Raw genomic sequence first — 57,671 nt, 5'->3', positions numbered from 1 at the left:
CTCGTCGGCGTGGCCAAGACGCTGCGGTTCGTGCCCAACCGGGAGGACCTCTTCGCCTCGCACGGCGGTGGGTTCAACGCCCAGAAGCGGGCCTTCGACGCCGTCGAGCCCGGCGAGGTCCTCGTCATCGAGGCCCGGGGCGAGGCCGGTTCGGGGACGCTCGGCGACATCCTCGCCATCCGGGCCCACGCCCGGGGAGCGGCGGGGATCGTGACCGACGGCGGTGTCCGCGACCACGACGCCGTCGCCGCCGTGGGCCTGCCGGTCTACTCCCGCGGGGCCCACCCCGCCGTCCTGGGCCGCAAGCACGTCCCGTGGGACGTCGACGTCACCATCGCCTGCGGCGGGGCGGCGGTGCAGCCCGGGGACGTGATCGTCGGCGATTCCGACGGCGTCCTGGTCGTCCCCCGCGCCCTCGTCGAGGAGGTCGTCGACGCCGCCCTCGCGCAGGAGGAGGAGGACGCCTGGATCGCCGAGCAGGTCGCGGCGGGCCACCCGGTGCACGGGCTCTTCCCGATGAACGCCGAGTGGCGCGCGAAGTACGCCGCGCGCGACGAGCAGGGCTGAAACGGCCGGTCCCCCGAACGCCGACCCCGAGGAGAACGTCGATGCTGCCCCCCGAGACGATCACCGCGATCGCGGACGAGCTCGCCGCCGCCGAACGCGATCGCACGACGGTGCCCCTGCTCACGGCCCGCCACCCCGGCATGACCGTCGAGGACTCCTACGCGGTGCAGAACGAGTGGCGCCGCCGCGGCACCGCTGCGGGCCGGCGACCGGTGGGCCGCAAGATCGGCCTGACGTCGAAGGTCATGCAGGTGGCCACCGGCATCACCGAACCCGACTACGGCGCGATCTTCGCGGACATGGTCTTCGAGAACGGCAGCGTCATCGAGCACGCGCGCTTCTCCAACGTCCGCATCGAGGTGGAGCTCGCGTTCGTCCTGCGCGAGCCGCTCGCCGGCCCCCACGTCTCGGTCTTCGACGTGCTGCGCGCCACCGAGTACGTCGTGCCCGCCCTGGAGATCCTCTCCTCGCGCATCGAGATGCAGGGACGCACCATCGTCGACACGATCAGCGACAACGCCGCCATGGGCGGCACGGTCGTCGGCGGGAACCCGGTGGCCCCCGACGCCGTCGACCTGCGCTGGGTCTCGGCCCTGCTCTACCGCAACGAGACGATCGAGGAGTCGGGCGTCGCGGCGGCCGTCCTGAACCACCCCGCCAGCGGCGTGGCGTGGCTGGCGCAGAAGCTGGCCCAGCACGACGACCACCTGGCGGCCGGGGAGATCGTCCTCGCCGGGTCCTTCACCCGGCCGATGTGGGTGCACCCCGGGGACACCGTCCTCGCCGACTACGGAAGGCTGGGGACGATCTCGTGCCGCTTCGCCTGAACCCCACCCTGCGGGACCGGCTTCACGCGACCGACCGCGCGCTGTTCGGCGGCTGGGTCTGCTCCGGCTCCCCCGTCATGGCCGAGGTCATGGCCGGGTCCGGGCTGGACTGGGTGCTCATCGACATGGAGCACGCCCCGAACGGGCTGGAGTCCACCCTCGCCCAGCTCCACGCCGTCTCCGGCTACCCCGTGACACCCGTCGTGCGCGTGCCCGCCGCCGACGACGTCCTGCTCAAGCAGGTGCTGGACCTGGGGGCGCAGACCGTCCTGGTCCCCATGGTCTCCACCGCGGAGCAGGCCCGCGCCGTGGTCGCGGCCACGCAGTACCCGCCCGCCGGGCGCCGGGGCGTCGGCAGCGCGCTGGCCCGCTCCGCCCGGTGGAACCGGGTCGACGGCTACCTGGCGAACGCGGCGGAGCACGTGTCCGTCGTCGTCCAGGTCGAGACCGCCGAGGCCGTCGAGAACGCCGGGGAGATCGCCGCGACGCCCGGCGTCGACGGCGTCTTCGTCGGCCCGAGCGACCTGGCGGCGTCCATGGGCCTGCTCGGCGCGCAGACGCACCCGGACGTCGTGGCCGCCGTGCACCGGGCCCTGGCGGCGGTGCTCGCCGCCGGGAAACCGGTGGGGGTCAACGCCTTCGACCCCGCGGTCGCCCACGCCTACGCCGACGCCGGGGCACGTTTCGTCCTGGTGGGCGCCGACGTCGCCCTGGTGGCCAGGGCGTCGGAGAAGCTCGCGGCCGAGTTCGTCACCACGCCGGGGGACGACGCGGAGCGCCCCTCGTACTGACGTCCACTCCTGAGGTGTCCCGGCCCGCGCCGGGGCACCTCAGGAGTACAGCGCCTCGACGTCCGCGGCGAACAGGCGCAGCACCTCGTGCCGCCGCATCTTCAGGCTCGGGGTGAGGCAGTCGTTCTCGACGGTGAAGTCGCCGTCCAGCACACGGAACCGGCGGATCGACTCCGCGCGGCTGACCAGGCCGTTGGCGTGGTCGACCGCCGACTGCAGCTCCGCGAGCACGGCCGGGTCGCCCTTCGCCGCCTCGACGTCCAGGCCGGCCCGGCCGTGCAGCTGGCCCCACGCCGTCACAGCCGCCTCGTCCAGGGTGAGCAGGCAGGAGACGTACGGGCGGTCGTCGCCGACCACGACGCACTGGGAGATCAGCGGGTGGGCGCGCAGCCGGTCCTCCAGCGGTGCGGGGGCGACGTTCTTGCCGGCGGCGGTGACGATGATCTCCTTGGCCCGGCCGGTGATGGTCAGGTTCCCGTCCTCGTCGAGGGCACCGATGTCGCCGGTGCGGAACCAGCCGTCCCGGAAGGACTCCGCGGTCTCCTCGGGCCGGTTCAGGTACTCGGTGAACACCCCGATCCCGCGGCACAGGATCTCCCCGTCCTCGGCGATCGCCACCTCCGTGCCCGGCAGCGGCAGGCCGACGGTGCCGATGCGCTGGTCGCCGGGGCGGTTCACGCACGCCGGCGCCGCCGTCTCCGTCAGGCCCCAGCCCTCGAACACGGTGAGCCCGGCGCCCCGGAAGAAGTGCCCCAGGTACTCCCCCAGCGACGCCCCGCCGGAGACGGCGCGGGTGAGCCGGCCGCCCAGGGTGGTGCGCAGCTTGGAGTACACGAGGTGGTCGAAGAGGGCGTGCTGCGCCCGCAGGGCGCGCCCGGGGCCACCGGTGTCCAGGGCCCGCGAGTACGCCACGGCCGTCTGCTCGGCCCGGGCGAACAGGGCCGCGCGCAGCTTGCCGCCGGTGGCCGCCTTGTGCTGGGCGGCGGCGTGGACCTTCTGGAACACCCGCGGCACGGCCAGCACGAACGAGGGGCGGAAGCTCTGCAGGTCCGCCAGCAGTTCCCTGGTGTCGGGCGCGAAACCCATCCGGACCCGCGCGGCCAGGCACAGCACCTCGACGAACCGGGCCAGCACGTGGGCCAGCGGGATGAACAGCAGCGTGGACGCCCCCGGCTCGTCGAGCATGTCGGGCATCACGAGGTGCGCGTTGCGGGCCAGGTCGCCGAAGTTCGCGTGGGTGAGCACGCACCCCTTGGGGCGCCCGGTCGAGCCGGAGGTGTAGACGATCGTCGCGGTGGACGCCGGCCCGGCGACCGTGCGGGCCGCCTCGAGGTCCTCGTCGCCCACGTCCCGCCCGGCGGCCTGCAGCTCCTGCAGCCCGCCGTCGTCGACGGTCCAGGTCCGCCGCAGGGTGGGCACCTGCTCGCGCACCCCGGCCACCAGTGCGGCGTGCTCGGGCGTCTCCACCACGCACGCCACCGCACCGGAGTCGGACAGGACCCACGCGACCTGCTCGGGCGAGGACGTGTCGTACACGGGCACGCTGACCGCACCGGCGAACCAGCACGCCGCGTCCACGACGGTCCACTCGTAGCGGGTGCGCGACATCAGCCCCACCCGGTCGCCCGGGCGGACCCCGGCCGCCAGCAGCCCCTTGGCCACCGCCCGCACCGTGGCGGCGAACTGCGCGGTCGTGACGTCGGCCCAGGCGCCGGTGTCGTCCCTGCGGCTGAAGCACACCGCCCCGGGGTCGTCCCGCTCCCAGTCCAGGACCAGGTCGCTGAGGTTGCCCTCGGCGGCCGGCGGCACCTGCGCGGGCTGGCTGGAGGTGACCAGCGGTCCGGCGGACCGCGGCGCACCCCCCGGCCCACCCGCTGGGTCCGTCGCGGAACTGCTCGGCGTCGTCGTCGACACCTCGGCAGACGTCATCGGCTGCTCCTCGGTCCGCGCCCCGGTCCCCCGGTGGCGCCGTGCTGGTCCCCGGATGATGCGCCCGCACCGGGGGGCGGTCAAGGCGACGCACCCGTCCGGGCGAGCGGAGCCGGACCCCGGCCCCGCTCGCCCGTCACAGGACGGCGGCGAGCTGCTCCAGCTGCTCCTCGGGGTCTGCGCCCACGGGGATGAGCACGGCGCTGGTGACGCCGGCGGCGAACAACCCCGCCAGCCGTTCGCGCGCCGCGGCGGGCGTCCCCGTCACCGCCAGCCGTCGCACCCACTCCTCCGGCAGGCGCCGCGCGAACTCCTCGCGGGTGCCGCAGTCGCGGCGCAGCGCGGCCAGGTCCGCGGCGAACGGCAGCGGCGCCAGGTGCGGGGCCCAGTCGGGTTCGCCGATCCACTCCAGCCCGGTGCGCGCCACCGCCAGGGCGACGGCCTCGTCGGGGTGGACGGCGGCCGCGTTGTAGGCGACCACGCGGTGCGGACGGTCCGCACCGGTGCGGGCCAGCGCGTCGCGCACGTACTCGGGGGTGGTCGGCTCGGCCAGCACCGTGCCGTCCGCGACGCGGCCCGCCAGCGCCAGGGAGCGGGGCCCGCGCACCCCCGCCAGCAGCGGCGGCACCCCGTCGGGGACGGCGGAGGGGTCCAGGCGCACCGCGTCCAGGCGCACCGGGCCGCCGGAGCCGGTGGTGTCGGCGACCTCGCCGCGCAGCAGGTCCGCGAGCGCGAGGAACTGGGCCTCCAGCAGCGCGAGGGGGCTGGTGGGCCACTGCCCCACCGAGCGCATCCAGGCGGGCATCCCGTGGCCCAGGCCGACGTCCAGGCGACCGGGGAACAGCTGGGCGAGGGTGGCGACCTCCATCGCGGTGAACGCGACGTTGCGCGCGCCCGCGGGCAGGACGCCGATGCCGACGCGCAGCCGGGAGGTGGAGGCCAGGACCGCTGCGGCCTGGGCGATGCCGCCGCGGAAACCCAGGTCCTCCACGACCCACAGCTCGTCGAAGCCGAGTTCGTCGGCGCGGCGCGCGAAGGGCAGGACCCGGGCGGCGTCGAGGTCGCGCGGGAGCATCACCCCGACGCGGCCGGGGCGGCCGCCCGGGCCCGCGCTCACGCCGGGTCGCCGGTGCGCTCGAGGACGACGACGGGGATCTCCCGGGACGTCTTGGACTGGTACTCGTCGTAGTCCGGCCACACCTCGACCATCGACGCCCACACGGCCGGCTTCTCCTCGGCGGTGGCGACGCGGGCGCGGGCGCGGAACCGCTCGCCCTTGACCTGCACCTCGACGTCCGGGTCGGCCTGGAGGTTCAGGAACCACGCGGGCGGGGCGTCGGTGCCGCCGTTGGAGGCGACGACGAGGTACGCGTCGCCGTGCGGGCGGAAGATCAGCGCGTGCGAGCGCTGCTCGCCGGACTTCCGGCCCTTCGTGAAGAGGATGAGGATCGTGGTCCCGCCGCGCCAGTGGTACCCGTCCTCACCGTTCGTCTCCAGGTAGCGCGCGACGTGCGGGTCGCCGTGCAGGTCGGTGGCGGAGGTCATGGCGCGACCCTACGCCGCACCTGCCCGCGGGGACGGCCCGTCAGCCCTCCCGCCCGGGCGCTCCCGCTGCGGCGATGATCCGGCTCAGCCCGTCGCGCAGGGCCTCCAGCTCGGCGACGTCCACCCCGAGGCGCTGGACGACCTGCGCGGGGACCTGCTCGGCGCGCGCGCGCAGCGCTCGCCCCTGCTCGGTGAGGGAGACCGCCAGGGATCGCTGGTCCTCCGGCAGCCTGTTGCGCTGGAGCAGGCCCGCGGCCTCCAGGCGCTTGAGCAGCGGGGAGAGCGTGGGGGCGTCCAGGGCGAGGGTCTCGCTGAGCTCGCGCACCGAGAGGGGTTCCCGGCCCCACAGGGCCAGCATGACCAGGTACTGCGGGTGGGTCAGGCCCATCGGCTCCAGCACCGGGCGGTAGACCGACAGGACGCTGCGGGCGGCGACGACCAGGGCGAAGCAGACCTGCCGCTCCAGGGCCAACGGGTCCTGCTCGCGACCGGGTGCGGAACCGGTCGCGGCGGGCTGGTCGGGGGTTGAGCTCACCGGCCCAGCGTACGATGATTAGTGCACGAACCATTGCCGGGCGAAACATCGAGCTGAGGACGCCATGCCCTTCGACGACACCGACGGCCTGCCGAGGAGCCTGCAGCGACCCCGGGCCAAGAACCGCTGGGTCGACCTGGTGCTGGACGCCTTCTTCTCCTTCAGCGGCCCCGCGCAGGTGTCGGCGGAGGACGGCCCGCAGCGCGGCCCGCGCACCGAGGAGGAGGCCCGCGCCGGGTACGCGCAGTGGGAGCGCGTCACCGTGGGCGGCCACACCTACCTGGTGGAGCGCAAGGGCGGGCAGGACCCCGCCTGAGGCACCGGCCGGGCACGCCGGCGCCTCCCCAGCAGTCGGGGTCGGTGCCCGCGGGTCAGTGGCCCCCGCCCAGGTGCCCGGCCAGGCGCTCGTAGCGCTGCGCGCTGGCCTCGTTCAGCCCCACGATCCGCGCGTGCTTGCCCTTGGCCTCGTACTTGGTGGTGATGGCGTCCAGGGCGGCGACGGTGGAGGCGTCCCACACGTGCGCGCCCGACAGGTCGATGACCACCTCGTGCGGGTCCTCGGCGTAGTCGAACTGGTACACCAGGTCGTTGGAGGAGGCGAAGAACAGCGCCCCCTCGACGCGGTAGCGGCGCACCGCCCCGTCCTGCTCCAGCTCACCGGTGACCTCGACCAGGTGCGCGACCCGCCGGGCGAACAGCAGCGCGGCGACCAGCACACCGACGACGACGCCGATGGCGAGGTTGTGGGTGGCCACCACCACCGCGACGGTCACGACCATCACCGTGGTCTCGCTGCGGGGCATGCGCCGCAGCGTCGCCGGGCGCACCGAGTGCCAGTCGAACGTCCCGACCGAGACCATGACCATCACGGCGACCAGGGCGGCCATCGGGATGATCGCGACCACGTCGCCCAGGCCGACGACGAGGATCAGCAGGAACAACCCGGCCAGGAACGTCGACAGGCGGGTGCGCGCGCCGGAACGCACGTTGATCATCGTCTGGCCGATCATGGCGCAGCCGCCCATGCCGCCGAAGAAGCCGGTGATGATGTTCGCCGCGCCCTGGCCCCACGCCTCGCGGGTCTTGTGCGAGCGGGTGTCGGTGATGTCGTCGACCAGCTTGGCCGTCATCAGCGACTCCATCAGCCCGACCAGCGCCACCCCCAGGGAGTAGGGCGCGATGATCTGCAGCGTCTCCAGCGTCCACGGCACGTCCGGCAGGAGCAGCGTCGGCAGCGTCTCGGGCAGCGCCCCCTGGTCGCCCACGTCCGGCACCACCAGCCCGCTGAGCACCACCGCCACGGTCAGCAGCACGATCGCCACCAGCGGCGCGGGCACCACCGTGGTCAGCCTCGGCAGGAACACCATGATGGCGATGCCGACGGCCACCATCGCGTAGACGACCCACGGCACGTCGCGCAGGTACGGCAGCTGGGCGGTGAAGATGAGGATGGCCAGGGCGTTGACGAAGCCGACCATGACGCTGCGCGGGATGAACCGCATCAGGCGCGCCACCCCGAGCAGCCCGAGGACCACCTGGAAGACGCCGGCCAGGATCACGGCGGCGATGAGGTGGTCCAGCCCGTGCTCGCGCACCAGGGGGGCGATCACCAGCGCCACCGCACCGGTGGCCGCGGAGATCATCGCCGGGCGCCCGCCCAGGAAGGCGATCGAGACGGCCATGGTGAACGAGGCGAACAACCCCACCCGCGGGTCCACGCCGGCGATGATGGAGAAGGAGATGGCCTCCGGGATCAGCGCCAGGGCCACCACCAGGCCGGACAGGACCTCGGTGCGCAGCACCTTCGGCGAGGCCAGCCACGCCGGCCGGCCCGGTCCGCTGCGGGGCGGGCCGGCCGGCGCGGGCGCGGTCATCTGCTCGGGGTTGGTCAAGGGTGCTTCCGTTCGTGCTCACGGGGCCCGCCGCAGCGCACCCCTGGTGGGCGGGTCTGAGGTCGATCTCCACCGGGGCGCACCGCTGCGCCGGTTCGTCCGTGGAGCCGCGCCGGAGCACCGCGAGGTGCGTCGACGGTGCGACGGTCCTCCGGAACCGTACCTTCACGTCACGTCAGAGTCCAGACGACCACCCACGGTCCACCGCGGCCGGGCCGTAGCATCCCGGGCACCGGACCGATCGACGTGAGGGAGACCCCCGTGCCCACCCCGCCCCTGCCGCAGGACGTCGCCGCGCTGTTCGCCCGGCCCAACCCGGCCGTGATGGCGACCGTCCACCCCGACGGCCACCCCGTCAGCGTCGCCACCTGGTACCTGCTCGAGGACGACGGGCGCGTGCTGCTCAACCTCGACGCCGCCCGCGCACGCCTGCGGCACCTGCGCGCCGACCCCCGGGTCTCCCTCACCGCGCTGGCGCAGGACGACTGGTACACCCACGTCAGCGTCCAGGGCCGCGTCGTGGAGTTCCGCGACGACCCCGACCTGACCGACATCGACCGCCTCTCGCGGCACTACCTGGGCACCGACTACCCCACGCGCGACCGCGCCCGCGTCAGCGCGCTGGTCGAGGTGGAGCGCTGGCACGGCTGGGGCGCCGCCCAGCAGGGGTGAGGCCACCGCGGGGGCGTCAGCGAGCCGCGTCCGCCGCCTGGAGGTGCCGGGGCGCGTCGGCGCGCTCCACGCGCCCCGGCCACCAGAACCGCTCCCCGAGCAGCGCGACGATCGCCGGCACCAGCAGGGTCCGCACGAGCAGGGTGTCCAGCAGCACGCCGATGCAGACGACGACGCCGATCTGGGTCAGCGTGATGAGCGGCAGCACCCCCAGGACGGTGAACACGGCGGCCAGCAGGACGCCCGCGCTGGTGATGACGCCGCCGGTGACGGCGACGGCCGTGCGGATGCCGTCGCGGGTGCCGGCGGCGCGCGCCTCCTCCCGCGCCCGGGTGACGAGGAAGATGTTGTAGTCCACCCCCAGGGCCACGAGGAACAGCAGCGAGAACAGCGGGACCCCGGTGTCCAGGGCGGGGAAGCCGAAGACGTTCTCGAACAGCAGGTTCCCGGCGCCCAGGGCCGCGGCGTAGGTGGCCAGAACCGTCACCACCAGCAGGACGGGCCCCAGCAGCGCGCGCAGCAGGACGATCAGGACCGCCAGCACCACGGCGACGACGAGGGGCCCGACCACGAGCAGGTCGCGCTGGGAGGCGGCTCGCTCGTCGACGGCCTCGGCCTCGGTGCCGCCGACGAGGGCGTCGGCGACGGGCACCGCGCCCACCGCCTCGCGCAGCCGTTCGACGGTCTCGCGGGAGGCCGCCGAGCCGGGTGCGGCCTCGAGGGCGGCGTCGATGCGCACGAGGTCGCCGGCGGAGGCGACGACCTGCGCGGAGGCCACACCGGGGACCGCGGAGGCTGCGGCGAGCACCTGCTCGGCCGCGCTCGCGGCGGCCACGACCTGCGCCGGCTCGGTGCCCTGCGCCGGGTAGTGCCGCTGCAGCGTCTCGGCGCCCTCCACGGCCTCGGCGGAGGTGCGGAACTGCTCGGTCCGCGACAGGCCCTGCTGCACCCCGACCAGCCCGGCGGCCAGCGCGGCCAGCAGCAGCACCGACACGCCCACGACGGGCCAGGGCCGGCGCACGACGCGGTCGGCGATCCGGGCCCACCCGCCGGTGCGGGAGGTGTCCTGCGAGCCCACCCGCGGCACGAACGGCCAGAACAGCCCGCGCCCGCAGACCACGAGCGCCGCGGGCAGCACGAGCAGGCCGAACACCCCGGCGACGACGATGCCGACGGCCACGTCGATGCCCAGGGAGCGGTTGGAGGGCAGGACCGCCACGAGCAGCGTGAGCACCGCGAGCACCACCGTGGAGGCGCTGGCCAGGATGGCCGGGCCGGCGCCGGCGAGGGCGCGGCGCATGGCCAGGCGCCGGTCGGGGGTGCGGCGCAGCTCCTCGCGGTAGCGGGCGATGAGCAGCAGGGCGTAGTTGGTGCCGGCGCCGAAGACCAGGACGCTGGTGATGCCGGTGCTGGAGGGGTCTGCGGGGGTGTTCCCGATGCGGTCGACGACGGTGAGCAGCCCGGCGGCCGTCTGGTCGCCGATGCCGACCACGGCCAGCGGCACCAGCCACAGCACGGGGCTTCGGTACGTGACCAGCAGCAGCAGGGCGACGACGCCGGCGGTGACGAGCAGCAGGCGGGTGTTGGCCCCGGAGAAGGAGTCGGCGATGTCCACGCCGAAGGCCGGCCCACCGGTGACCTGGGCGCGCAGCCCCTCGGGCAGCTCCGCGCGCGAGGCGGCGCGCACGTCGCCGACGGCGCGCGCGGTCTCCTCGTCGCTGGTCCCGGCCGCCAGCGGCACGACGGCCAGCAGGGCGCGGCCGTCCCCGGAGGGGATCGGCCCGGAGACGCGGCCGCCGACGGCCAGGGGGTTCAGCCGCTGCACCGCGGCGGCCACGGCACCGGTGTCCGCGTCGGTGAGCGCCGAACCGTCCTCGCGCGTCCACACCACCAGGGCGGGGGCGGTCTCCTCCCCCGGGAACCCCTCCAGCAGCTGCGCCACCCGGGCGGACTCGGCGCTCTCGGGCAGGCGCGTGCCGCCGGCCTGCGAGGGCGGTGCCTCGCCCTTGCCGACGGCCACGGCACCGGCTGCGAGCAGCGCGACGAGCAGGACGAGCCACGCGGTGACGCGGCCGGTGACGACGCGCCCGACCGCTCGGGCGAAAGGGGACTGCTCGGTCACGAAACACCTCATTGGATGGATGGTTCAGCGACTGAGATGTCTAGCAGGCGTGAGGTAGGGTGGCAAACCGATGAGCAGCCAGTCCCCGGAACGCACCGGCCCGGCCCGCATGTACCGGCGGCGCGACACCCCCCGCGAGCGCCTGCAGGCCGAGGTCCTCGACCTCGTGCGCGACCTCGGCGTCCAGGCGCAGCGGGTCGCGGACGACTTCGCCGGCAGCCGCGGGCTGCACCCCACCGACGTGCGGGCGCTGCTGCACGTCATGCGGCGCGAGGGCGAGGGCGAGCCGATGACCACCGGGGAGCTCGCCACCGCCCTGGGCCTGACGTCCGGCGCGGCCACCGGCGTCGTCGACCGCCTGGAGCGGGCCGGGCACCTGCGCCGCGAGCGCGACACCGCGGACCGCCGCAAGGTGCACCTGCGCTTCGGCGAGCACGGGGCCGCCGTGGCGGTGGAGTTCTTCGGCCCGCTCGGGCGGCGCAGCGACGAGCTGATGACCCGCTACGACGACGCCGAGCTGGAGGTCGTGCGCCGCTTCCTCGGCGACATGACCGCCGCGCTGCAGGCCCACCGCGACGACGCGGGCTGACCGTGCGCCCGGGACCCCGTCGTCGAGGCGGGCGGCGCACTTCCACCCGTTCGTGATCCTGGTGTTCATCGCGCTCCACCAGTCCTGGTGCGTGCTGGCGGCCGCCGTCGTCGTGGCCGCCGTGCACCACGTCGTGATCGGGGCGCTGTTCCCCGAGCGGGTGTTCCACACCCACGTGCACGGCCTGCACCGGGCGGGGTGGTCGCCCACCACGTGGGCATGCTCGTCCTGGAGATCGCCGGGACCCTGTTCCTGTGGCACTTCGCCGCGGGGGCGGAGCGCGAGAGCGAGCGGATCGCCGAGGACGTCGAGCGTGAGCGCACCGAGACCGCCGCGGCGCAGCAGCGCGCCGCGCTCAAGCAGGTGGACGCCGAGCGCGGCCGCCGCGAGGAGCTCGTCGCGGTCGCCGCGACCCTGGCCGCGCAGGCTGCCGGGATCGAACGCGCCCAGCGGGCCGCACACACCGCGACGAACGGGCGGCCGGCGGCGACCGCCGCCGGCACCGTCCAGCAGCTGGAGAGCTCCGTGTCGCGGATCTCCGCGTGAACGCCGTCACCGGCCAGCTCGCCGGCCAGACCGAGCCGCTCTCCCTGAACGCCACCATCGAGGCCGCCCGCGCCGGGGAGCTCGGCAAGGGTTTGGCCGTCGTGGCCGGCGAGGTGGAGGAGCTCACCACGGAGACCGGCGGCCCTCGGCCGCCGCGTCAGCCCGCGCTGGCCGCCAGGTCCGGGCGCCGGTGGTGGGCGGCGGCCCGCTCGGCGTCGGGGACCACCAGCACGGGGACCTCGGCGCTCTGCAGCACCGCGTGGCTGGTGGAACCGAGCAGCGCGCGCAGGAAGGCCCCGTGCCCGCGCGAGCCGACGACGAGCAGGCGCGCGCCGCGGGCGGCGTCGAGCAGGGCGTCGGAGGCGAACGCGTCGGCCGGGACGACCTGCTCCACCGGGACGGGGTGGGCGGCGACGACCTCCTGGACCGCCACCCGCACCACCTCGCGGGCCCGCTGCACCGCGTCCTCGCGCAACTGCTCGCACAGGCCCGGGTCGACCGCCAGCGACGGGTCCAGCTGCAGGTGCACGGCGTGCACGACGCGCAGGCCCTCCCCCAGCCGCTCCGCCTCGGCGGCCGCGACCTCCAGCGCCCGCGCGGCCAGGGGCGAGCCGTCGAACCCGACGACGACCCCGCGGGCACCGTCGGGGGCGTCGGCTGGCACCACCACCGCCGAGCAGGGGGCGTGGGCTGCCAGGAACAGGCTCGTGGACCCCAGCCGCAGCCCCGGAACCGCCCACCGGCGCCCCTCCCGGCGCCGTCGGCCGGTGACCACCAGGGCCGCGTCCCCGCAGGCGCGCAGCAGCACCGGGCGGGGAGCGCCGCGCTCGACGGCCGTGGTGACCACGACGTCCGGGGCCTCGGCCCGCACGAGCGCCGCCGCCTCCGCCACGGTCGCGCGGGCGGCCTCCTCCAGGTCCTCCAGGAGGCCGGCCACGGCCCACGCCGTGGCCGCGTCCGCCGCCGCCGGGTACGGCACCGCCCGCACGAGGTGCAGCGCCGCACCGCGCCGACGCGCTGCCGCCGCCGCCCACCGCAGGGCCGCTGCCGCGGTCCCGACCTCCTCGACCCCCACGACGACCTTGCTCGTGCTGCTCATCGCCGGCCCTCCGCCCCGACCCGCCCGTCCACCGGAACCCCCGGCTGCCGCCAGCCTCCTCTCGACGCACCGCCGGGGACAGGGACCAAGGTCGCGGAGCCCGGAACCGTGCCGGGCGCTGCGCTCAGGCGGTGCCGACCAGTTCCCCGGCCGGGTCGCCCCGCAGGTCCGTGACGCGGGCGGGGGGCGGGACGACCGCGACGGGCACGTGCGCGCGGTGCAGCACCGCGCGCTCGGTGGACCCCCGCAGCGCGCGCGGGAACGTGGTGCGCTCGTGCGCGCCGACGACGAGCAGGCGGGCGTGGCGGGACCTCTCCACCAGCACGTCGGAGGCGAAGGAGTCCGCCACCACCACGACGTCCGCGGGGACGCCGTGGCGCTCGCGCACCGCGGCGACGGCCCGCTCGACCACCTCGCGGGCGCGGGCCCGGGCCAGCCGCCGGCCCGCGGCGTACGCCTCGGGGTCGGTGAGGGCCAGGTGGTCCACGGGCAGGTGGGTGGTGTGCACCACGCGCAGCGGCTGGTGCCACCGGGCCGCCTGGGCGGCGGCGAACTCCAGCGCGGCGACGGCGGCCGGCGAGACGTCGAAGCCCACGACGACGCCGCGGGCCCCGGCGGGCGCGTCGGCGGCGACCACGACGACGGGGCAGGGGGCGTGCTCGGCGAGGGGCGCGGTGCTGCGGCCCGGCCCGACGACGAGCAGGTCGGCGTCCCCGGCCGCCTGCAGCAGCACCTCGCGCGCGGTGCTGCGCACGGTGGAGGTGCGCACCGGCACACCGGGCGCCACGGCGCGGACCTGCTCGGCGGCGCGGCGCAGCGCGACGTCCGGCTCCTGCGGGTGCCCGGGCGGCTCGGGCGGCAGCGGCGCCGCCGGGGCGTGCACCCCCAGCACCTGGGGCACCGCGTACGGCACCTCGTGCGGGACGGCGTGCACGAGGTGCACGTGCGCTCCCCGCCGGGCGGCCTCGGCGGCCGCCCAGCGCACGGCCGCACCGGACGCGCCCTCCTCGGCGACCCCTACGACGATCCTGCTGCTCCCACTGCTCACGGCTCCTCCTCGGCGGCCCCCGGCACCCTCGCGCGGTCCCTCCGGCCGCGACGGCGAGGCCCCGGCCCTCCCATGGTGCGCCGCCCGGGCGCGCAGCGGTAGTGGGAGCCGGCCCGGACACGACGCAGGGGCCGGTCCCGGCGCTCGCGCGCCCGGTCCGGCCCCTGCTGGTGTGCGCGCCGCGGGCCCGTCGGGTGTGTGGTCACGACGGGCCCGCGACGCAGATCAGAACTCCCAGTCCTCGTCCTCGGTGGCCACGGCCTTGCCGATGACGTAGCTGGAACCGGAGCCGGAGAAGAAGTCGTGGTTCTCGTCCGCGTTCGGCGACAGGGCGGACAGGATGGCGGGGTCGACCTTCGTCGTGTCCGCGGGGAACATGCCCTCGTAGCCGAGGTTCATCAGCGCCTTGTTGGCGTTGTAGTGCAGGAAGGTCTTGACGTCCTCGGTGAGCCCGACGCCGTCGTAGAGGTCCGCGGTGTACTCGCACTCGTTGTCGTACAGCTCGAAGAGCAGGTCGAACGTGTAGTCCTTGAGCTCGTCGCGCTTGGCCTGGTCCACCAGCTCCAGGCCGCGCTGGTACTTGTAGCCGATGTAGTAGCCGTGCACGGCCTCGTCGCGGATGATCAGCCGGATGAGGTCGGCGGTGTTCGTCAGCTGGGCGCGGGACGAGAAGTGCATCGGCAGGAAGAAGCCGGAGTAGAAGAGGAAGGACTCCAGCAGGGTGGAGGCCACCTTCCGCTTCAGCGGGTCGTCGCCGTGGTAGTACTCCAGCACGATGGACGCCTTGCGCTGCAGCGCCTCGTTCTGCTCCGACCAGGTGAAGGCCTCGTCGATCGCCTGGGTGGAGGCGAGGGTGGAGAAGATCGAGGAGTAGCTGCGGGCGTGCACCGACTCCATGAACGCGATGTTCGTGTAGACGGCCTCCTCGTGCGGGGTCAGCGCGTCCGGGATGAGCGAGACGGCACCCACCGTGCCCTGGATGGTGTCCAGCAGGGTCAGGCCCGTGAACACCCGCATCGTCAGTGTGCGCTCGGCGTCCGACAGCCGTGCCCACGACTGCACGTCGTTGGACAGCGGCACCTTCTCCGGCAGCCAGAAGTTGCTCGTGAGGCGGTTCCAGACCTCGAGGTCCTTCTCGTCCGGCACCCGGTTCCAGTTGATCGCGTTCACGCGATCGATGAGCTTGAGCTTCTCCACCATCTCGTCCTTCGTCCCTCGTGCCTGGTCCTGCGCCGCCGTCGTGCCGCTCGTCAGAGCATGCAGCTGACGCAGCCCTCGACCTCGGTGCCCTCCAGCGCCATCTGGCGGATGCGCACGTAGTAGATCGTCTTGATGCCCTTGCGCCACGCGTAGATCTGCGCGCGGTTGACGTCGCGGGTGGTGGCGGTGTCCTTGAAGAACAGCGTCAGCGACAGGCCCTGGTCGACGTGCTGGGTGGCCGCCGCGTAGGTGTCGATGATCTTCTCGGGGCCGATCTCGTACGCGTCCTGGTAGTACTCCAGGTTGTCGTTCGTCATGAACGGCGCCGGGTAGTACACGCGGCCGAGCTTGCCCTCCTTGCGGATCTCGATCTTGGAGGCGATCGGGTGGATCGAGGAGGTGGAGTTGTTGATGTAGCTGATGGAGCCGGTGGGCGGCACGGCCTGCAGGTTCTGGTTGAAGATGCCGTGCTGCACCACGGACGCCTTCAGCGACCGCCAGTCGTCCTGCGTGGGGATCGCGATGCCGGCGTCCGCGAACAGCTGCGCGACCCGCTCGGTGGCCGGGGCCCACTCCTGCTCGGTGTACTTGTCGAAGAAGCTGCCGTCGGCGTAGGCGGAGCGCTCGAACCCCTCGAACGTCGTGCCGGTCTCGATGGCGATCTCGTTCGAGGCGCGCAGCGCGTGGAACAGCACCGAGTAGAAGTAGATGTTCGTGAAGTCGATGCCCTCGGCGCTGCCGTAGTGCACGTGCTCGCGGGCCAGGTAGCCGTGCAGGTTCATCTGCCCCAGGCCGATGGCGTGCGAGCGGGAGTTGCCGTGGGCGATGGAGGGCACCGAGCGGATGTCGCTGGCGACGGAGACGGCCGTCAGGGCGCGCACCGCGGTGCCGACCGTGGCACCGAGGTCGCCGCCGTCCATGGCCAGGGCGATGTTCAGCGAGCCCAGGTTGCAGGAGATGTCCTTGCCGACGACCTCGTAGCCGAGGTCCTCGCCCAGCTTGCTGGGGGTGTTGACCTGCAGGATCTCCGAGCAGAGGTTCGACATGTTGATGCGGCCGTCGATCGGGTTGGCCCGGTTCACCGTGTCCTCGAACACGACGTACGGGTAACCCGACTCGAACTGCAGCTCGGCGAGGGTCTGGAAGAAGTCGCGGGCGTTGATCTGCGTCTTGCGGATCCGGTCGTCGGCGACCATCTCGCGGTACTTCTCGGACACCGACAGGTCGCCGAACGGCACGCCGTACACGCGCTCCACGTCGTACGGGGAGAACAGGTGCATCGGCTCGTTGTTCTTGGCGAGCTCGAAGGTGATGTCGGGGACCACGACGCCCAGGCTGAGGGTCTTGATGCGGATCTTCTCGTCCGCGTTCTCCCGCTTGGTGTCCAGGAACCGCATGATGTCGGGGTGGTGCGCCGAGAGGTACACCGCGCCGGCGCCCTGGCGTGCGCCGAGCTGGTTGGCGTAGGAGAAGGAGTCCTCCAGCAGCTTCATCACGGGGATGACGCCGGAGGACTGGTTCTCGATGCGCTTGATGGGCGCGCCGTACTCACGGATGTTGCTCAGCAGCAGCGCCACGCCGCCGCCGCGCTTGGACAGCTGCAGGGCGGAGTTGATGCCGCGGCCGATGGACTCCATGTCGTCCTCGATGCGCAGCAGGAAGCAGGAGACCAGCTCACCGCGGGAGGCCTTGCCGGCGTTGAGGAACGTGGGGGTGGCCGGCTGGAAGCGGCCGCTGACGATCTCGTCGGTGATCGCGGTGGCCAGCGCCTCGTCGCCGGCGGCGAGGGTCAGGGCCGTCATCACGGCGCGGTCCTCGAAGCCCTCGAGGTACTGCTTGCCGTCGAAGCTCTTCAACGCGTAGCTGGTGAAGAACTTGAACGCACCCAGGAAGGTGGCGAAGCGGAACCTCGCGGCGTGGGCGCGGTCGGTGAGCTCGCGCACGAAGGTGCGCGGGTAGCGGTCGAGCACCTCGGCCTCGTAGTACCCCTCGGCGACGAGGTGCTCCAGGCGGGCCTCGAAGCTCTCGAAGGTCGGGGTGTTCGGGATGACGTGCTGCAGGAAGTACTGGCGCGCCGCCTCGCGGTCCGCGTCGAACTGGATGCGCCCCTGCTCGTCCCACAGGTTCAGCATCGCGTTGAGCGAGTGGAAGCCCGGCGAGGCGGGGACGGCCGGCTGCGGCACGGTCCCGGAGACCTCGGGGGCGTCGGAGGTGAGGGTCACAGCGTGTCCAATCCGTCGCGGACGCGACGCACGTCCTCGGGCGTGCCGAAGAGCTCGAAGCGGTACAGGTGGGGAACCCGGCACTTGGCGGCGACGACGTCGCCGGCCACGGCGTAGTGGGTGCCGAAGTTGGTGTTGCCGGCGCCGATGGCGCCCCGCACGAGGGCGCGGTTGGCCGGGTCGTTGAGGAAGCGGACGACCTGCTTGGGCACCGCTCCCGCACCGCCGCCCCCGCCGTAGGTGGGGACGATGAGGACGTAGGGCCGGGTGACGCTCAGGTGCCCGTCGCCGGCGCGCAACGGGATGCGGTGCGCCGGCAGGCCCAGCTTCTCGACGAAGCGGTGGGTGTTGCCCGAGACGCTCGAGAAGTAGACGACGTCGAGCGGCACCGCGTCCGCCTCAGGCGGAGACGGCGGCGAAGCGCTCGGCGAGGGCCTCGATGCGGTCGGGGCGGAAGCCGGACCAGTGCTCGTCGCCGCTGACGACGACGGGGGCCTGGACGTGACCCAGGGCGCGCACCGCCTGCAGCGCCTGCGCGTCGCTGGTGACGTCCACGACCTCGTAGGGCAGGCCCTTGCGGTCGAGCGCGCGGTAGGTCGCCTTGCACTGCACGCAGGACGGCGTGCTGTAGACGGTGATGCTCATGGGGTGGTCCTTCCCTCGGGTGCGAGCCCGGCGTGCTGGGGTGAGTCAGACACTACCCCTAGGGGGCGACATCGCAAGGCACCACAAGATGGTGTGTCACACGCGTGTGATTTCCCCAGGCTGTGGAAGCGGTGGACAACCACCCCGCCCGAGCCCGTGACCTGCGCCGTTGCTCCGGGGAGGTGTGGGGAACGTGTGGAGAACAACCGGAAGTAACAGGATTATCACGGAGCGTCAATGGCGTGTCGCGCCCGGCGCGCCCCCGTCGCGCCGGGGCCGGTGCTCAGGGCGAGCGGACCAGGCCCTGCGCACGCACCGTCCAGGACCCGTCGGCGGGGAAGCCCGGGGCGTGCCTGCCGCCGTCACCGTCCCAGCCACCGGCCATGAGCGCCACGGCGGCGAGCAGGCCGCCGTTGCCGGGCAGGTACAGCGGCAGCACCGGCGTCTGGTGGTTGTGCCCGCTGGGCAGGTAGCGGTTCTTGGCCACGGGCGACAGAAGGGCGTCGACGGCCAGGTTCGGCTCCCCCGCCCGGGCGGCCGCCATCGCGATCGCCGGGAAGTCCCAGCCCCACGCGCTGGCCCAGTCCCAGTCGGCCAGCACGTCGTGCAGCGTCGCGCGCACCACCGCGGGGTCGACGAGGCCGGTGGCGGGCACCACGCCCGAGGCGCACAACATCGACGGGTGGTCGGTGCGGCGCGTCGGCTCGTCGCGGTCCAGGGCCGCCAGCAGCCCGTCGCGCACCCGCGGCGCCGCCAGCCGGTCGGCGACCCGCTCCCAGGCCGGGTCCGGCTCCGCCCCCAGGCGCCGGGACCACGCGGCGGCCGTGCGCAGGCTCCAGCGCCACTGCGCCAGCTCGAACGCGGGGTCGCTCGCGCTCTCGCGCACGTCCGCCCACGACTCCTGCGCCGGCACCAGGGGCGGGCCCAGGTGCAGGCGCCCGTCCGGGCCCGGCACGGGCAGCGCGGCGGCGAACCGGGCCGTCTCGGCCACCAGCGGTGCCCACCGCCGCAGCACCTCCGCCTCCCGCGGCGTGCCGGCGGCGCTGCGGCGCACCAGTTCCGCCAGGTGGATCGGGTGCGGTTGCTGCCACAGCAGGAAGGGGCCGATGTCGCTGGGCGTCTCCTCCCCCTCCGGGGTCACCTGCTTCGGCCAGCGCGCCCCGGGCAGGCCCTGCCGCCGCGCCGTGCGCTGCGCGCGCGGCAGGACGCGCTCGTACCAGCCCAGACTGCGCTCGAGCAGGTCCGCGCGCCCCCACAGCGGGAAGTGGGCGGCGTGCCACCAGTGCATCTCCAGGTGGCTCCGGCCGCGCCAGCTGTTGACCACCAGCCCCGTCTCGGCCGGCGGCAGGGTGCCGGCGCTGTGCAGAGCGGTGGTGAACTGCGACAGCACGAGGCGCCGCTGCAGCTCCGGCGCGCGCGGGTCGCGGCTGCCGGTGACGTCGACGACGGCGCCGCGCTCCCAGAACGCCGCCCAGTGCGCACCGGAATCAGCCAGGCACCGCTCCACGCCCGGCACGGCGGAGGGCTCCCCGAGGCCGGGCACCAGCACGAGGTCCAGGCCAGCGCCGCGCGGGAGGACGTCCACGGCGTGCGCCCCGGCACCGTGCACGTCGCCGTCGGTGCGCACGTCGACGCGGTAGGAGGTCGCGTCGAGGCGGCGCTCGACCACGTGACCGCCCGCGGTGCGGCGCAGGACGCTGCTGTGCGCCTGCGGGCGGGAGTCGTCGCGCGCGAGGTTCCACGACGTCGAGGCGGCACCGAACGTCAGGCGCACCCCGATCCCGCGCAGGTCGCCGCGCACCCGCACGGCCAGGGCGTCGACGTCCGGGTGCGCCGTGGTGGTGACCTCCAGCAGGCGCCCGGCCAGGTCCACGCGGCTGGTCAGGGTCCCCGCCCACAGGTCCAGGCGCTGTTCCGCGTCGTACAGCTCGTGCGGGCGAGCCGGGCGCCCGTCGACCGTGAACCCGGCCCGGAAGAGGTCGAAGCGGTGGGGGTTGGCCCGCAACCACGCCTCCGCGGCCGTCAAGCCGTCCGCGCTGCGCCCGTCGGCGCCGCGCGTCATGTCCACGTACGTGGCCGGGCCGTGCGGGGTGTCCAGCACCCGCTCGGCGTCCGCAGTGCGGAAGCCCCGCGGGTTCGGATCGCTGTGCCAGGCCCACTCCGCGAGCGTGCCGAGCATCGTCCCGGCCGGGCCGCCGCCCGCGTCCGGCAGCGGGTGCAGCTGCGGGAACGTCTGCAGACCGGTGACGTCGACCGTCGCGGCGAACCGCCCGTTGCCCACGGACAGCGGGCTGTCCGGCAGGACGCCGCGCACGACGACGTCGTGCGCGCGCACCAGCGCGCGGCGGTCGACGCCGGGGTGGACGCCGCCGCTCACGCCCCGATCGCCTGGCCGACCTGCTCCCGGAACGCCTCGGCCGCCGCCGCCGGGTCGGTCCGCCCGAAGAGGACGTCGGCGTTCAGGCGCTCGACGACGCCGCGCGTCTCCGTGGAACCCACGGGGCCGATGACGAGGGCGTCGCCCACCACCGGGGTGACGCGGGCGATGAACTCCGCCTGCGCCCGCTGGTCGTCGTCGAACTCCGGCAGGACCGCCTCGAGCACGTCGGGGTTCGTCGGGATCCCCCGGTCCGCCTTGACGATCCTCCCGGCTTCCGGGGTGTTGACGAGGAAGTCGACCAGGCGCGCCGCCTCCTCGGGGTGCTCGGTGCGGCTGCTGATCGAGTACAGCTGCGACGCCTGCAACCACATGCCCGGCTGCTCCACCGACTCGCCGGGCGCGCGCAGCAGCTGCAGCGGCTGCCCGGACGCGGCCCGCAGCGCGGGCAGCGTGTTGCTCCAGCCCAGCATCATGCCGGCGAGGCCGCGTCCCATGAGGGTCTGCTCCGGTGCGGCGTCGGCCAGCAGCTCCGTCGTCAGCGAAGCCGGCGGCGTCGCCCCCTCGCCCGACATCCGCAGCGTGGTCGTCCACCACTCCTCGAGCGTGGCCGCGGAGATCGCCAACCCACCGTCCTCGGTGTACAGGCCTTCGCCGCGCTGGCGGGAGAACAGGTCCAGCGCGTCGGCCGTCGTCGGGTCGACCGCGCCGTAGGTGCCCTCGGGGGTGGCGGCCGAGAGCTCCGCAGCGATCCGCTCGAAGTCCTCCCACGTCCAGGTGGCGTCGTCCGGCAGGGCGGTCCCGGTCTGCTCGAAGAGGACCGGGTTCACGACCAGGCAGTACGTGTTCACCCCGGTGGGCACCCCGTACTGCACTCCCGAGAACTCGCCGTTCGACAGCGCCGCCGCGTCGATCCGGTCGAGCCGGAGGACGTCGGCGACCTCGGAGAGGTCCAGCAGCGCGCCGCGGTCGCCGTACTCGCGGGGGTAGGCACCCCCGAGCGTGATGACGTCCGGGGCGTCGTTCGCGGCGACATTCGTCGCGAGCCGGTCGAAGTAACCGGTGAAGTCCGCCCACTCACCGGCCACGGTGGTACCGGGGTTCGCCGCCTGGAACGCGTCGATCGCCCGCTGCGTGGCGGCGGCCCGGTCGGCGTTGCCCCACCAGGAGAACCGCAGGGCCGCCGCACCCTCCCCGCCGCCGCCGCCGTCGCCGCCACCGCAGCCGGTGGTGGCGCCGAGCGCAGCCAGGCCCGTGAGCCCGACGAGACGGCGGCGGGTAATCCGCGGGCCGTGCCCGTTCCACGGAGACGTCATCGTCGTGGTCCCTCCCGGTCCGCGACAGCGCGGACGACTCTGTGAAAGGCTTTCCGTGAAACGTTTCTACGGGACGCTCCCGACAGGGTCAAGGTCGCGGGAACCGAAACTTCCCGAAACTCCGCGGACTCGGCGGGAACCTCGTCAGAACCTGCGGTTCACCAGCACGGGCAGCACCTCGCGGGTCCGCTGCACCTCGCCCGGGTCGACGTCCACCACGAGGCGGCCGGTCCCCGGGCCGAGCTGCGCCAGCACCTGCCCCAGGGGCCCGGCCACCAGCGAGCGCCCCACCCCCGTCGGGGCGTCCGAGGGCACCCCGAGGTCGGCCTGGCCGCACGCGACCACGGAGCAGGTGGAGTCCAGCGCGCGGGCGCGCACCAGCAGTTCCCACTGCTCCGCCTTGCCCGGCCCGGCCCCCCAGGAGGCCGCCACGGCCACCACCGAGGCGCCCCGGTCCGCGAGCGCGGTGAACAACCCCGGGAAGCGCACGTCGTAGCAGGTGGCCAGCCCCACCCCGACCCCGTCGACCTCGACGACGACCGGCTCGCGCCCCGGCTCGACGGCGTCGGACTCGGCGTACCCGAAGGCGTCGTAGACGTGGATCTTGTCGTAGTGCGCGCGCACGCCGGCTCCGCGCACCAGCAGGGTGTTGCGGACCCGCCCGCCCTCCCCCGGGGTGAAGGCGCCCGCCACCACCGTCAGCCCGGCCTCGTCGGCCAGGCGCTCCAGCTCGGCGGCCCACGGCCCGTCGACCGGCTCGGCGACGGGCGCCAGCGGCACCCCGAAGCGGCACATCGTCGCCTCGGGCAGCACCAGCAGCCGCGCGCCCGCCCCGCGGGCCGCGGCGACCTCCGCGGCGACCAGCTCGAGGTTGGCGCGCGGGTCGCCGGTGCTGCTGATCTGGCCGAGCGCGACGCGCACGGGTCCCCCTCCCCCAGCGCGGTCCCTCGCCGCCCGGACGGACCCGATCCTGCCCTCCCGCGCGTTGGCGGGCACACTCCTGCGGTGAGCGCGACGCACCTGCTGCTGCTCCTGGACCTGGTGGGCGTGCTCGCCTTCGCCCTCGACGGGGCGCTGACGGCCATGCGCCGCACCACGCTCGACCTGTTCGGGGTGGTCACCCTGGGGGTCATCACCGCGATCGGCGGCGGGATGCTGCGCGACGTGCTGCTGGGCGAGCTGCCGCCGGCGTCCCTGCGCACCTGGTACTACCTGGCGACCGCCACGGCCGGCGGCCTGATCGCGTTCTGGGGGCACGCGCTGCTGGCGCGGCTGTCGCGGCCGCTGCTGCTCTTCGACACGATGGGGTTGTCGCTGTTCGCGGTGACCGGTGCGCGCGTGGCCGTGGAGGCGGGGCTGGGGCCGGGGCAGGCGGTGCTGCTGGGCGCGCTGACCGCCGTGGGCGGCGGCACGATGCGCGACGTGCTGGTGCGGCAGGTGCCCACGATCCTCACCGGTGGGCTGTACGCGATCCCCGCGCTGCTGGGCGCCGCCGCCGCCGCGCTGGGCCCGGAACTGGGCGGGCGGCCCCTGGTGTGGGCGCTGGCCGGGGCGGCGCTGTGCGCGGTCCTGCGCGCCGGGGGTGTGCTGCGCGGCTGGCAGGCGCCGCGCGCCACGCTGCGCACCCCCGACGAGCTGGAGGAGTAGGGCTCAGCCCAGCGGCTTCAGCCCCGGGGGACCACGCGCACCGGGGTGGTGGTGACGCGGTCGAAACCGACCGTGCGCAGCGCCCCGGTGAGCCGGAACGAGCCGGTGCACGGGGTGTCCGCGGCGGAGGTGCCGACGAGCACCTCCACCTCGCCGGGCTCGACGACGCGCTCACCGCGGCGGCCGGTGAAGCTGGTGCGGTCCGCGTGCACCTCGAACGTCACCCGCGCCGCCTCGCCGGCCTGCAGCGGGACCCGGGTGAAACCGGTCAGCTCGCGCACCGGGCGGGTCACCTGGGCGAGCACGTCGTGCAGGTACAGCTGCACGACCTCCTCCCCCGCGACCGCACCGGTGTTGCGCACCGTCACGGACACCTCGACGGAACCGTCGGTGGGCACCTCGGCGCTGGACAGCTGCAGGTCCTGGACCGCGAACGCGGTGTACGACAGCCCGTGGCCGAACGGGAACAGCGGCGTGGGGTCGAGGTTGCTGATGCCCTGGCTGTCCGCGCCCAGCGGGGGCTGCAGGTAGGTGCCGGGCTGGCCGCCGTGGGTGGCGGGCACCTGCACGGGCAGCTTGCCGCTGGGGTTCACGCGCCCGGACAGCACCCCGGCGATCGCGCCGCCGCCCTCCTCACCGGGCATGAACGCCTGCACGACCGCGGCGGCGCCGGTCAGCTCGCCCAGGGCGTAGGGCCGGCCGGAGACGACGACGAGGACGACGGGGGTGCCGGTGGCGATGAGCTCGCGCACCAGGTCCTCCTGGACGCCCGGCAGGCGCAGGTCGTCGGCGTCGCAGCCCTCGCCGGAGGTGCCGGCGCCGAACATGCCGGCGCGGTCGCCGACGACGGCCACGACGACGTCGGCGCCGCGGGCGGCCTCCACGGCGGCGGGGATGCCGGAGGGGTCCTGCTCGCGCACGTCGCACCCGCGCTCGTGCACGACCTCCCACGCGGCGCCGGGTTCGGCTCGCAGCGCCTCCAGGACGGTGGGCACCTCAGTGCCCAGCCCGAGCTGCGGGTAGCGGGGCAGCACGTGGTTGGCGAAGGAGTAGCAGCCCATGAAGGTGTTCGGGTCGTCCGCGCACGGGCCGACGACGGCGACGCGGCGCGCGGTGGCGGGCGCCAGCGGCAGGGTGCCGTCGTTCGCGAGGAGCACCACGCTGCGCTCGGCCAGTTCGCGGGCGATGGCGCGGTTGCCCGCGGAGTCCAGCTCGCGCCCCTCGCCGGCGGCGACGGAACCCTCCGGGGTCCAGTCGGCGTCCAGAAGGCCGAGCTCGGCCTTCTGCGTCAGCAGGCGGCGCAGCGCCCGGTCCACGTAGGACTCCTCGACCACGCCGGTGCGCACGGCGGCCACGAGGCGGTCGCCGAAGCAGAGGGTGTCGGGCAGCTCCACGTCGATGCCGGCGCGCAGCGCCTGCACGCCCGCGTCGGTCTCGTCGGCGGCGGTGCGGTGCATCGAGGCCAGGAACGCGATGGCGGAGTAGTCCGAGACGACGGTGCCGGTGAAGCCCCACCGGTCGCGCAGCAGCTCGGTGAACAGCCGCTCGTCGGAGACCGCTGGCACGCCGTCGACGTCGGTGTAGGAGTTCATCACCGAGCGGGCGCCGCCGTGGCGCAGCGCCGCCTCGAACGGCGGCAGGACGACGTCGGCGAACTCGCGCGGGCCCATCGAGACGGGGCCGTGGTTGCGGGCGGCGCGCGAGGCGGAGTACCCGGCGAAGTGCTTCAGGGTGGCGACGACGTCGGCGCTCTGCAGGCCGCGCACGTAGGCGGCGCCCAGGGTGGAGACGAGGTGGGGGTCCTCGCCCATGGTCTCCTCGACGCGCCCCCAGCGGTAGTCGCGCACGACGTCCAGGACGGGCGAGAGGCCCTGGTGCACGCCGACGGCGCGCATGTCCGCGCCGATCGCGGCGGCCATGCGCTCGACGAGAGCGGGGTCGAAGGTCGCGCCCCACGCCAGCGCCGCCGGGTAGACGGTGGCGCCGAAGGCGGTGAAGCCCGTCAGGCACTCCTCGTGCACGATCGCGGGGACGCCCAGGCGGGTGCGCTCGACGATGGAGCGCTGCAGGCGCACGACCTCCGCGCGGCCCTCCTCGACGCTGACCGGGCGGGAGCCGAACACGCGGGTGAGGTGCCCCAGGCCGTGCCGGCTGGCCTCCTCGAACTCCACCGCACCGGCGGAGAAGACGTCCTGCAGGGGGGCGACGTTGCCGGTGCCGGTGACCTCCGCGGGCGCCACGGCCCCCTCGCCGCCGCCGTGGCTGTTGCCCACCCACCGGCTGCCGAGCTGGGCGACCTTCTCCTCCAGCGTCATCTCCGCCAGCAGCGCCTCGGCGCGCTCGGCGGGCGGCAGCGACGTGTCGTGCCAGGGGCGGGGCTGCGCGTCGGCGGGCGCGGTGGCCGGCTGGTCGAGCGTGGTCATGGTGCTCCTCGGTGGGGCCGCGCCGGGTGCGGGCGGCGGTGGGGTGGTCAGCTGCCGTCGGGGCGCAGCACGGTGGCGAGCGCGGCGAGGGTGCGGGCGATGCCCTGCTGCCCGCCGCCCTCGTGGCCGTTGTAGGGGTACACCTCGATCTGCTTCGGGCCGGCGTAGTGGTGGTGGGCGGCGAAGACGGTCGAGGGTGGGCAGGTCGAGTCCATCAGGCCGGTGGAGAACCAGGCGGGCGCGCTCGCGCGGGCGCCGAGGTTCACCGCGTCGACGTACGACAGCGTGCGGAACACCTGCTCGACCTTCTCGCGGTTCCCGGCCAGGAACCGGCCCAGCTCGGCGTACGGGTGGGCGTCGGTGATCTCGCTGGCGCGCCGGTAGTGGCACAGGAACGGCACGTCGGCCACCACGCCGCGCAGGTCGTCGGCCAGGCCGGACACGGCCAGCGCGAGCCCGCCGCCCTGGCTGCCGCCGATCACGGCCACGCGGGCGGGGTCGACGAGCGGGTGGGTGCGCACGGCGTCCACCGCGCGCACCGCGTCGGTGATCAGGCGGCGCAGGTAGTGCTTCTCGGGCGACTCCACGCCCCGGGTGAGGAACCCGGGGGTGGCCGGGCCGGTACCGCCCTCGTCGACGTCGGGGGTGACGGCGCGGTGGTTGCCGCCGCCGCCCTGCCCGCGGCTGTCCACCACCAGGTGCGCGTAGCCGGCGGCGGAGGGCACGAGGTTGATCCACGGCTCGCCGCGGCCGCCGCCGTAGCCGATGTACTGCACGACGGCGGGGCCCGGCTCGGTGCGCCCGGCGGGCACGAGCAGCCAGCCGGCGATCGGCTGCCCGCCGTACCCGGGGAAGCGGACGTCGAAGACGTCCACGGTGCGCAGGCCCGCGTCCACGCGCTCGCCGCGCAGCTGCGCGGGGTGGGCGCGGGCCGCGGTGAGGGTCCGCTCCCAGAAGGCGTCGAGGTCGGCGGGCTCGTCCCGCTCGGGCGCGTACTCGCGCAGCCGCTCCAGCGGCCAGTCCACGAAGGCCACGGCTACTCCCCCTCCCGCTCGGCGCCGGCACCAGTATGACCGCTCTTTCCGGAAGCCGTACCGGAAAGCGCCGGGGTGCGCAGCACGACCACGTCCCGAGGGGCCAGCCGCAGGTCCTGCCCGGCGGCGACGTCGCGCCCGTCCAGCAGCGAGCGGCCGGCGCGGTCGGCGGCCACGACGACCTCCTCCTCGCCGTGGTTGAGCAGGAAGAGGTAGCGGGCGTCGTCGCGGACGCGCTCGGTGACCTCCAGCCCGCGCACCCAGCCGTACGGCGAGCGGACCCCGGCACCGGCCAGCGCCCGGTCCACCACCCACTCGACGCCGGCCGGTTCCAGGCTCGTGGCGACGTACCAGGCACGCCCCTCCCCCACGCCGTGGCGGGTGACGGCGGGGGTGCCGGCGTAGAAGTCGGCCGTGTACTCGGCCACGACCTCCGCGCCGCGCGGCTCGACGACGTCGAAGACGAGGTTGCCCGCCCAGGGTCCGCTCTCGGCCGGGGCGGGGACGTCGGCCCAGCCACCCACCGGGCGCACGGGGTTGACGTCCTCGGCGGGCAGCGCGTCGGTCTCGGTGACGCGGATCCCGAGGACGTCCGAGAGCGGGCCGGGCACGTCGGCGAGGAAGGCGTTGTCGTCCTCGTCGACGCGGCCGCTGAGCCAGGTGGTCAGGAAGGTGCCGCCGGAGGCGACGAACCGCTCGACGCGCTCGGCGAGGTCGCCCTTCACCACGTGCAGCAGCGGGGCGACGACCACGTCGTAGCCGTCCAGGTCGGTGTCCACCGGCACGACGTCCACGCCCACGTTCGCCGCCTGCAGCGCGGCGTAGTAGCGGCGCACCACCTCGAGGTAGTTCACCAGGCGGGAGGGGCCGTCGGAGATCTCCACCGCCCACCAGGAGTCCCAGTCGAAGAGCACGGCGACGCGCGCGGGGGTCCGGGCGCCGACGACCTCCTCGCGCAGGGCGGCGAGCTCCGCACCCAGGGCGGCGACCTCGGCGAAGACGCGCGTGTCGTCGCGGCCGGAGTGGTCGATGACGGCGCCGTGGTACTTCTCGCAGGCCCCGCGGGACTGGCGCATCTGGAAGAACAGCACGGCGTCGGCGCCGTGGGCGACGGCCTGCCAGCTCCACAGCCGCATGACGCCGGGGCGCTTGACGGGGTTGACGTCGCGCGAGGCGGTGGTGCTGGGCGTCTGCTCCATGAGCCAGAACGGCGCACCCCCCTTCAGCCCGCGCACCAGGTCGTGCGCGAGGGCCATGCGGTCCTGCGACTTCGCGTCCGGCGGGTAGTTGTCCCACGAGGCGAAGTCCAGGTGCGGGGCCCAGCGGTGGTAGTCCAGCGGCCGGTAGGCGCCCATGAAGTTGGTCGTGACCGGGATGCCGGGGGTGATCCGGTTCAGGACCTCCTTCTCCTGCAGGTACGAGGAAATCATGCTGTCGGTGGTGAAGCGCAGGTAGTCCAGCGTGATGCCCTGGAAGGCGGTGTGGTTCGGCCCGCGCCAGTGCTCGCTGAGGGCGTTAGGGGGCACCACGTCGTCCCACGCGTGCATCGTGTGCGACCAGAACGTGGTGTTCCAGGCGTCGTTGAGGCGCTCCAGGGTGCCGTAGCGCCGCTGCAGCCACACCCGGAACGCCGCGGCGCAGTTCTCGCAGTAGCAGGCGCCGCCGTACTCGTTGCCCACGTGCCAGGCGACCACGTTGCCCAGGTGCGCGTAGCGCTGCGCGAGCTGCTCGACGTACGCGGTGGCGAACCGGTGGAAGGAGGGGCTGTTCGGGCAGGCGTTGTGGCGCTGGCCGTAGACGTGCTTGCGGCCCTCGAAGTCCACGCGGGTGACGTCGGGGTACTTCCGCGCCAGCCACGCCGGGTGGGCTCCGGTGCCCGTGGCCAGGACCACCTGCTTGCCGGCGTCGCGCAGCCGGTGCAGGACGTCGTCGAGCTCGGAGAAGTCGTACGTGGTCTCGTCGCGCTGCAGCAGGCCCCACGAGAACACCCCGACGGTGAGGGTCTCGATGGAAGCCTTGTCGAACAGCCGCAGGTCCTCCTCGCGCACCTCGACCGGCCACTGCTCGGGGTTGTAGTCGCCGCCGTAGCGGATCTTCGCCTCGTTCACCGTGCTCCCTCGTGATCCGTCCCGTCGCCGGGCCCGTCCTGCTGCGTGAACTCCTCCGCCACCAGCTGCACCGCGCCGCGCGTCACCATCGCCAGCAGCAGCACCCACAGGCTCGCCGCCGCCAGCGCCAGCCACAGCGACGTCAGCGCCAGGGCCCCGGCCAGCACCAGCAGCCCCACCACGCCCAGCGCCGTGCCCGGCCGGCGGCCCAGCACGTGCACCGCCAGGCGGGCCGCGTCGCGGGTGCGGAACCGGAACGGGGTCGCGATCACCAGGGCGGTGAGCGCCACCACGACGAGCAGGGCAGCGGTCGCGGCCAGCACCCCGCGCACCACCTGGCCGCCCGGTGCGGCACCGGCGGCGTCGGCCGACAGGGCGAGCACGACCAGCACGGCGACCGCCGGCAGCCACAGGCGCAGCGCGTCCGCGGCGTTGCGCCGCCACCCGCGCCAGAAGGTGCGGGCCGGGGAGTCGTCGTCGCCGGCGAGCTGGCGGTCGGCGCAGTGCAGCGCCGCCGCCAGCGCCGGCCCCAGCGGCAGCGCCGCCGCACCGAAGAGCGGTGCGTTCGACGGGTCCGGGACGAGCACCGCGGTGAGCGCGATGCCGGGCGCGCAGGCCGCGAGGAAGCACGCCTCGACGACCACGGCCCGGTGCACGCCCTCGCAGGCCCGCCACAGCAGACCGTCGTGCGGCGTCAGCCGCTGGGTGGTGCTCACGCCCGGCTCACGCCTTCGCCTCGGTGTACGCCTTGTTCACCAGTTCCAGGTAGCGGGTGGACCCGCGCTGCTCCAGCTCGCCGACGTAGGCGTCCCAGTCGGCCAGGCTGCGCTGGCCGGTGATGAACTGCAGGGTGGACTGGTCCACGAAGTCCTGCAGCGGCTTCGCCAGCAACGTGATCTGCTCCTGCTCGACCTGGCTGTAGGGGTGCGCCGGCAGCGGCTCCACGGGCGTCTTGGCCGTCATGGCCTCCTGGAACGCCAGCTCCTCCTCGCTCATCATGGAGTGCAGCAGCTCGGTGGAGCCGCCGTAGGAGAAGTTGCCCTGCGAGAAGCCGTAGTCGATGCGCAGGTCCTTGGTGCCGGCCGGGTTCAGCCCGGTGTAGTTGATGTCCGGCATCAGGGAGCGCTTGCCGGAGGCGTCCTTGGTGTAGGTGGTGCCCTCCACGCCCCACTTGGCGAACTCGCGACCCTCGGCGCTGTAGAACAGCCAGTCGATGAACTGCATCAGCGCCTGGAAGTCGTCGCGCTCGGCCGCCGCCGCGGAGATCATGATGCCGTTCTCCAGGCGGGAGCCGCCGATGAGGTCGCCGGCCGGACCGGAGGGCACGACGATCTTGGAGATGGCGTAGTTGCCTGCGCCGATCGACTGGTCCATCTGCGCCCGGTACACCGACGGGTCCTGCGAGTTGCCCGAGATGGCGTAGGAGCGGCCACTGGTGAACTTCGCCTGGGCCGCGTCGTCGGTCTGGGTGAAGCTCTCCGGGTCCATCAGGCCCTTCGACACCAGACCGGCGAAGTACTCCACCATCGACTTGTACTCGTCGGTGGCGGCGGCGAAGACGAACTCGTCGTTGTCCTCGTCGAACTGCAGGCCCTCGCCGTACCCCCAGCCGCCCACGGTGCCGAAGGAGACGGCGCCGTAGTTCAGGACGCTCTTGCCCTCGTAGCGGTCGGAGAACGGGATGGAGCCGGGGTCGGTCTGCTTGATCGCCGCCAGGGCGCTCTCGACCTCGTCCCAGCTGGTGGGCAGCGGCACGCCGGCCTTCTCGAAGACGTCGGTGCGCACGATGAGGGTGTAGTCCGGCCACAGCGCCTCGTGCAGGCCGGGCAGGACGTAGTACTTGCCGTCCTTCTGCTTGAGGGTGTCGACCTCGCTCTGCAGGTCCCACTTCTCGACCTGGTCGCGGAAGTGCGGCATGAGGTCGGTGTAGTCGCTGACGGGCAGCACCACGCCGGAGGCCACGAACGGCGTCTCCTGGCCCGGGTAGGTCTTGGGGATGATGATCGGCGAGTCGCCGGCGCTGACGACGAGGCTGCGCTTCTGCTCGTAGTCGCTGGCCGGGACGATGGTGAAGTCCAGGCCGACGTCGGTGTTCTCCTTCAGCGCCGTCCAGAAGAGCCAGTCCTCCTTGAAGGGGTAGGTGGGCTGGTCCGAGAAGAGGCTGGTGTACGTCAGCGGCGCCGTCGCCTTGAAGGCGGTGCCGGCGTCGTAGTCCTGCATGGCGCCGGTGGTCTTGTCGCTGACGTCGGCGCCGTCCTCGCCGCCACCGCCGCAGGCGGCCAGGGCGCCGCCGGTCAGGGCCACGAGGCCGGCGAGGGTGGTGCGGCGGGTCAGCGTGCGGGTGGACGGGGAGGTCGAGGTGCGGTTCACGGGGTGCGCTCCAAGGATCGTCGTCGATCGGGGGATCACTGCTCGCAGGGGTCTGGCTGATCGCAGGGGTGTCACTGCTTGACCGAGCCGAGCATGACGCCCGACACGAAGTACTTCTGGATGAACGGGTAGATGCAGACGATGGGCAGCACGATGAGGACCATCGTCACCGACTGGATGTTGGCCGAGATCATGCCGATGTCGGACGCCTCGGCGCCGGAGGACGCGGTGCTGGACACCCCGGCGATCATGTTCCGCAGGTAGATGGTGACCGGGAACATGTCCTTGTCGTCCAGGTACAGGAAGGCCTGGAACCAGGAGTTCCAGTGGCTGACCGCGTAGAAGAGCAGCATCGTCGCCAGCACCGCCTTGCTCAGCGGCAGGACGATGCGCAGCAGGATGCCGTAGGTGTTCAGCCCGTCGATGGAGGCGGCCTCCTCCAGCTCCTCGGGCATGGCCTCGAAGAAGGTCTTCATCACGAGGACGTTGAAGACGCTGATGGCGCTGGGCAGGACCACGGCCCAGACGGTGTTGCGCATCCCCAGGCTGGTGATGAGGACGTAGTTGGGGATGATGCCGCCGTTGAAGAACATGGTGAAGACGGCGAAGAGGATGAAGGCCTTGCGGCCCTTCAGGTGGCGCTTGCTGGTGGCGTAGGCGAAGCACGTCGTCAGGACCATCGAGATCGCGGTGGCGACGACGGTGTAGAAGACCGTGTTGCGGTACCCGACCCAGAAGTCGCGGTCGCTCATCACGACCCGGTAGGTGTCCACGTTGAAACCGCGCGGGACCAGGTTCACCTTGCCGGCGGCGATGCTGGTGGCGTCGCTGAACGACTGCGCCAGGACGTTCACGAAGGGGTACAGCGTGACGGCCACCACGAGGGACAGCAGCACGACGGCGAAGGCCTTGAAGCGGCGCTGACCGGGGGTGTCGGCCACCACGGAGACGGTGGGCTTCCGGGTGCGGGCGCCGGCGCGGCTCTTGCGCGGCGACGGCGCCTGGACCGCGCTCACCACAGGCTCGATCCCGCGACGCGGCGGGAGACCGCGTTCGCCGACAGGACGAGGACCAGGCCGATGAGGGACTCGAACAGGCCGATGGCGGTCGCGTAGCTGAAGCTGTTCGACTGCAGCCCGACCCGGTAGAGGTAGGTGGAGATGACGTCTCCCGTCTCGTAGGTGAGCGGGTTCTGCAGGAGCAGGACCTTCTCGAAGCCGACGGCGAGGAAGCTGCCGATGTTGAGGATGAGCAGCGTGACCACGGTGGGGGCGATGCCCGGCAGCGTCACGTGCCAGGTCTGCTGCCACCGGTTGGCCCCGTCGATGCGAGCCGCCTCGTACAGCGAGTCGTCGATCGTGGTCAGCGCGGCGAGGTAGAGGATCGCGCCCCACCCCATCGTCTGCCAGACGTCGCTGGTCACGTAGATCGCGCGGAACCAGTCGGGGTTCTGGATGAAGTTGACCGGGTCGGCACCGAAGAGGCCGACGACCTGGTTGATCGTGCCGCGCAGCGAGACCAGCTGCATGATCATCGCGACCACGATGACGATCGACATGAAGTGCGGCAGGTAGGAGGCGGTCTGCACGAACCGCTTGAACCTCCTGGCCTTCAGCTCGTTGAGCAGCAGCGCGAAGACGATGGGCGCCGGGAACCCGATGAGCAGGGTCAGCGCGCCCAGGACGAGCGTGTTCTCGAAGACGGCCCAGAAGGTCGGGTCGTCGATGAACATCCGCACGTAGTCGAGGCCCACCCACTCCTCGCCGAACACGCTGCCGCCGGGGGTGAAGCGGCGGAACGCGATGACGTTGCCGGCCATCGGCAGGTACTTGAACACGGCGAACCACAGCAGCGGCAGGACCAGCAGCGAGTACAGCCGCCAGTCCTTGCGCAGCGCGCTGCGCCAGGTGGTCCGTGGCGCGCGCACGGCGGCCGCGTCGGCCAGCGGCGCGCGCGAGCGCAACCGCTTGGCCGGCGGGGTGCTCACAGCCATCTCGTCCTCCTCGTCGAGTGCTTCGGGTGGTGCGGGTGCTGCGTGGGGCCGGCGCGTCAGTGGATGCGCCGGCCGGCGGCGTCGGGGACGCCGGACTTGCGGAAGAAGTAGGTGTTGATCTGGTCGCGCCACTCGCGCGCGCTGCGCAACTGCTCCTCGAACCGCTCGGTCACGTTGCGCGCGACGGGACCGGGGACGTGCGCGGCGATGCGCTCCCAGGTGGCGGCGGACGACTCGACGGCCTCGACACCGGCGAAGTGCGTGTCGTACACGTGCTGGACGACGGTGCTCCCGCTGCTCAGCTCGTGCGTGTAGGGCACGTGGTGGAAGAACAGCAGGAGCTCGTCCGGGCAGGTGGCGGCGTCCTCGTAGACGCCGGCCCACCCCGGCGGGTACTGGGCGGCGTACCCGGTCCCGGTGGCGACGGTGCGGTCCACCCCGATGCCGTCGCGGTCGGCGAAGTGGTACGTCCCCCACGGGGTGTACTCGTAGCCGTCGACGTCGGGGCCGTAGTGGTGACCGGGCCGGACCATCCAGCCGACGCCGAGCGGGGCGGTGTACGACTCGTACACCGACCACGAGCGGGCCATCACCTCCACCAGGTCCGCGGCGAGGTCGCCGGGCAGCTCGAACGTCTGCTCCACCCACTCGCCCAGCAGCTCGCGCGGGTCCAGGTCGGGGTCCCACGCGAGGCGGCCGAAGGCGTACAGGTTGGCCTGCGCCAGCGCGTGCCCGGTCCAGTTGGCGTCGGTGCCGACGTTGGCGACGCCGACGACCCCGGTGGGGCTGCCCCCCCGCCTGCGGCTGCGGGTTGCGACGTCCGCGACCCGCAGCGGCTCGCCGCCGCCGTGGGCGTTCAGGTCGAAGCGCAGCACCTCGCTCCACTGGGTGCCCAGGTGGCACAGGTGCTTCTGCTGACCGGTGTACTCCTGGGTGATCTGGAACTCCACCGCGACGCCCGTGCGCGGCAGCGCCCCCAGCAGCGGGGAGACCGGCTCGCGCACCTGGAAGTCCATCGGGCCGTTCTTGACCTGCAGCACCGCGTTGGGGGCGAACTCGCCGTCCAGGGGCGCGAAGTGGTCGTGCGCGGCGCGCGCCCGGTCGGTGGAGCGGTCGCGCCAGTCCTGGTGGCAGTCGTAGACGAAGCAGCGCCAGAACACGACCGCGCCGAAGGGGTCGAGCGCCGCGGCCAGCACGTTGGCACCGTCGGCGTGGGTGCGCCCGTAGGTGTGCGGGCCGGGCCGGTTCTCGGAGTCGGCCTTGACGACGTACCCGCCGAAACCGGGCAGGCTGGTCGCGACCCGCTTCGTCGTCCCGGTCCACCACGCGGCGACGCGCTCGTCGAGGGGGTCGGCGGTGTCCAGCCCGCCCAGGGACATCGGTGCGGAGAAGTCGACGCTCAGCAGGGTGCGCACGCCGTGGGCGTCCAGGAGCGCCGCGAGGTGGGCGAGGTCGCCGAGGTGCTCGTCCAGCAGGTGCGCCTCGGTGGCGTGCACGTTGACGTTGTTCAGGCACACGGCGTTGACGCCGAGGGAGGAGACCAGGCGCGCGTAGTCGCGCACCCGGGCCAGGTCGGCGGCACCGGTGCGGACGCGGCCGTCGGCGAAGAAGAGCGATCCGCCGGCGTAGCCGCGCTCGACGACGCCCATGGGGCCGTCGGTCATGTTGTCCCAGTGGTCCAGCACTCGCAGGTCCACGCGGGGTTCCTCGACGTGGGTGACGTCGGCGTCGGGCCAGCCGCCGGGGAACCGGCGGGTCAGCCAGCCCAGCCCGTGCCGCAGCCCGGCGGGGCGCGCGGCGGTCAGCAGGACCTCGCCGCCGCGGGCCAGGACGGCGAAACCTTCGCCGGCGGGCACGTCGGTGCCCGCCAGCGCGCCGGCGAGCACCGGGCCGAGGTGCTGCGCGCTCAGCTCCGCCAGGGCGCCGACGACGAGACGCCGCCCGTCGGACGTCTCCGCGCCCGCGTCCGCCGCGAGGACCTGCAGGTCCTCGCGCAGCGTCGCGGTGACGGGGTCGTCGCCGAGGACGGTGGTGGGCGCGGTGGCGAGGCGGGCCGCGCGGCGGGCGGGCAGCCAGCAGGGCTCGCCGCCGGCGAACCAGGGGAAGCCCTGGCCGTGCTGCTGTCCGTAGGGCACCATTGCCTCCAGTCGAAACTTTCGGCTCCGCGCCGACATCTTCGAGACTAGAGAGCCGCACCCCGCAGCGTCAACGACGTCGACACTGTCCACGCAGGTGGACAGTGGAACGGACCGCGACACGGCAGGCTGTGCGGCGTGCCGACGACCCCGGAGGAGACGACGTGGCCCCGCCCCGCGTGACCATGGCCCAGCTCGCAGCCGAGGCGGGGGTCTCCGTGCCCACCGTCTCGAAAGTGGTCAACGGCCGCGACGACGTCGCCGACAGCACTCGTGCGCGCGTGGAACGGGTCATCTCCCAGCACGGCTACCGCCAGCGCCGCCGCAGCGCCGCACCCACCGGCCCCCGGCTCATCGACCTGGTCTTCAACGAGCTCGGCAACCCCTGGGCCGTGGAGGTGATCCGCGGCGTGGAGCGCACCGCCCGCCCCGCGGGGGTCGAGGTCGTCCTGTCCGAGTGCCTCGGCGCGCACCGCCCCCGCCAGGAGTGGCTCACGAGCGTGCTGGCCCGCCGGCCCGCCGGCGTCCTGATGGTCTTCTCCGACCTCGAGGACGCCCAGCGCACCCAGCTGGTCGCCCGCGGCATCCCCCACGTCATCATCGACCCCATCGGCGAGGTCGACCCGTCGGTGCCCTCCGTCGGGTCGGCGAACTACCACGGCGGCCTGCTCGCCACCCGCCACCTGCTGGAGCTGGGGCACCGGGACGTCGCCGTCGTCACCGGCCCGCTGGACACCTTCTGCAGCCGGGCCCGCCTGGGGGGCTACCGCGACGCCCTGCTGGAGGCCGGGGTCCCCTACCGGGAGGAGCTGGTGCGCACCGGCGACTTCTCCGTCGAGGGCGGGTTGCGCATCGCCCGCGAGCTGCTGGCCGCACCGGACCGGCCGACCGCGGTGTTCGCCTGCAACGACCTCATGGCCTTCGGGGTCCTGCGCGCCGCCCGCGACCTGGGCGTGGGAGTGCCCGGGGAGCTGTCCGTCGTCGGGTACGACGACCTGCCCGCGGCGCAGTGGGTCGGGCCGGAGCTGACCACCGTCCACCAGCCGCTGCACGAGATGGCCGAGGCCGCCACCACGCTGCTGCTGGCGCTGGCCGACGGAGTCGCACCGGCCGCCCCGCGCATGGACCTGGCCGTCGACCTGCGGGTGCGGGCCAGCACCGCCGCGCCGGCGCGCTGAACGGGCTGCGGGTCAGCCGCCCACCCTGCGGTCGCTGGAACGGCGCACCACGATCTCGGGCTCGAACACCAGCTGCCGGGCCGGGCGGCCCTCCACCTGCGCCAGCAGCAGCTCCACCCCGGTGCGCCCCAGCACCTCGCGCGGCTGGCGCACGGAGGACAGCGGCACCGCTGCCGTGGCGGCGAAGCCGATGTCGTCGTACCCGACGATCGCCAGCTCGTGGGGCACCCGCACCCCGCGGCGCACGCACTCGTTGAGCACCCCCAGGGCCAGGAGGTCGTTGGCGCAGAAGACCGCCGTGGGCGGTGCGTCACCGGCGAACAGCGCCGCCGCGGCCTGCGAGCCGGCGCGCACCGTCAGCCCGCTGGCGATCACGGCGTCCACGGCGGCGACCGCCCCGACGGCCTGCCGCAACCCGGCCAGGCGGTCGTCGACCTGCCGCAACCCGGCCGCGTCGCCGATGAAGGCGATCCGGCGGTGCCCGCGCTCCAGCAGGTGCTCGCCGGCCAGGCGCCCGCCGAGGACGTCGTCCACCGCCACCGAGGAGTTCTCCGCGGTGGGTGCACCGCGGTCGACGAGCACCACGGGGGTGCCGTGGGAGCGCACGGACTCCAGGGCCGGGGTCGGCTCGTCGCGCACCGGGCTGAGCAGCACCCCCAGGACCCGCTGCTGCTGCAGCCGCTGCAGGTGGCGCGCCTCCCGCTGCGCGTCGTTGGCGCTGTTGCACAGCACCACGAGCGCCCCGTGGCGCTCGGCGACCTCCTCCGCACCGGCGACGACGTCGGTGAAGAACGGGTTGGCCACGTCGAGCAGCACCACGGCGATCGTCCGGCTGACCCCGGCCCGCAGCTGACGGGCCGACTCGTTGCGCACGAACCCGAGCTCGGCGATGGCCTGCTCCACCCGGGAACGCAGCGCGTCGGAGACGACCTCGGGGCGGTTGAGGACGTTGCTCACCGTGCCCAGCGAGACCCCGGCCCGCTGAGCGACCTCCTTGACCGTCGCCACGACGGACAAGGGTGCCAGGCCGGGGTCCCGCCCGGGCGCCAGGTCGGCGCCGGGCGGGACCGGCGTGGAGGTCAACGCTCACTCTCCGGCGGCTCAGGACACCGTGGCGGGCGTCGTCACGTGGTGGGTGCCCGCGGGCAGTTCGCGCTCGGCCTGCCCGGGCAGGCGCAGCACGGCGGTGGTGCCGGCCGGGACGGTGACCTCCGCCTCCAGGCCGGCGTCGCCCTGGCGCCAGTGCACCGCGAGCTCGCCGTGCGGGGTGTCCAGGCTCGCCCGCGCCCACGTCAGGCCCCCGCCGGGCTGCGGGGCGATCAGCGAGCGGGCGTAGCCCGGTTCCAGCGGTGCCAGCCCGGCGACGGTGCGGTGGATCCAGTCGGCGACCGCACCCAGGGCGTAGTGGTTGAAGCTCGTCATCTCCCCGGGGTTGATGGAGCCGTCGGGCAGCATCGAGTCCCAGCGCTCCCAGATCGTGGTGGCGCCCATCGTCACCGGGTACAGCCAGGACGGGCACTGCTCCTCCAGCAGCAGCCGGTACGCGGCGTCCAGGTGCCCGGTGGAGCTCAGCGCGCCGGTCACGTACGGGGTGCCGGCGAAACCGGTGGAGACGCGGTACCCGGCCTCCTCGACCAGTTCCGCGAGCCGCTGCCCCGCCCAGGCGCGCTGCTCACCCTCCAGCAGCCCGAACTCGACGGCAAGCGCGTACACGGTGGCGCAGTCGCTGAGCACCCGGCCCTGCGCGTCGACGTAGTGCTCACCGAAGGCGGATCGCAGCCGGTCCGCGAGGGCGTCGAAGCGCTCGGCGTCCTGCTCGTGCCCCAGGACCCGGGCGGCGTCCGCGGTCGTGCGGGCGCTGCGGTACGCGCACGCGGTGGCCACCACTCCCTTGTCGGCCTTGGCGGCGGCGGGCTCGTCCGGCGGCGCGTCCGGGTCCAGCCAGTCGCCGAACTGGAAACCGGTGTCCCACAGACCGGTGGGCGAGAGCAGGGTCGCGACCCGGTCGACGTGGGCGGTCATCGCCGGGTAGTGCTCGGCCAGCAGTTCGTCGTCGCCGTACGCCTGGTGCAGCGCCCACGGCAGCCAGACGGCCACGTCCGACCACACCGCGGTGCTGTCGGGGTCGGGGAACTCCGGCGGGTGCTCCATGAACTTCAGCACGTCCGGGACGACGAACGGCACCAGTCCGTCCTGCGCGCGCTGCTCGACGGCCAGGTCGCGCATCCAGTCGCGCAGGAAGTCCTTCACGTCGAACAGGTACGCCGCGGTCGGCGCGAACGCCGCCAGGTCCCCGGTCCAGCCCAGGCGCTCGTCGCGCTGCGGGCAGTCGGTGGGCACGTCCAGGAAGTTCCCCTTCAGCCCCCAGACCACGTTGCGGTGCAGCTGGTTCACGAGGTCGTTCGAGCACTCGAACTCGCCCGTGCGGCGCAGCTGCGAGTGCACCACGACCGCTTCGAGGTCCTCGGCGCGCAGCTCACCGGGCCAGCCGTCGACCTCGGCGTAGCGGAAGCCGTGGAAGGTGAACGTGGGCTCGAAGACGTCTTCGCTGCCGGAGAGGGTGAAGGTGTCCGTGGCCTTCGCGCTGCGCAGCGGCCGGGTCCCGAGCTCCTCGTCCTCCAGCACCTCCGCGTGCCGGATCGTGATGGTGCTGCCCGCCTCGCCGCGCACGGTGAAGCGCAGCCAGCCCACCAGGTTCTGCCCGAAGTCGACCAGGGTCCTGCCGGACGGGGAGGTCCAGACCCGCTGCGCGGGCAGCACCTCCTGGCGGCGCACCGGCGGGCCGACGTGCTCGGTGAGCACGGCGGTGTCGAACTCCAGGGCACGCACCCCGCCCCAGCCCTCGTTCGAGCCCTCCACGGTGGACCAGGCAGGGTCCAGGCGACGCGCGTCGATGCTCTGCCCGTCGTACAGGTCGTTGGCGGTGATCGCCGAGGCGTGCGACTGCCAGCTCTCGTCGGTGACGACCAGCTGGGTGTGCCCGTCGGCGAAGGTCACCTCCAGCTGCGCGAAACCGCCCAGGTCCTCGCCGTAGAAGGCGCCCCGCCCGCTCCAGCCGAGCCGGCCGCGCGACCAGCCGTTGCCCAGGGCCAGGCCGAGGACGTGCTCGCCGCCGCCGGCCAGGGCACCGGTGACGTCGTGGCTGCGGTACCGCAGGCGCCACTCGTAGCTGCTCCAGCCGGGGCTGAGGACGTCGTCGCTCACGGGCGCACCGTCGAGGTGGGCCTCGACGACACCGCGGGCGCTCACGTGCAGCACGGCGCGCTCCACCTCGCCGTGGCCGGTGTCGAGGGTGAAGCGGCGCCGCAGCAGCGGGGCCCCGTCGTGGTCGGCGTCGGCGGCGATCATCGTCGCGTGCCAGGTGGGCATCGTTCCTCCGTGCGTGGTGGGGCGATCGGGTGGTCCAGGCCGGGCGCGCTTCAGGCGGGTGAGCTCGCCGGGGTGGGAGTGGCGGTGGCCTCGAAGCGGTGCCGCCCGGCACCGACCTCGCTGACCGGCCTGCCGGGCAGGTCGATCTCGGCGCGCGCCCCCAGCGGGACGTCGACGTCGACGACGAGCCGCTCACCGTCGCGGCGCCAGCTCACCGAGGCCGGTCCGTACGGCGTCTCGTGCCGCGCGGAAGCCGACGTCAGGCCGGCGCCGGGGCGCGGGCGCACCAGCAGGCGCCGGAACCCGGGTTCGGCAGGTGCCAGGCCCGCCAGGGCCCGGTGCATCCAGTCGGCGATCGAACCCAGGGCGTAGTGGTTGAAGCTGGTCATCTGCCCGGGGTTGACGGTGCCGTCCGGGAGCATGGAGTCCCAGCGCTCCCACGTCGTGGTGGCGCCCATCGCCACCTGGTACAGCCAGGACGGGCAGCCGGTCTCGGTCAGCAGCGCGTACGCCGTGGCGTCGTGGCCGGTCAGGGTCAGCGCGTCGGTGACGAGGTTCACCCCTGCGAACCCGGTGGCGACCCGGTTGTCGTCCTCGGCGACCAGCTCGGCCAGCCGCCGTCCCGCGGCGACGCGCTCGCCCCCGGGCAGCAGGTCGAAGACGATCGCCAGGGCGTAGGCGGTCTGCGCGTCGCTGCTCAGCCGCCCACCGGGTCGCAGGTGCTCGGCGGTGAACGCGTCGCGCACCTCGTCGGCGAGGGTGCCGTAGCGCTCGGCGTCCTCGTGCTCGCCCAGGACGGTCGCGATCCGGGACAGTGTGCGGGCGGAGTGCGCGAAGTAGGCGGTGGCCACCAGGTACTTGTCGGTGCGCGCGTCGGCGGGGTCGTCCGGTGGTGCGGCCGGGTCCAGCCAGTCGCCCAGCTGCAGGCCGGTGTTCCACAACCGGCCCGGACCGGCCAGGCGCTCGACCAGGTCCACCCACGCCTTGGCGCTGTCGTACTGCGCGCGCAGGACGCCGACGTCCCCGTAGCGCTGGTGCAGGACCCACGGGGTCAGCACCGCGACGTCGCCCCAGACCGCACCGGGGCGCGCAGGCGTCCACCGCGGCCCCCCGGGGATGTCAGGCACGTACCAGGGCACGGTTCCGTCGGGCAGTTGCTCGGCGGCCACGTCGCGCAACCAGGACGCGAGGAAGCCGCTGACGTCGTAGAGGAAGGACGCGGTGGGGGCGAAGACCTGGATGTCACCGGTCCAGCCCAGGCGCTCGTCGCGCTGCGGGCAGTCGGTGGGGATGTCCACGAAGTTGCTGCGCATGCTCCACACCACGTTCTCGTGCAACCGGTTCAGCCGCTCGTCCGAGCAGGAGAACCAGCCGGTGCGTGCCATGTCCGAGTGGTGGACCCTGGCCACCACGTCGCCCTCGTGCAGGCGTCCGGGCCAGCCGGTGACCTCCGCGTAGCGGAAACCGTGCATCGTGAAGCGCGGCTCCCACACCTCACCCTCCGGGGAGCCGGCCAGGACGTAGGTGTCGGTCGCTGCCGCGGTGCGCAGCGGGCGCGTGTACAGCTCCCCGTCCTGCAGGACCTCGGCGTGGCGCAGCTGCACCCGCTCGCCCGCGCGCCCGCGCACCCGGATGCGCAGGCGGCCGGTGAGGTTCTGCCCGAAGTCCAGGACCGTGGCGCCCGACGGGCTGGTGAGCACCGCGACGGGGAGCACCTCCTGCGTGCAGCGCACCGGCGGGCCCTCGGCAGCCACCAGGGTCGCCGGGTCGCGCTCGTAGCTGCGCACCCCCGCCCAGCCGGAGTCGTCGAAGCCGGGCGTGGAGAAACCCGCAACGGCCAGGCGCGCGTCGTGGTGCTCGCCCTCGTACAGGCTGCTGGCCAGGAGCGGGCCGTGCGCAGCCCGCCAGCCGTGCCCGTCCTCCCCCGGCCCGGTGGCGACCACGACGCGGTGCCCGTCGGCGAGGTCGACCTCCAGTTGCGCGATCAGCGCGGTGCGCTCGCCGTACAGGTTGCGGTTGCCACCGCGGACGCCGTAGCGGCCGCGGTACCAGCCGTCCGCCAGCCACGCGCCGAGCGCGTTGTCGCCCTCGCGCAGCAGGTGCGTCACGTCGTGGGTGCGGTAGCGCAGCCGGTGCGCGTAGCTGGTCCACCCCGGCGCCAGCACCTCGTCGCCGACCCGGGAGCCGTTGAGCTCCACCTCGTGCAGGCCGTGCGCGGTGACGTGCAGGCGGGCCCGCGCGACCGGCCCGGGCAGGGAGAACTGCCGGCGCAGCAGCGCGGGGCGGTGGTCGGTGTCGGGGTCCTCGTCCCAGTCGGGGCCGACGGGCACGGCCACCCAGTCGGAGGGGTCCAGGAGCCCGGTCTCCACGACCAGCGGAGGGCTGAACGGCGTGGGTTCCGGGTCCTCGGCCCCCCAGAGGCGGACCTCCACCCGAACCCGCTCCCGGGAGCGCAGCGGCGGCGCCGGCCACGGGACCAGCACGCTGTCGCCGGAGTCGATGCGGCCGCTGGACCACGACTCCTCCCCCGCCCGGGGCGCCGGCGGCAAGGGGGTCACGCGCACCTCGTAGGCGCCCTGCTCCCACTCGGGAGAGGGCTCCCCGGTCGCCCCGGCGGTCCAGGACAACCGTGGCCGGGAGGTCCCCAGCCCGAGCAACGGCACGCCGTGCTCGGCGCGCAGGTCGGTGACGACGACGTCGGTGCGGTGGGGCATCGGGTTCCGTTCGCTGAGACCGGGGCGGCGGAGGTGGTGGTGTTCAGCCCTTGACGGCGCCGGAGGTCATGCCGGCGACGATCTGGCGGTTGAAGAACAGGTACAGCAGCAGCATCGGGATCGTGATCAGCAAGATGTCCGCGAACAGCAGGTTGTAGCTGGACAGGTTCTGGCTCTGGAAGTTGAACAACGTCAACTGCACCGTCGCGCCCGCGTCGCCGGGCAGGAAGTACAACGGCGTCTGGAAGTCGTTGAACACCGCCACCGACTGCACCAGCACCACCGTGACCAGCACCGGGCGCAACAGGGGCAGGATCACCCGGAAGAACAGGCGCAACGGCCCGGCACCGTCCAGGACCGCCGCCTCGTCCAGCTCGCGCGGGATCGTGGAGATGAACGCCCTGAACAGCAGGATCGTGAAGGAGATCCCGAACGCGACCTCCACCAGGATCAACCCCGGCATCGTGGCGAACAGCCCGACACGCTGCAGCACCCAGATGGTGGGCACCACCGCCGGCGGCATGATCAACCCCGCCAGCACCAGGAAGTTGATGAACCCCGTCCACCGGCTGGCGCGGCGCTGCAGCACGAACGCGACCATCGAGCCGAACACCACCATCAGCGTCACCGACGCCACGGTGAGGACCGTGGAGTTGATGAAGGCGATGACGATGATGTAGTCGCGCGTCTGAACCACGTCCACGAGGTTCTGCCACAACTGGAAGTCGCGCGGCCACGCGAAGCGGAACTCGCTGGCCTGCTGCGCGTCCATGGCCGCCACCAGCAGGATGAAGGCGAAGGGGACGATGAAGACGACGACGCTGACGAGGATCGCCAAGGTCCCCACCCCGTAGCGGTACAACGCCGCGCGCGGGCCACCGACGCGCCCACCACCGGCAGGTGACCCCTGGGGGTCCACCTCTGCCCTGGAGCCGGGTCGAGAGCGCGGGTTCAGCGCCCCGGCGGGGCTGACGGTGGAGCTCACAGTTCGACCTCCTTGCGGGCCAGGAACCGCGTCAGCGGCAGGACGATGGCAGTGACGGCGATGAAGAGGATCACGTTGCCGGCGGTGGACAGGCCGTAGAAGCCGGCCTGGTACTGCTTGTAGATCACAGAAGCGATCACGTCCGAGGTGAAGCCCGGCCCGCCCCGCGTCATCGCCCAGATCAGGTCGAAGGAGCGCAGACCCCCGATGAGCGAGAGGGTGATCACGGTGGAGGTCGCCGGCCACGACAACGGGAAGATCACGTTGCGGAACAGCGTCCACGAGCCCGCCCCGTCGACCTTGGCGGCCTCGTAGTACTCCTTCGGGATCGAGACGATCCCGGCCATGTAGATCAACGTGGCCAGCCCCACCCCCTTCCACACGTCCACCATCGCCACCGAGAACAGCGCCAGCGACGGATCGACCAGCCAGCCGGGCCCGTCGATGCCGAAGACCCCCAGCGCGGAGTTGATCGCGCCCTTGGTCGGGTTCATCAGCACCTGGAACGTGATCCCGACACCCACGGAGGAGACCAGCACCGGGAAGAACACCACCGCGCGCAGGTACCCGCGCCCCACGATCTGGCTGGTCAGCAGCATCCCCAGCGCGAGCCCGAGGACCACCTTGGCACCGGAGGTGACCACCGCGTAGACGAAGGTGTTGGTGAAGCCCTTGACCAGCGCCGGCTCCTGGAAGAACTGCACGAAGTTGCCGAACCCGATGAACTCGCTGTCGAAGATCGTCCAGCGGGTCAGGGCGAAGTAGAACGAGAGCAGGGTCGGCACGAGGAAGAGCACCGCGTAGACGATCGCGGCGGGCAGGTAGAACCACCCCGGGTACGGGCTGTGCCGCGCGCCACCTCGGCGGGCAGCGGGGGCGCGCCGCACCCGGCTCGCGGTTCCGGTTGAGCTGATCGTCGTCGACACCTCGACAACCTCCTTCCGCGGGCCCGTCCCCGGCGCACGCTGCACCGGGGACGGGCGGGGTCAACGACTCACCAGCCCTCGAGACCGAGCTGCTGCGCCTGCTTCTCGACGTCCTGGTCGTACAGGGCCGCGCCGTCGGCGGCGGAGCGGATGCCCGAGCCCACCTCGACGGTGATCTGCTCCAGGGCCGGGCCCTTGACCGGGGAGAGGAACTCCAGCGCCGGGGACTGCGCGTCCGCGTCGAAGTACGCCTGCACGTCCTTGGTCACCTGCGGAACGTCCTCGGGCAGTTCGCAGCCCTCGACGAGGTAGGGACCGGTGGGCGGGGACGCCTGGGTCTGCGCCTCGCACCCCTCGGGGCTGGCGATGAAGGCCAGCAGCTTCTCCGCCGCCTCGAGCTGTGCGCCGGACGTCGTCTTCGGGATGTAGACCCCGTTGGGGTACCAGGCGGTCAGCCCGTTGGTCGACGCGTCCTCCCCCGGCAGGGCGAAGAAGCCGATGCGGTCACCGGCGGTCGGGTCCACGCCGAGCAGGGTGGTGATGTTGCCGGAGAGGATGGGGTACATCGCCCCCTCGCCCGCCGCCAGCTTGCGCATCCCGTCCTCGAGCTCCGCGGACGCGAAGTCGGTGTTCTGCCAGCCCTTCTCGTGGGCCTCCTGCAGGTGCTCGAAACCCCGCACCGCCGCGGGGTCCGTGGCGTACTTGGCCTGGCCGGCGGTGTACTGCTCCGCCCAGTCGGGGTTGGCGGCGGCCACGTTGTGGAAGTCGCCCAGCACGAACAGCTGCGAGGTCCACGTCTCGCCGTAGGTCTGGATCACCGGCGCGATGCCGGCCGCCTTGATCGCCTCGCTGTTGGCGGCGAACTCCGCCCACGTCTTCGGCACCTGCAGGCCGAGCTGCTCGTAGACGTCCATGTTGTACATGACCCCGCCGCCGAAGGCCGTCCCGTACGGGACGCCGTGGACGGTGTCCCCGACGGAGACCTGCGGCAGGTAGGCGTCGTCGACGGCGCCCACGACGTCCTCGCCCAGCGGCGCGAGGTTCTTCTCGGGGGCGATCTGCTGGAAGAGCGAGCCGGAGTTGTAGTCGAAGACGTCGGGCATGCTGCCGGTCTGCAGGCGGGTCTTGACGAGGTTGTCGCCCTCGCCGCCGGCGGGGCGCCCGTCGAGCTCGACCTGGATGTCGGGGTTGGCCGCTTCGAACGCCTCGACGATGGAGGTCGCGGTGGCCTGGGCGGTCTCATCGCTGCCGGTCAACCAGGTGATGGTGGTGCCACCGCCCTCGTCGCCGCTGGACGAACCCAGGCTTCCGGCGCTGCAGGCGGTGAGGGCGAGGGGAGCCAGGGCGAGCGCGGCCAGTCCGCTCAGCGCCCGGGATCGGGTGGGGGTGCGTCGACGTGCCACGGGGTCTCCTCATCGAGACGACCGCTCCGGGGAGCGGTGGGCGGGGTGTTCGCGGGATTGGTGAGACGTTTCAAGGGTGACTCGAGCTCGAAGGTAGGAGCACGCGGGCGGGGCGTCAAGCACTCGGCGCCGATGTGCTCCGTCCGGCATCAGGAAGGCGTTTTCCCAGGTCAGCAGCTCACGGAAGGTCACTGGACGTCTCGCGGGTGGGGTCCGAAGCCGTGGTGCTCACCTCTACGGCGCGCCTGGTGCCCTGGCGTCACCGCTCCTCCCGGCCGGTGTCCGCCCACCCCCTTGTGAAACGTGTCAAAATAGGGCTACGGTGCTTCCGCCCCCGATGGAGTGAGGTCCCCATGACATCGACCGACACGGTCCTGGCCGCCCTGCGGCAGCAGACGATCGAGCTGCCCTCGTGGGCGTTCGGCAACTCCGGCACCCGGTTCAAGGTGTTCAGCACCCCCGGCACGCCGCGCGACCCCTTCGAGAAGATCAGCGACGCGGCCCAGGTGCACCGGTACACCGGCATCGCGCCGCGCGTGTCCCTGCACATCCCGTGGGACCTGGTCGACGACTACGGCAAGCTCGCCGCCCACGCCGCCGACAACGGCGTGACGATCGGCATGATCAACTCCAACCTCTTCCAGGACGACGACTACAAGCTCGGCTCCCTGACGCACCCGGACGCGAAGGTGCGCGCCAAGGCCGTCGCCCACCACGCCCAGTGCGTCGACGTCATGCGCGCCACCGGCTCCAAGGAGCTGAAGGTCTGGCTGCCCGACGGCACGAACTACCCGGGCCAGGACGACTTGCGCGACCGCCAGGACCGCCTCGCCGAGTCCCTGCAGCAGGTGTACGCGCTCCTGGACGACGACCACCGCATGGTGCTGGAGTACAAGTTCTTCGAGCCGGCCTTCTACTCCACCGACATCCCCGACTGGGGCACCTCCCTGCTGCACTGCACGGCGCTGGGCGAGAAGGCCAAGGTCGTCCTGGACACCGGCCACCACGCGCCCGGCACGAACATCGAGTTCATCGTCGTGCAGCTGCTGCGCGCGGGCCGTCTGGGCGCCTTCGACTTCAACTCGCGCTTCTACGCCGACGACGACCTCATGGCCGGCGCCGCGGACCCGTTCCAGCTGTTCCGGATCATGTACGAGATCGTGCGCTCGGACGCGCTGCGGCCGGACTCGGGCGTGAACTTCATGCTCGACCAGTGCCACAACATCGAGGAGAAGATCCCCGGGCAGATCCGCTCGGTGACGAACGTGCAGCAGGCCACCGCCAAGGCGCTGCTGGTGGACCGCGAGGCGCTGCGCGCGGCGCAGCAGGCCGGTGACGTGCTGGCCGCCAACGACGTGTTCATGGACGCCTACCACACCGACGTGCGCCCGCTGCTGGCCCAGCTGCGCGAGTCGATGGGCCTGGCGGCCGACCCGATGGCCGCCTTCAAGGCGTCGGGCTACGCGGACAGGATCGCCGCCGAGCGCATCGGCGGCCAGCAGGCGGGATGGGGAGCCTGAACGACATGACGAACACCACGACGAACGAGGCCGTCGAGCAGCTGCTCGCGCGCTCGCACGCCCTGGGCGCGGACCCGCGGTTCACCAACTACGCCGGCGGCAACACCTCCGCCAAGGGCACCGCGGTGGACCCGGTGACCGGCGAGGGCGTCGAGCTGCTGTGGGTCAAGGGCTCCGGCGGCGACCTGGGGACCCTGCAGGAGAAGGGCTTGGCGGTGCTGCGCCTGGACCGCCTGCGCGCGCTGCGCGACGTCTACCCGGGCGTGGAGCGCGAGGACGAGATGGTCGCCGCGTTCGACTACTGCCTGCACGGCAAGGGCGGCGCCGCCCCCTCCATCGACACCGCGATGCACGCGCTGGTCGATGCCGCGCACGTGGACCACCTGCACCCCGACGCCGGCATCGCGATCGCCTGCGCGGTGGACGGCGAGAAGCTCACCGAGACGATCTTCGAGGGCAAGGTCGTCTGGGTGCCGTGGCGCCGGCCCGGTTTCCAGCTCGGCCTGGACATCGCCGCGATCAAGGAGGCCAACCCGCAGGCGGTCGGCACGATCCTCGGCGGGCACGGCATCACCGCCTGGGGCGCCACCAGCGCCGAGGCCGAGGCCAACTCCCGCTGGATCATCGAGACCGCCACCGCGTACATCGAGGCGAACTGCGTGCCCGAGCCCTTCGGTGCGGTGCTGGACGGCTACGCCGCCCTGCCGGAGGGCGAGCGGCGGGCGAAGGCCGCGGCACTGGCCCCGGTGGTCCGCGGGATCGCCTCGCAGGACAAGCCGCAGGTCGGTCACTACACCGACTCCGAGGTGGTCCTGGACTTCCTGGCCCGCGAGCAGCACCCGCGCCTGGCCGCGTTGGGCACCTCCTGCCCGGACCACTTCCTGCGCACCAAGGTCAAGCCGCTCGTGGTGGACCTGCCGGCGACCGCGTCGGTGCAGGAGATCACCGCGCGCCTGGCCGAGCTGCACGAGGAGTACCGCGCGGACTACCAGGCTTACTACGACCGGCACGCCAGCGCCGGTTCCCCCGCGATGCGCGGCGCGGACCCGCTCATCGTGCTGGTGCCCGGCGTGGGCATGTTCTCCTTCGGCAAGGACAAGCAGACCGCGCGCGTGGCCGGCGAGTTCTACGTCAACGCGATCAACGTCATGCGCGGCGCCGAGGGGATCTCCAGCTACTCCCCCATCGAGGAGTCGGAGAAGTTCCGCATCGAGTACTGGGCGCTGGAGGAGGCCAAGCTGGCGCGCATGCCGAAGCCGAAGCCGCTGGCCACCCGCATCGCGCTGGTGACCGGCGCGGCCTCCGGCATCGGCAAGGCCATCGCGACCCGCCTGGCCGCCGAGGGCGCCTGCGTCGTCGTCGCCGACCTGGACCTCGCCAAGGCGCAGGCCGCCGCGGCGGAGATCGCTGGTTCCAAGGGCGCCGACGTGGCCGTGGGCGTGGCCGCGGACGTCTCGGACGCGGCCGCCGTGGCCGCCGCCGTCGACGAGGCGGTGCTGGCGTTCGGCGGGCTCGACCTCGTCGTGAACAACGCGGGCCTGTCGATCTCCAAGCCGCTGATGGAGACCACCGAGAAGGACTGGGACCTGCAGCACGACGTCATGGCCAAGGGGTCGTTCCTCGTCTCCCAGGCCACCGCGAAGGTCCTCATCGCGCAGGGCCTGGGCGGCGACATCGTCTACATCTCCTCCAAGAACTCCGTGTTCGCCGGCCCGAACAACATCGCCTACTCGGCGGTGAAGGCCGACCAGGCCCACCAGGTGCGCCTGCTGGCCGCCGAGCTGGGCGAGCACGGCGTCAAGGTCAACGGCATCAACCCCGACGGCGTCGTGCGCGGCTCGGGCATCTTCGCCGGCGGCTGGGGCGCTCAGCGCGCCAAGACGTACGGCATCCCCGAGGAGGAGCTGGGCGAGTTCTACGCCCAGCGCACCCTGCTCAAGCGCGAGGTGCTGCCCGAGCACGTCGCCAACGCCGTGTTCGTCCTGACCGGCGGGGAACTCTCGCACACCACCGGTCTGCACGTGCCCGTGGACGCCGGCGTCGCCGCCGCGTTCCTGCGCTGAGGAGGACGGGGACCCCGTGAGCACGCACGTCGCCGTCGACCTCGGCGCCTCCAGCGGCCGCGTCATGCTCGGCTCGGCGGCGCCGGGCCGGCTGGAGCTGACCGAGGTGCACCGTTTCTGGAACGGCGGCGTGGAGGTGGCCGGGCGCCTGCACTGGGACGCCGTCGGGTTGTGGCGCGAGGTGCTGGCCGGGCTCGGCCGCGCCGCCCGCACGCCCGGCGGTGCGGCCGCCCGCACCGTCGGGGTGGACACCTGGGCGGTGGACTACGGGTTGCTGACCCGCGAGGGCGCCCTGCTGGGCACCCCGCGGCACTACCGCGACTCGCGCACCGAGGGCGTGGCCGAGCAGGTGTTCCAGCGGGTCCCCGCGCAGCGGCTGTACGAGCGCAACGGCCTGCAGCACCTGCCGTTCACGACGATCTACCAGCTCGTCGCCGAGGCGGAGGAGTCCCTGCTGGGCTCGGCCGCGCAGCTGCTGCTGGTGCCCGACCTGCTCGGGTACTGGCTGTCCGGCCACCGCGGCGCGGAGGCCACCAACGCCTCCACCACCGGCCTGGCCGACGTGCGCACCGGCCGGTGGGCACCGGACCTGGTGGAGCTCGCCGGCATCGACCCGGCGCTGCTGCCGCCGGTGCACGAACCCGGCACGGTGCTCGGGGGCCTGCGCTCGGAGGTGCTCGCCGAGACCGGCCTGCCCGGGTCGGTGCGCCTGGTCGCCGTCGGCTCGCACGACACCGCCTCCGCGGTCGTGGCGGTGCCGGCGCGCGACGAGCGCTTCGCCTACGTCGCCTGCGGCACCTGGGGCCTGGTGGGCGTGGAGCTGGAACGGCCCGTGCTCTCGGCGGAGTCGTTCGCGGCGAACTTCACCAACGAGCGCGGTGTGGACGGCCGCATCCGGTACCTGCGCAACGTCATGGGCCTGTGGGTGCTGCAGCAGTGCCTGGCGGAGTGGACGAGCAGCGAGGGCGAGCAGGACCTGCCCGCGCTGCTGGCCGCCGCCGCCCAGGTGCCCGCCGGCGGCCCGCTCGTCGACATCGACGACGCGCGGTTCCTGCCGCCCGGGCCCATGGTGGCCCGCGTGCAGGCCGCCGCCGAGGAGGCCGGTCACCGCGCCCCCACGGCGAAGGCCGAGGTGGTGCGCTGCGTCGTGGAGAGCCTGGCGCAGGCGTTCGCGCGCGCGGTGGCCGACGCGGTGCGGCTGTCCGGGCACGAGGTGGACGCCGTGCACCTCGTCGGCGGTGGCGCGCGCAACGCGCTCCTGTGCGAGCTGACGGCCGCCGCGTGCGGGCTGCCGGTGGTGGCCGGGCCGGTGGAGGCCACCGCCCTGGGCAACGTCCTGGTGCAGGCCCGCGCCCACGGGGACCTGTCCGGTTCGCTGGAGGACCTGCGCGCCCTGGTGCGCGACACGCACGAGACGACGACCTACGCTCCCCGCGGGGAACGCGTGAGGACGGGAGCGCTGTGAGGATCGCCGTGATGGCCACCTGCCTGGGGGACGCGATGTTCCCGCAGGCGGTCAAGGCCACCGTGAAGCTGCTGCGGCGGCTGGGCCACGAGGTCGTCTTCCCCGAGGGGCAGACGTGCTGCGGGCAGATGCACGTCAACACCGGGTACCTGCGCGAAGCGGTGCCGCTGGTGCGCCACCACGTGGACGTGTTCGAGCCCGTGGCCCACGGCGAGTGGGACGCGGTGGTGGCGCCGTCGGGTTCCTGCACCGGGTGCGTGCGCCACCAGCACGCGATGGTGGCCCGCCGCGCCGGCGACGACGCCCTCGCGCAGCGGGCCGAGGCGGTGGCCGGGCGCACCTACGAGCTGTCCGAGCTGCTGGTGGACGTCCTCGGCGTCACCGACGTCGGCGCCTACTACCCGCACCGCGTCACCTACCACCCCACCTGCCACTCGCTGCGGATGCTGCGGGTGGCCGACAAGCCGCTGCAGCTGCTGCGCGCGGTGCGCGGCCTGGAACTGGTGGAGCTGCCCGACGCGGAGGTGTGCTGCGGGTTCGGCGGCACCTTCGCGGTGAAGAACGGCGAGACCTCCACCGCGATGCTCGCGGACAAGATGCGCAACGTGCTGGACACCCGCGCGGAGGTCTGCACCGCGGGCGACTCCTCCTGCCTGATGCACATCGGCGGCGGCCTGGGCCGGCTGCGCACCGGTGTGCGCACCGTGCACCTGGCGGAGATCCTCGCCTCCACGGAGGCGACGCAGACGCCGTCCGCGGCGGGTTCTCCCGGCGGCGTGCGCGACGAGCCGGCGGAGGCGCAGCGGTGAGCACCACGCACCTGGGCATGCCCGCCGTGCGCGACGACTCGCGCGACACGGGCCTGCCGACGCACTCCCCCGCCGGGCAGGGCAACCTGCGCGGCACCACCTCCTTCCCGAAGGCCGCGCAGGCGAAGCTCGCCGACACCCAGCTGCGCCGGAACCTCGGCAAGGCCACCGGGATCATCCGCGGCAAGCGCGCCGGCGTGGTCGGTGAGCTCGACGACTGGGAGGAGCTGCGCCTGGCCGGCTCGGCCATCAAGGCCGACGTCATGGCCCGGCTGCCGGAACTGCTCGAGCAGCTCGAGGAGAACGTCACCGCCCGCGGCGGCCACGTGCACTGGGCCCGGGACGCCGACGAGGCGAACCGGATCGTCGCGGACCTGGTGCGCGCCACCGGCGCCGACGAGGTCGTCAAGGTCAAGTCGATGGCCACCCAGGAGACCGGCCTGAACGAGGCGCTGGCCGAGCAGGGCATCGCCGCGTGGGAGACCGACCTGGCCGAGCTCATCGTGCAGCTCGGCCACGACGCGCCCAGCCACATCCTCGTGCCGGCGATCCACCGCAACCGCAGCGAGATCCGGGAGATCTTCCTGCGCGAGATGCCGGACGTGGACCCGGCGCTGAGCGACGAGCCGCGCGAGCTGGCGATGGCCGCCCGCGCCCACCTGCGCCGCAAGTTCCTGACGGCGAAGGTCGCCGTCAGCGGCGCGAACTTCGCCGTCGCCGACACCGGCACCCTGTCGGTCGTGGAGTCCGAGGGCAACGGGCGCATGTGCCTGACCCTGCCGGACACCCTCATCACGCTCATGGGCGTGGAGAAGCTCGTGCCCACGTTCAGCGACCTGGAGGTGTTCCTCCAGCTGCTGCCGCGCTCCTCCACCGGCGAACGGATGAACCCGTACACCTCCACCTGGACGGGCGTGACCCCCGGCGACGGGCCGCAGGAGTTCCACCTCGTGCTGCTGGACAACGGCCGCAGCGCCGTGCTGGCCGACGAGGACGGGCGTGCGGCGCTGCACTGCATCCGCTGCTCCGCGTGCCTGAACGTGTGCCCCGTCTACGAGCGCGTCGGCGGGCACGCCTACGGCTCGGTGTACCCCGGGCCCATCGGCGCTGTGCTCTCGCCGATGCTCACCGGCATCTCCGGGCCCGACGACCCGAACGCCTCGCTGCCGTACGCGTCCTCGCTGTGCGGGGCGTGCTTCGACGCCTGCCCGGTGCGCATCGACATCCCGAACCTGCTGGTGCAGCAGCGCGCGACGTCGGTGGAGTCGCACCCGCGGCCCACCGCGCAGGACCTGGCGCTGAAGGCCGCCGCGGTCGCGATGAGCTCCCCGGGGCGGTTCGCCGCCGCGGAGAAGGGGCTGGCGCTGGGCCGGCTGGTCGCCGGGCGCAAGGGCCGCATCAGCTCCCTGCCGTGGCCGCTGTCGCACTGGACCGGCAGCCGCGACGTGCCCGCCCCGCCGGCGGAGACCGCCCGGCAGTGGTGGGCCCGAACGGGTGGGCACGACGACGAGCAGGAGGGGCGGGCGTGAGCGGCGCGCGCGAGGAGGTCCTGGCGCGGTTGCGCGCCGCCCGCGACGCCGGCGCCCCCCGCGGCGGCGTGCCGCCGGTGCCGCGCGACTACCACCGCACCGGGCAGCACTACCCCGGCAGCGCCGGCGTGCTCGACCTGCTCGTGGAGCGGGTCGAGGACTACCGCGCCCGCGTGCTGCGCGCCGGCACCGGCGACGAGGTCGCCGCGGCCGTGGCCCGGTGCCTGGACGAGGCGGGCTCGCGGCGGTTCGTCGTGCCCGCCGACTTCGCGCAGGAGTGGCGCCCGCGGATCGGCGAGCGCGAGCTCGTCGAGGAGCACCCGTCGGCGCCGCTGAGCGTGCCCGAGCTGGACGCCCTGGACGCCGTCGTCACCGGCAGCGCCGTGGCGATCGCGCTGACCGGCACGATCGTCCTCGCCAGCGGTGGCCCCGGCCAGGGCCGGCGCTCGCTGACCCTGGTGCCGGACCACCACGTGTGCGTGGTGCGCGCCGCGGACGTCGTGGAGACCGTGCCGGAGGGGCTGGCGCGGCTGGACCCGTCGGTGCCGCTGACGTTCATCTCCGGCCCCAGCGCCACCAGCGACATCGAGCTGGACCGCGTGGAGGGCGTGCACGGGCCGCGCCGGCTGGACGTGGTCGTCGTCGGCTGAGCGCGCAGGTGCGCCCCTGCGCGCCGAGCGGGCAGGGGCGCGCCGGGCATGCCTCAAGCTCCAGCCTCGACCTGCCGATGGGAACGCCGTGACCTCTCCGGACGCCCTCCTGACCGCCGGCCCCTACCGGCTGGTGACGCGCAGCGACTTCGACGGGCTGGTGTGCGCGGTGCTGCTGCGCCAGCTCGACCTGGTCGACGAGATCACGTTCGTGCACCCCAAGGACGTGCAGGACGGCACGGTGGAGATCACGGAGCGGGACGTCTTGACGAACCTGCCGTACGACGCGCGCGCGCACGTCGTCTTCGACCACCACCACTCCGAGACGCTGCGCAACGGCGGCGCGGGCAACCACGTCATCGACGCCGACGCCCCCTCCGCGGCGCGCGTCGTGTTCGACTTCTTCGGCGGCGCGGCCCGCTTCCCGGGGATCTCCGACGAGCTGATGCGCGCGGTGGACCAGGCGGACTCCGCGGCCTACGACGTCTCCGAGATCCTCGAGCCGACCGGCTGGACGCTGCTGAACTTCCTCATGGACAGCCGCACCGGCCTGGGCCGCTTCCGCGACTTCCGCATCTCGAACTACCAGCTGATGATGCAGCTCATCGAGCACTGCATGACGTACCAGGACGTGGACGAGATCCTCGCCCTGCCGGACGTCGCCGAGCGCGTGGAGCTGTACCGCTCGCAGGCGGAGCTGTTCCGCGCTCAGCTGGAGCGCGTCACCACCCTGCACGGCGACGTGGCGGTGCTGGACCTGCGCGACGAGGAAGTCATCCACGCCGGCAACCGCTTCCTGGTGTACGCGCTGTTCCCCGCGGCGCGCGTGTCGATCCACGTCATGTGGGGCCGGGCGAAGCAGAACACCGTGTTCGCGATCGGCAAGTCCATCGTGGACCGCACCTCCCCGGCGGACGTGGGCGCGGTGTGCCTGGCGCACGGCGGCGGCGGTCACGTCGCGGCCGGCACCTGCCAGGTGCCGCACGAGGAGGCGGCCGCCGTGCTGCCGGAGCTGGTGGCGGCGCTGCGCGCGGAGCGCTGAGGTCCTCCCGGCCGCCCTACACTCCGGGCGGATCAGGAGGTGGTCATGGCCAGGAACCCGCACGAGGGTGGAGACGGTGAGGCGCGCGCGGGGGCCGAGGACGCCGGCGGGCGCGGCCCGGTGAAGTCCGCCGAGCGCACCGTGCGGATCCTGCAGGAGCTGGCGCGCGCGCCGTACACGTTCACGGTGGCGCAGCTGCAGGAACGCACCGGTTACCCGCGCTCGAGCCTGCACGCGCTGCTGCGCACGCTGGTGGACCTGCGCTGGATCGAACCGCCCACGCCCGGCGGCGGGTACGGCATCGGGGCGCAGGCGCTGCTGACGGGCACCGCGTACCTGGACCGCGACCCGGCCCTTCCCCGGGCGATCGCCTGCATCGAGGCCGTGCGCGACGAGACGGGCTTCACCGCGCACGTGGCGCGCCTGGACGGCGGCGACGTGGTGTACCTGGCGACGCGGGAGGCGGCCGAGCACCACGCGCACTCGCGGGTGGGGCGCTACCTGCCGGCGTACGCGACGGCGCTGGGCAAGGCGCTGCTGGCCGAGCGCACGGCCGCGGAGCTGGACGAGCTGCTGCCGGGGGACGAGCTGCCGCCGCTGACCGAGCGGACCGTCCGCACGCGCGCGCAGCTGGAGGAGGAGCTGGCGGGCGCGCGCGAGCGGGGCTGGGCGGTGGAGCACGGCCAGAACGTGGCGGACACGGTGTGCGTGGGGGTGCGCGTGGAGTACCGCATCCCGGCCACCGACGCGATCAGCTGCAGCGTCCCGGCGCACCTGGCGACCGGCGAGGAGGTCGAGCGCATCGCCGCGGTGCTGGTGCGCCGGGCCGCGGGGCTGGCGCGCGACCTGCGGGCCGGCGGCATCCGCTGACGGGTTCACGTCCGCACCCCTCGTCCACGTCCGTGGACCGGGCGGGGCGGGTGTGGCAGGCTCCCGGCGGGCCGCTGCCGCGCCCGCCGCCGACGATGACGAGGGACGCCGTGACCACCACCGAACCGCCGGGCACCGCCCCCGCCGGGCGCCCCCGCAACCGCATCACCCGCGTCGAGGTCACCCCGGTGGCGTTCCGGGACCTGCCGCTGCTGAACAACGTCGGCGTCCACGAGCCGTTCGCGCTGCGCACGGTCGTGCAGGTGCACACCGAGGACGGCACCGGCCTGGGCGAGACGTACGGGGACGCGGTGCACCTGCAGCGGGTGCGCGCCGCGGCCGCCGAGCTCGTCGGCGCCGACGTGTTCGACCTGAACGGGCTGGCCGCCCGCGTGGCCGCCACCCTGGCCCGCGACACCAGCACCGGCGGGCACGGCATGGGCGGTCAGGTCACCACCTCCAGCACCCTGAACCGGGTCCTGTCCCCCTTCGAGGTCGCCGCCCTGGACGTGCAGGGCCGGTTGCTGGGGCGGCCCGTCAGCGACCTGCTCGGCGGGGCGGTGCGCGAGGCCGTCCCCTTCAGCGCCTACCTGTTCTACAAGTGGGAGGCGCACCCCGGCACCCGCGGGGACGGCGGCGGGGACGACTGGGGCGCGGCCCTGGACCCGGAGGGCCTGGTGCGCCAGGCGCGGCGCATGGTCGACGGGTACGGCTTCACCGCCGTCAAGCTCAAGGGCGGGGTGTTCCCCCCGGAGCAGGAGGTCGAGGCGGTGCGCGCGCTGCGCGCGGAGTTCGGCGACCTGCCGCTGCGGCTGGACCCCAACGGGGCGTGGACCGTGGACACCTCGGTGCGGGTGGCCGAGGCCCTCGAGGGCGTCGTGGAGTACCTGGAGGACCCCACCCCGAGCATCGAGGGGATGGCCGCGGTGCACCGGCGCACCGACGTCCCGCTGGCGACGAACATGTGCGTCGTCGCCTTCGAGCACCTGGCCCCGGCCGTGCGCGCCGACGCGGTGCAGGTCGTGCTCTCGGACCACCACTTCTGGGGCGGGCTGCGCCGCTCGCAGGATCTGGCGCGCATCTGCGAGGTGTTCGGGATGGGGCTGTCCATGCACTCCAACTCCCACCTGGGCATCTCCCTGGCGGCGATGACGCACCTGGCCGCGGCCACCCCGAACCTCGACTACGCGTGCGACACGCACTGGCCGTGGAAGCTGGCCGAGGACGACGTCGTGGTGCCCGGCGCCCTGGGTTTCGCGGACGGTTCCGTGCGCGTGCCCACCACGCCGGGGCTGGGCGTGGTGCTGGATCCCGACGCGCTGGCCCGCCTGCACGAGCAGTACCTGCGGTGCGGGATCCGCGAGCGCGACGACACCGGTTACATGCGCACCGTCGAGCCCGGTTTCAGCCCGAACACCGCCCGCTGGTGAGGTGGGGGGGGGCGCGCGCGTGGCGGGGGGGGCGCCCCGCGCCCCCCCCCCCCACCACCCCCGCCCCCCCCAACCCCCCCCCCCCC

General features: G+C 73.6%; 47 protein-coding genes and 1 pseudogene (1 of these 48 running past the window's edge). 19 read left to right on the top strand and 29 right to left on the bottom strand.

Annotation, left to right across the window (positions count from 1 at the left end; all coding sequences use genetic code 11):
- The 3 genes in view from ACRYR9_RS02170 to ACRYR9_RS02160 are tightly spaced (at most 41 nt apart) and all read left to right on the top strand, a layout consistent with a single transcriptional unit that may run on beyond the window.
- A protein-coding gene (locus tag ACRYR9_RS02170) for a fumarylacetoacetate hydrolase family protein (protein ID WP_432491531.1) crosses the window boundary here: on the top strand, window positions 1-567 show its end. It extends 927 nt beyond the left edge of the window; 567 of the gene's 1,494 nt are visible here — the last part of the coding sequence; its start codon lies beyond the left edge, outside the window; its stop codon occupies window positions 565-567.
- 41 nt (window positions 568-608) lie between these two features.
- Complete coding sequence (hpaH, locus tag ACRYR9_RS02165; RefSeq protein WP_432491529.1) at window positions 609-1,394, top strand: 2-oxo-hept-4-ene-1,7-dioate hydratase; 786 nt, start codon at window positions 609-611, stop codon at window positions 1,392-1,394.
- On the top strand, window positions 1,379-2,185 hold the full coding sequence (locus tag ACRYR9_RS02160) for an HpcH/HpaI aldolase family protein (protein ID WP_432491527.1): 807 nt from the start codon (window positions 1,379-1,381) through the stop codon (window positions 2,183-2,185). The genes hpaH and ACRYR9_RS02160 overlap by 16 nt, the downstream gene beginning before the upstream one ends.
- Window positions 2,186-2,224: 39 nt before the next feature.
- Here ACRYR9_RS02160 and ACRYR9_RS02155 read toward each other — a convergent pair whose 3' ends face one another.
- From ACRYR9_RS02155 to ACRYR9_RS02140, 4 genes are all read right to left on the bottom strand, one after another.
- Window positions 2,225-4,114: an AMP-dependent synthetase/ligase gene (locus ACRYR9_RS02155; protein ID WP_432491525.1), complete on the bottom strand. Its 1,890-nt coding sequence runs from the start codon at window positions 4,112-4,114 to the stop codon at window positions 2,225-2,227.
- 136 nt (window positions 4,115-4,250) lie between these two features.
- Window positions 4,251-5,189 (bottom strand): LLM class flavin-dependent oxidoreductase, encoded by a 939-nt coding sequence (locus ACRYR9_RS02150; RefSeq protein ID WP_432491615.1) that lies wholly within the window; start codon window positions 5,187-5,189, stop codon window positions 4,251-4,253.
- Window positions 5,190-5,227: 38 nt separating this feature from the next.
- Window positions 5,228-5,659 carry a nitroreductase family deazaflavin-dependent oxidoreductase gene (locus tag ACRYR9_RS02145; RefSeq protein ID WP_432491523.1) on the bottom strand — a complete coding sequence of 144 codons (432 nt, stop codon included), beginning with the start codon at window positions 5,657-5,659 and terminating at the stop codon, window positions 5,228-5,230.
- Window positions 5,660-5,699: 40 nt separating this feature from the next.
- Window positions 5,700-6,194 carry a MarR family winged helix-turn-helix transcriptional regulator gene (locus ACRYR9_RS02140; RefSeq protein WP_432491521.1) on the bottom strand — a complete coding sequence of 165 codons (495 nt, stop codon included), beginning with the start codon at window positions 6,192-6,194 and terminating at the stop codon, window positions 5,700-5,702.
- A gap of 64 nt (window positions 6,195-6,258) precedes the next feature.
- On the opposite strand from ACRYR9_RS02140, the gene ACRYR9_RS02135 reads away from it, so the two are divergent.
- Entirely contained in the window at window positions 6,259-6,510 is a 252-nt protein-coding gene (locus ACRYR9_RS02135) for a hypothetical protein (protein ID WP_432491519.1), read from the top strand.
- Window positions 6,511-6,565: 55 nt separating this feature from the next.
- Here the strand turns inward: ACRYR9_RS02135 and ACRYR9_RS02130 are convergent, their stop codons facing one another.
- On the bottom strand, window positions 6,566-8,068 hold the full coding sequence (locus ACRYR9_RS02130; RefSeq protein WP_432491613.1) for a SulP family inorganic anion transporter: 1,503 nt from the start codon (window positions 8,066-8,068) through the stop codon (window positions 6,566-6,568).
- Between the two features lie 279 nt (window positions 8,069-8,347).
- Here ACRYR9_RS02130 and ACRYR9_RS02125 point away from each other — a divergent pair, with 279 nt between their 5' ends.
- On the top strand, window positions 8,348-8,758 hold the full coding sequence (locus tag ACRYR9_RS02125) for a TIGR03618 family F420-dependent PPOX class oxidoreductase (protein WP_432491517.1): 411 nt from the start codon (window positions 8,348-8,350) through the stop codon (window positions 8,756-8,758).
- A gap of 16 nt (window positions 8,759-8,774) precedes the next feature.
- On the opposite strand, the gene ACRYR9_RS02120 is transcribed toward ACRYR9_RS02125, so the two are convergent.
- Entirely contained in the window at window positions 8,775-10,880 is a 2,106-nt protein-coding gene (locus ACRYR9_RS02120; protein ID WP_432491515.1) for an MMPL family transporter, read from the bottom strand.
- A 70-nt stretch (window positions 10,881-10,950) separates the two neighbouring features.
- Between ACRYR9_RS02120 and ACRYR9_RS02115 the strand changes: the two genes are divergently transcribed.
- From ACRYR9_RS02115 to ACRYR9_RS02105, 3 genes and pseudogenes are all read left to right on the top strand, one after another.
- The gene (locus ACRYR9_RS02115) at window positions 10,951-11,469 is read left to right on the top strand and encodes a MarR family winged helix-turn-helix transcriptional regulator (protein ID WP_432491513.1); all 519 of its coding nucleotides are present in this window, start codon (window positions 10,951-10,953) and stop codon (window positions 11,467-11,469) included.
- A gap of 219 nt (window positions 11,470-11,688) precedes the next feature.
- Entirely contained in the window at window positions 11,689-12,015 is a 327-nt protein-coding gene (locus ACRYR9_RS02110; RefSeq protein WP_432491511.1) for a hypothetical protein, read from the top strand.
- A pseudogene (locus ACRYR9_RS02105) lies at window positions 12,012-12,092 on the top strand (methyl-accepting chemotaxis protein); the annotation flags it as partial. The gene ACRYR9_RS02110 and the pseudogene ACRYR9_RS02105, both read left to right, overlap by 4 nt.
- 80 nt (window positions 12,093-12,172) lie before the next feature.
- Here ACRYR9_RS02105 and ACRYR9_RS02100 read toward each other — a convergent pair.
- The 9 genes from ACRYR9_RS02100 to ACRYR9_RS02060 form a co-directional block, all read right to left on the bottom strand.
- Entirely contained in the window at window positions 12,173-13,114 is a 942-nt protein-coding gene (locus tag ACRYR9_RS02100) for a universal stress protein (protein WP_432491509.1), read from the bottom strand.
- Between the two features lie 124 nt (window positions 13,115-13,238).
- Window positions 13,239-14,162 carry a universal stress protein gene (locus tag ACRYR9_RS02095; protein ID WP_432491507.1) on the bottom strand — a complete coding sequence of 308 codons (924 nt, stop codon included), beginning with the start codon at window positions 14,160-14,162 and terminating at the stop codon, window positions 13,239-13,241.
- Window positions 14,163-14,387: 225 nt separating this feature from the next.
- Window positions 14,388-15,362 carry a class 1b ribonucleoside-diphosphate reductase subunit beta gene (gene nrdF / locus ACRYR9_RS02090; RefSeq protein ID WP_432491505.1) on the bottom strand — a complete coding sequence of 325 codons (975 nt, stop codon included), beginning with the start codon at window positions 15,360-15,362 and terminating at the stop codon, window positions 14,388-14,390.
- A gap of 50 nt (window positions 15,363-15,412) precedes the next feature.
- Window positions 15,413-17,545 (bottom strand): class 1b ribonucleoside-diphosphate reductase subunit alpha, encoded by a 2,133-nt coding sequence (gene nrdE, locus ACRYR9_RS02085; RefSeq protein WP_432491611.1) that lies wholly within the window; start codon window positions 17,543-17,545, stop codon window positions 15,413-15,415.
- A gap of 35 nt (window positions 17,546-17,580) precedes the next feature.
- On the bottom strand, window positions 17,581-17,973 hold the full coding sequence (nrdI, locus tag ACRYR9_RS02080; protein WP_432491503.1) for a class Ib ribonucleoside-diphosphate reductase assembly flavoprotein NrdI: 393 nt from the start codon (window positions 17,971-17,973) through the stop codon (window positions 17,581-17,583).
- Between the two features lie 10 nt (window positions 17,974-17,983).
- Window positions 17,984-18,229, bottom strand: coding sequence for a glutaredoxin-like protein NrdH (nrdH, locus tag ACRYR9_RS02075; protein WP_432491501.1), 246 nt, complete (start codon window positions 18,227-18,229; stop codon window positions 17,984-17,986).
- Between the two features lie 283 nt (window positions 18,230-18,512).
- Window positions 18,513-20,606 (bottom strand): hypothetical protein, encoded by a 2,094-nt coding sequence (locus ACRYR9_RS02070; RefSeq protein WP_432491499.1) that lies wholly within the window; start codon window positions 20,604-20,606, stop codon window positions 18,513-18,515.
- Window positions 20,603-21,922, bottom strand: coding sequence for an ABC transporter substrate-binding protein (locus tag ACRYR9_RS02065; protein WP_432491497.1), 1,320 nt, complete (start codon window positions 21,920-21,922; stop codon window positions 20,603-20,605). Before ACRYR9_RS02065 ends, ACRYR9_RS02070 begins: the two co-directional genes overlap by 4 nt.
- A 144-nt stretch (window positions 21,923-22,066) precedes the next feature.
- Window positions 22,067-22,843, bottom strand: coding sequence for a carbon-nitrogen hydrolase family protein (locus ACRYR9_RS02060; protein WP_432491495.1), 777 nt, complete (start codon window positions 22,841-22,843; stop codon window positions 22,067-22,069).
- Between the two features lie 84 nt (window positions 22,844-22,927).
- Here ACRYR9_RS02060 and ACRYR9_RS02055 point away from each other — a divergent pair, with 84 nt between their 5' ends.
- A complete protein-coding gene (locus ACRYR9_RS02055) occupies window positions 22,928-23,569 on the top strand; it encodes a trimeric intracellular cation channel family protein (RefSeq protein ID WP_432491493.1) in 642 nt (213 codons plus the stop codon).
- Window positions 23,570-23,586: 17 nt separating this feature from the next.
- On the opposite strand, the gene ACRYR9_RS02050 is transcribed toward ACRYR9_RS02055, so the two are convergent.
- The 8 genes from ACRYR9_RS02050 to ACRYR9_RS02015 all read right to left on the bottom strand — a co-directional run bounded on the left by ACRYR9_RS02050 (window position 23,587) and on the right by ACRYR9_RS02015 (window position 35,635).
- A complete protein-coding gene (locus ACRYR9_RS02050; RefSeq protein ID WP_432491491.1) occupies window positions 23,587-25,992 on the bottom strand; it encodes a beta-xylosidase/alpha-l-arabinosidase in 2,406 nt (801 codons plus the stop codon).
- A 47-nt stretch (window positions 25,993-26,039) separates the two neighbouring features.
- Window positions 26,040-27,026, bottom strand: coding sequence for an acetylxylan esterase (locus ACRYR9_RS02045; protein ID WP_432491489.1), 987 nt, complete (start codon window positions 27,024-27,026; stop codon window positions 26,040-26,042).
- Window positions 27,027-27,028: 2 nt separating this feature from the next.
- Window positions 27,029-29,134 carry a beta-galactosidase gene (locus tag ACRYR9_RS02040; protein WP_432491487.1) on the bottom strand — a complete coding sequence of 702 codons (2,106 nt, stop codon included), beginning with the start codon at window positions 29,132-29,134 and terminating at the stop codon, window positions 27,029-27,031.
- Window positions 29,131-29,850: a DUF624 domain-containing protein gene (locus ACRYR9_RS02035; protein ID WP_432491485.1), complete on the bottom strand. Its 720-nt coding sequence runs from the start codon at window positions 29,848-29,850 to the stop codon at window positions 29,131-29,133. The genes ACRYR9_RS02040 and ACRYR9_RS02035 overlap by 4 nt, the downstream gene beginning before the upstream one ends.
- Window positions 29,851-29,857: 7 nt before the next feature.
- The gene (locus ACRYR9_RS02030; protein WP_432491483.1) at window positions 29,858-31,504 is read right to left on the bottom strand and encodes an ABC transporter substrate-binding protein; all 1,647 of its coding nucleotides are present in this window, start codon (window positions 31,502-31,504) and stop codon (window positions 29,858-29,860) included.
- 71 nt (window positions 31,505-31,575) lie between these two features.
- Window positions 31,576-32,445 (bottom strand): carbohydrate ABC transporter permease, encoded by an 870-nt coding sequence (locus tag ACRYR9_RS02025; protein ID WP_432491609.1) that lies wholly within the window; start codon window positions 32,443-32,445, stop codon window positions 31,576-31,578.
- Window positions 32,446-32,516: 71 nt separating this feature from the next.
- On the bottom strand, window positions 32,517-33,497 hold the full coding sequence (locus ACRYR9_RS02020; protein WP_432491481.1) for an ABC transporter permease: 981 nt from the start codon (window positions 33,495-33,497) through the stop codon (window positions 32,517-32,519).
- A 56-nt stretch (window positions 33,498-33,553) separates the two neighbouring features.
- Window positions 33,554-35,635 carry an alpha-glucuronidase gene (locus tag ACRYR9_RS02015; RefSeq protein WP_432491479.1) on the bottom strand — a complete coding sequence of 694 codons (2,082 nt, stop codon included), beginning with the start codon at window positions 35,633-35,635 and terminating at the stop codon, window positions 33,554-33,556.
- A gap of 161 nt (window positions 35,636-35,796) precedes the next feature.
- Here ACRYR9_RS02015 and ACRYR9_RS02010 point away from each other — a divergent pair, with 161 nt between their 5' ends.
- Window positions 35,797-36,810 carry a LacI family DNA-binding transcriptional regulator gene (locus tag ACRYR9_RS02010; RefSeq protein WP_432491477.1) on the top strand — a complete coding sequence of 338 codons (1,014 nt, stop codon included), beginning with the start codon at window positions 35,797-35,799 and terminating at the stop codon, window positions 36,808-36,810.
- Window positions 36,811-36,822: 12 nt separating this feature from the next.
- Here ACRYR9_RS02010 and ACRYR9_RS02005 read toward each other — a convergent pair whose 3' ends face one another.
- The 6 genes from ACRYR9_RS02005 to ACRYR9_RS01980 all read right to left on the bottom strand — a co-directional run bounded on the left by ACRYR9_RS02005 (window position 36,823) and on the right by ACRYR9_RS01980 (window position 46,207).
- Entirely contained in the window at window positions 36,823-37,818 is a 996-nt protein-coding gene (locus ACRYR9_RS02005; protein WP_432491607.1) for a LacI family DNA-binding transcriptional regulator, read from the bottom strand.
- A 93-nt stretch (window positions 37,819-37,911) separates the two neighbouring features.
- Window positions 37,912-40,179, bottom strand: a complete 2,268-nt coding sequence (locus tag ACRYR9_RS02000) for a family 78 glycoside hydrolase catalytic domain (RefSeq protein WP_432491475.1) — start codon at window positions 40,177-40,179, stop codon at window positions 37,912-37,914.
- A 50-nt stretch (window positions 40,180-40,229) separates the two neighbouring features.
- Window positions 40,230-42,893 carry a family 78 glycoside hydrolase catalytic domain gene (locus tag ACRYR9_RS01995; RefSeq protein ID WP_432491473.1) on the bottom strand — a complete coding sequence of 888 codons (2,664 nt, stop codon included), beginning with the start codon at window positions 42,891-42,893 and terminating at the stop codon, window positions 40,230-40,232.
- 43 nt (window positions 42,894-42,936) lie between these two features.
- Window positions 42,937-43,755 (bottom strand): carbohydrate ABC transporter permease, encoded by an 819-nt coding sequence (locus ACRYR9_RS01990; RefSeq protein ID WP_432491605.1) that lies wholly within the window; start codon window positions 43,753-43,755, stop codon window positions 42,937-42,939.
- A gap of 119 nt (window positions 43,756-43,874) precedes the next feature.
- The gene (locus ACRYR9_RS01985) at window positions 43,875-44,804 is read right to left on the bottom strand and encodes a carbohydrate ABC transporter permease (protein ID WP_432491471.1); all 930 of its coding nucleotides are present in this window, start codon (window positions 44,802-44,804) and stop codon (window positions 43,875-43,877) included.
- Window positions 44,805-44,872: 68 nt separating this feature from the next.
- A complete protein-coding gene (locus ACRYR9_RS01980) occupies window positions 44,873-46,207 on the bottom strand; it encodes an ABC transporter substrate-binding protein (RefSeq protein WP_432491469.1) in 1,335 nt (444 codons plus the stop codon).
- 353 nt (window positions 46,208-46,560) lie between these two features.
- Between ACRYR9_RS01980 and rhaI the strand changes: the two genes are divergently transcribed.
- From rhaI to ACRYR9_RS01935, 9 genes are all read left to right on the top strand, one after another.
- On the top strand, window positions 46,561-47,727 hold the full coding sequence (rhaI, locus tag ACRYR9_RS01975) for an L-rhamnose isomerase (RefSeq protein WP_432491467.1): 1,167 nt from the start codon (window positions 46,561-46,563) through the stop codon (window positions 47,725-47,727).
- A 5-nt stretch (window positions 47,728-47,732) separates the two neighbouring features.
- Window positions 47,733-49,790 (top strand): bifunctional aldolase/short-chain dehydrogenase, encoded by a 2,058-nt coding sequence (locus ACRYR9_RS01970; RefSeq protein ID WP_432491465.1) that lies wholly within the window; start codon window positions 47,733-47,735, stop codon window positions 49,788-49,790.
- Between the two features lie 16 nt (window positions 49,791-49,806).
- Window positions 49,807-51,255 (top strand): rhamnulokinase, encoded by a 1,449-nt coding sequence (locus tag ACRYR9_RS01965; RefSeq protein ID WP_432491463.1) that lies wholly within the window; start codon window positions 49,807-49,809, stop codon window positions 51,253-51,255.
- Window positions 51,252-52,064: a (Fe-S)-binding protein gene (locus ACRYR9_RS01960; RefSeq protein WP_432491461.1), complete on the top strand. Its 813-nt coding sequence runs from the start codon at window positions 51,252-51,254 to the stop codon at window positions 52,062-52,064. Before ACRYR9_RS01965 ends, ACRYR9_RS01960 begins: the two co-directional genes overlap by 4 nt.
- Before the next feature lie 17 nt (window positions 52,065-52,081).
- Window positions 52,082-53,593 carry a LutB/LldF family L-lactate oxidation iron-sulfur protein gene (locus ACRYR9_RS01955; protein WP_432491603.1) on the top strand — a complete coding sequence of 504 codons (1,512 nt, stop codon included), beginning with the start codon at window positions 52,082-52,084 and terminating at the stop codon, window positions 53,591-53,593.
- Window positions 53,590-54,243, top strand: coding sequence for a LutC/YkgG family protein (locus ACRYR9_RS01950; protein WP_432491459.1), 654 nt, complete (start codon window positions 53,590-53,592; stop codon window positions 54,241-54,243). The genes ACRYR9_RS01955 and ACRYR9_RS01950 overlap by 4 nt, the downstream gene beginning before the upstream one ends.
- 88 nt (window positions 54,244-54,331) lie before the next feature.
- Window positions 54,332-55,285 (top strand): exopolyphosphatase, encoded by a 954-nt coding sequence (locus ACRYR9_RS01945; protein WP_432491457.1) that lies wholly within the window; start codon window positions 54,332-54,334, stop codon window positions 55,283-55,285.
- Between the two features lie 45 nt (window positions 55,286-55,330).
- On the top strand, window positions 55,331-56,155 hold the full coding sequence (locus ACRYR9_RS01940; protein ID WP_432491455.1) for an IclR family transcriptional regulator: 825 nt from the start codon (window positions 55,331-55,333) through the stop codon (window positions 56,153-56,155).
- Window positions 56,156-56,250: 95 nt separating this feature from the next.
- Window positions 56,251-57,585: a glucarate dehydratase family protein gene (locus ACRYR9_RS01935; RefSeq protein WP_432491601.1), complete on the top strand. Its 1,335-nt coding sequence runs from the start codon at window positions 56,251-56,253 to the stop codon at window positions 57,583-57,585.
- The last annotated feature ends 86 nt before the right edge of the window (window positions 57,586-57,671 follow it).

Origin of the sequence: Kineococcus auxinigenes (assembly GCF_050871525.1) — a bacterium.
Lineage (GTDB): Bacteria > Actinomycetota > Actinomycetes > Actinomycetales > Kineococcaceae > Kineococcus.
The sequence above is the reverse complement of the archived record's forward strand: the minus strand, read 5'-3'. Positions and strand labels throughout refer to the sequence as shown.

Coding starts and splice junctions, on each gene's coding strand:
- hpaH (WP_432491529.1), top strand. CDS start 609: ATGCTGCCCCCCGAGACGATCACCGCGATCGCGGACGAGCTCGCCGCC.
- ACRYR9_RS02155 (WP_432491525.1), bottom strand. CDS start 4,114: ATGACGTCTGCCGAGGTGTCGACGACGACGCCGAGCAGTTCCGCGACG.
- ACRYR9_RS02150 (WP_432491615.1), bottom strand. CDS start 5,189: ATGCTCCCGCGCGACCTCGACGCCGCCCGGGTCCTGCCCTTCGCGCGC.
- ACRYR9_RS02145 (WP_432491523.1), bottom strand. CDS start 5,659: ATGACCTCCGCCACCGACCTGCACGGCGACCCGCACGTCGCGCGCTAC.
- ACRYR9_RS02135 (WP_432491519.1), top strand. CDS start 6,259: ATGCCCTTCGACGACACCGACGGCCTGCCGAGGAGCCTGCAGCGACCC.
- ACRYR9_RS02130 (WP_432491613.1), bottom strand. CDS start 8,068: ATGACCGCGCCCGCGCCGGCCGGCCCGCCCCGCAGCGGACCGGGCCGG.
- ACRYR9_RS02115 (WP_432491513.1), top strand. CDS start 10,951: ATGAGCAGCCAGTCCCCGGAACGCACCGGCCCGGCCCGCATGTACCGG.
- ACRYR9_RS02110 (WP_432491511.1), top strand. CDS start 11,689: ATGCTCGTCCTGGAGATCGCCGGGACCCTGTTCCTGTGGCACTTCGCC.
- ACRYR9_RS02100 (WP_432491509.1), bottom strand. CDS start 13,114: ATGAGCAGCACGAGCAAGGTCGTCGTGGGGGTCGAGGAGGTCGGGACC.
- nrdF (WP_432491505.1), bottom strand. CDS start 15,362: ATGGTGGAGAAGCTCAAGCTCATCGATCGCGTGAACGCGATCAACTGG.
- nrdH (WP_432491501.1), bottom strand. CDS start 18,229: ATGAGCATCACCGTCTACAGCACGCCGTCCTGCGTGCAGTGCAAGGCG.
- ACRYR9_RS02065 (WP_432491497.1), bottom strand. CDS start 21,922: ATGACGTCTCCGTGGAACGGGCACGGCCCGCGGATTACCCGCCGCCGT.
- ACRYR9_RS02050 (WP_432491491.1), bottom strand. CDS start 25,992: ATGACCACGCTCGACCAGCCGGCCACCGCGCCCGCCGACGCGCAGCCC.
- ACRYR9_RS02020 (WP_432491481.1), bottom strand. CDS start 33,497: ATGGCTGTGAGCACCCCGCCGGCCAAGCGGTTGCGCTCGCGCGCGCCG.
- ACRYR9_RS02015 (WP_432491479.1), bottom strand. CDS start 35,635: ATGGTGCCCTACGGACAGCAGCACGGCCAGGGCTTCCCCTGGTTCGCC.
- ACRYR9_RS02000 (WP_432491475.1), bottom strand. CDS start 40,179: ATGCCCACCTGGCACGCGACGATGATCGCCGCCGACGCCGACCACGAC.
- ACRYR9_RS01995 (WP_432491473.1), bottom strand. CDS start 42,893: ATGCCCCACCGCACCGACGTCGTCGTCACCGACCTGCGCGCCGAGCAC.
- rhaI (WP_432491467.1), top strand. CDS start 46,561: ATGACATCGACCGACACGGTCCTGGCCGCCCTGCGGCAGCAGACGATC.
- ACRYR9_RS01970 (WP_432491465.1), top strand. CDS start 47,733: ATGACGAACACCACGACGAACGAGGCCGTCGAGCAGCTGCTCGCGCGC.
- ACRYR9_RS01955 (WP_432491603.1), top strand. CDS start 52,082: ATGCCCGCCGTGCGCGACGACTCGCGCGACACGGGCCTGCCGACGCAC.
- ACRYR9_RS01940 (WP_432491455.1), top strand. CDS start 55,331: ATGGCCAGGAACCCGCACGAGGGTGGAGACGGTGAGGCGCGCGCGGGG.
- ACRYR9_RS01935 (WP_432491601.1), top strand. CDS start 56,251: ATGACGAGGGACGCCGTGACCACCACCGAACCGCCGGGCACCGCCCCC.